A 57671-nucleotide genomic window follows, 5' to 3' on the forward strand; every position below is an offset into this window, starting at 1 on the left:
TAAAAGAGACAACATTGACAAATCGTTCTGCCCATTCTCTGGGAAACTGGGCCTCACGGGGAAGCACTACAATTCCCGCAGGAACATCGGTTTTTTCCAATGGCTGAGATCCTCCCCATTGTGCTATAGCATCGGCTTTATACATTCTCATGGATGTACCGATGGTCTGGGTGACCCAATAGATCATAATATTCGTAAGCAACTCATCGCGTCCTCCAAAAGCTGTTTCGATTAATTCAGGAGGAGCACCGGCGTTTCCAAAACTAATGATCCATGCCGCTAACCCGACAGGAGAGTCATTGAGTGCATAAGCCAATGATTGTGGTTTTGTAGAGTGAACCATAGCGTAAGCACCTTCGGAATACCACCAGCGTTGTACAAACTGGGCAAATAGCTTTTCTTCCTCTGTCATTGTATTCGGATCTTCCTGTCCCATAGGATAACCGATATCCGTAAAATGAACTCTCTCCATAATATCCGGATATTTGGAAGCTAAAGCTTTGGTAACTCCCATTCCCACGTCTCCACCCGCAGCACAAAATTTATTATACCCTAATGTTTCCGTCATTAATTTGATCCATACATCTGCTACGGCTTCACTACTAATGGCAATCTTATCAGAAAAGCCAAACCCGGGAATAGAAGGAATAATAAGATCAAAAGTTTGTTCACCCTCCGTAAGCAGAGGAATTATTTTGTGAAAACGATAAAAGGTATCCGGCCAGCCGTGGGTTAGCAATAAAGGGATGGAATTGCTTCCTTTTCCTTTTATATACTGGAAATGAATCTGAATGCCGTCAATGTCAGTTGTATATTGGGGATACTGATTCAACTGGTCTTGATGTTTTTTCCAGTCGTATCCATTGATCCAGTAGTCTGTAATTTCCTTCAGGTACTTTTCGCTTGTTCCGAAGTGCCAGTCAGAACCTTCAGCTTCTCCGGGCCATCGGGTGTTTTGAATTCGGTTTTTCAGATCTGTAAGAACAGTCTCTGAAATGTTTACGGTAAATGGTTTCATATGATTTGAATTTGGTTGTATGAGTTGCATTATGGTTCTTAACAAATATAATTCTTTAATTGTTTGTAAAGTCGTATTAATTAGATATTTATAAATTTTTATACTGCTGTTTTAAATTAAATAAGTAAATTTATCCTATTAAAATCTCTTTATAAATATCATCAGTATTTACCGGTAAGATTCTATAACCGGGCTTTATAAGGGTTCAGGCTCCTGGACTCCTTGTCATTTTATATTTACATAAAAACAAAACCAATGGTAATATTATATTACCGGCGTGTACAGTTTATAACATTAAAGAGATTCTTATGAAAACAAATACAATAGCCGTGATCGGCGGTACCGGAAAATCCGGAAAATATCTTGTTCGTCAGCTTTTGGAAAAAGGCTATTCCATTAAACTTTTGCTCAGAAATCCCGAGAATTTTAAATCAAAAAATTCTCTGATAGAAATTATGAAAGGGGATGCCAGAAATTATCAGTCCGTTCATGCTTTACTTAAAGATTGCAGCTGTGTTATCAGTACTTTAGGGCAGCCGGTTGGTGAAGATCCTATATTCAGTGATGCCACGGGAAATATTCTAAAGGCGATGACCTTTCACGGTCTTAAAAGATATATTGTAACTACCGGATTGAATGTTAACACCCCTTTTGATAAAAAAAAATATAAAGGTGAAACAGGCAACAGACTGGATGTATCAAAACTATCCGAAAACAACGAAAGACAAGCAGACAGAATATGAATTGCTTACGACAACAGATCTGGACTGGACATTGGTAAGACTTCCTTTAATTATTCAGACCGATGAACATTTCAATGTGGAAACCAATCTGGAAGATTGTAAGGGTGAAAATATCAGCGTAGCAGACCTGGCGGAATTTCTGATTTCACAAATTGAAGATACAACATACATCAGGGAAAGCCCCTTTTTGTATAATGTACTTTAAGATCATTTAATAAGATTAAAAAAACAGAGAGTCAAATTTGACTCTCTGTTCATATTAATTTTCTAATTTTTCTTTGATATATTTGGCCGTATGCGACTTTTTATTGTCTGCCAGTTCTTCAGGTGTCCCGGCAAAAACTACTTCACCACCATATTTTCCGGCTTCAGGACCAATATCAATAATATAATCTGCAGATTTGATGATGTCCGGTTGATGTTCTATAACAATTACAGAATGCCCGAGATCAATCAGTGCCTGAAGAGATTTCAGTAATTTTTGGATATCATGGAAATGGAGTCCGGTTGAGGGTTCATCAAAGATAAATAACGTCTTATCCGTTGTTACTCCTTTTACCAGGAAAGAAGCAAGTTTTACACGCTGTGCTTCACCTCCCGAAAGGGTAGAAGAGCTTTGCCCAAGCTGCAAATAGCCTAAACCAACCTCCTGCAAAGGTCTTAATTTCGTAACAATTTTATCTTCATGATTTTCTTTAAAAAACTCAAGAGCTTCATCCACCGTCATATGGAGGATATCAGAAATATTCTTCTCATCAAACTTTACTTCCAGAATTTCATTTTTGAAACGGGTTCCTTTACAGGTTTCACATTCCAGCTCGATATCAGCCATAAACTGCATAGAGACATTGATGACCCCTTCTCCTTTACACTCATCACATCTTCCACCATCTACGTTGAATGAGAAATGTTTCGGTTTATAGCCCATCATCTTAGACATCTTTTGTTTGGCAAAAAGATCTCTGATATCATCGTAAGCTTTAAGATAAGTAACAGGGTTTGAACGTGAAGATTTCCCGATAGGATTCTGATCGATGAGTTCAATATTCTTGATCAGTTTTTTAGGAAATTCCACTGTATCGTAATCTCCCTTTTTTCCTCCCATTCCCAACTGTATCTGGATATCGTTTGTGAGAATTTCTTTCATTAGTGTAGATTTGCCACTTCCGGAAACTCCTGAAATAACAACCAGGTTTTCCAAAGGAACATCTACATCAATATTTTTGAGATTATTTTGTCTGGCTCCTTTAATATGGATCCATTCTTTAGCTTTCCTTCTTTTCTCGGGAACTTTAATTTCCAGTCTGCCTGTTAAATATTGAGAGGTAAGGGTATCAGCATTTTTTAATTCTTTGTAATCCCCGGCAAAAACAAGTTCACCGCCCAGGTAACCGGCTTCAGGACCAATATCAATAATATAGTCTGCAGCTCTCATTACATCTTCATCGTGTTCAACAACGATAACGGTATTTCCCAAATCCCGCAGATTTTTTAAAACTCCGATTAAATTTTCAGTATCCCTGGAGTGTAACCCGATTGAAGGTTCATCCAGAATATAGATGGAACCTACTAATGAACTTCCCAAACTGGTAGCAAGGTTGATCCTCTGGCTTTCTCCTCCAGACAGCGTATTGGATGTTCTGTTAAGGGTAAGATATCCTAATCCCACCTTTAATAGGAATTCCAGACGGGTAGTGATCTCATAGAGAAGCCTTTTAGCTACTTCCTGATCATGTTCCGAAAGCTGTAAAGAATTGATTAAAGGGAAGAGCTCGTCAAGCGGTAATTCAATCGTAGACTGGATATTATGCCCGTCAACTTTTACCCAGCTTGTTTCTTCACGAAGCCTTAAACCTTCACAGGTTGGACAAAGTGTTTTACCCCGATAACGGGAAAGCATGACACGGTATTGGATCTTGTATAAATTTTCTTCAAGCATTTTGAAGAAATTATTGATCGATGGAAAACTGCTGTTACCATCTCCTTTCCATAAATAATTTTTTTTGCTCCTTCGTAAGCTGATGATAAGGCTTATGGATAGGAAAGTCCCCCGCTTTTTTGATGAATGCTTTTTTCCATTCACTCATCGTTTCTCCTCTCCATGCCACAACAGCATCTTCATAAACGGAAAGGGTCTTGTTAGGAATTACAAGGTCTTCATCGATTCCTATTACTTTTCCATAACCTTCACAGGTAGGACAAGCACCATAAGGATTATTAAAACTAAAAAAATGGACATTGGGCTCCAGGAATTCTATCCCGTCCATCTCAAATTTATTGGAAAACTCTCTGACTTTTCCTGTTTCAATATTTTTAAGCGAGCAATACCCTCTACCTTCGTAGAAAGCCATCTGAATAGAGTCTGCCAATCTTTGAAGAAAACTCTCATCTTCTTCATAAGCAAAACGGTCGATCACCAGATTAATGACCATTCCTTTTTCAGGAGTAAATCCAAAGCTTTCGAGATCTTCAATTCCCGCAACGTTATCATTAATCTCCAATCTTGTAAAACCGGCTAGCTTGAGGACATTTAAGTTCTCTGCAAAATTGTCAATATCATATTCCAGTGGAGCCGTTAAAAGAAAAGAAGAATCCTTCTTTGAAGATTTAATAAAATCCACGACATCTGTCACCGAATCTTTTTTTACCTCCTGTCCTGAAACCGGGGAAAATGTTTTCCCGATTCTGGCAAATAAAAGTTTAAGGTAATCATAAATTTCTGTGGAAGTTCCGACTGTTGAACGGGGGTTGGAAGAAATAACTTTTTGCTGGATAGCAATTGAAGGAGCGAGTCCTTTAATATCATCCACTTTTGGTTTTTCCAGTTTCCCTAAAAACTGTCGTGCATACGAACTTAAGCTTTCAACATATCTCCTTTGTCCCTCCGCATAAATTGTGTCAAAAGCGAGTGATGATTTTCCGCTTCCGGACACTCCTGTGATAACGATCAGTTTATTTTTCGGGATTAATACATCGATGTGCTTCAGGTTGTTAAGATGTGCATTTTTAACAAATACCTGCTTTTTTATATCTATTTCTGTAATTGATGCCATAGTAAAATTAAGACCAACAAAAATACGAATTTTTAACGGATTTTCTTCGTCTAATTATCGCTTTTACTATTCAAAAAATCTATTAAACAGACTGTTAATATTTACAAAATAAAAACATTGACCCGGTCATTGCTTTGGTACTTTTTTGATAAAAAAACACTTATGTAAATACTTTAAACAGACCAATTGATTATTTCAATAATAAAATATTATTACTGCGGTGTATTAAACGATAAGTTATAAAATGATAGCAATGAATCTGTTCATCAGCATTAATTATTAAACAAAGAAGGAAAGATGCAATATATTATTTAGCATGTTAAAGAAATTTTATGAATTTTTATGTTTTTTTTAAGTTGCAGTATTGCTTCGTATTTTAAATTTATTTAACATTGCAGCGTATAAATGTATATAATAATGGTAAAGTTATTCAGAGACCTTGTTACACATTTAATGAGAAAAAGGTAATTACTTCCCCACACAAGATGCAGTCCACTGCATCTTTTTTTTATTTATATCAATTAAAGTTTATGATAATAATCATTTGTAAGTGTTGTTCAAGTCGTCTAATTTTGGAAATCTTAAAAAAATCTTAAATTAAGGAATGAAAAAGCTGGGAGCCGTTTTTTTTTCTGGGAGCTATTGTAATGGGACAAGCACAGGAAAAAGCATCAGATATTGAAACGATAGAAGTTCAGGGAAAATTTATAGCTACTCCCTATAAGAGTGCCAATCAGAATATTACCATAATTTCAAGAGAAGAGATCGCAAATGCTGCGGCCAAAAGTATTGATGAAATTCTTCAGATGGTTCCTGGAATGGATATCAGAAGAAGAGGGGCCAATGGTGTACAGAGTGATGTAGGATTTCGTGGAAGCTCATTTGAACAAGTCCTTATACTATTAAACGGGATTCGGATGAATGATTCACAAACGGGGCACAATTCTTTAAATATTCCGGTGGATCTGGAAGATGTTGAGCGCATAGAAATTATTAAAGGTCCCGCAGCACGTAGATTTGGCCAAAATGCCTATGCGGGTGTCATCAATATCATCACCAAAACAATTTTAGGTAAAAAGGTAAAAATAAGTGCGGAAGGCGGAGATTATGAGACCTATGGTTTCGGGTTGAATGCCCAATTGGGAAATGAAAAGTTTTCCAACTCCCTGCAAGCTAATTCATCCACTTCCCAAGGATATATGCATAATACGGATTATGAAATACGGAATGTGTTTTACCAGAGCAAATTAGGGATTAGAAATGGAGATATAAGACTTCAGGCAGGTTTTTCAGAAAAGAAATTCGGAGCCAATGGATTTTATTCATCACCTAAGGCTACAGAGCAGTATGAGGAGATGCAGGCTTCCATTATCAGTTTAGCCCACCAGCAAACTTTTGGGAAACTGAAACTTAATTCTAATGTATATTGGAGAAGGGGACAGGATATGTATTTATATAACAGGCAAAATCCTGCTCTGTACAGGAACATGCATATCGGAAATAATGTTGGAGGAGAAGTTAATTCAAGTTATACATGGGGATTGGGAACGACAGGGGTTGGTGTCGAACTGAGAAAAGAGTTTCTGGTGAGTAATAACCTTGGAGACAGAAACCGTTTTGTCACCCAGGTACTCTTTGAACATCACTTTTCATTGCTGGACAAAAAACTAAATATCAGTCCCGGAATTTCCTGGGCTAATTACTCCAAGGAAGGAAATTTCTTCTATCCTGGGCTGGATGTAGGTTATAATTTTGATTCAAACAACAAGGTCTATGCGAATGTGGCAAGAGTGCACAGGGTGCCAACATTTACAGATCTGTATTATATAAGTAAAACAGAGCAGGGAAACCCTGGTCTTTTGCCTGAGAATGCTGTTTCATCAGAAGTGGGATATCAATATCAGAATAAAATATTACTGGCAAAAATCAGTGGTTTTATGCGCAGTTCAAAGAATTCTATCGATTGGGTAAAGAAATCCTTGGAGGACCCTGTATGGTATGCTCAAAATGTAGGAGAAATTGATACGAAAGGAGTTGAGATAGAATTTAATCACAGATTATTCCCTTGGATAAAATATTCTTTGGGGTATACGTACCTGGATACCGAATTTAAACAGTCTAATGATTTTGTTTCAAGATATGTTCTCGATAATCTGAAACATCAGTTGGTTGCCAAACTTGAGACAAGTTTCCTGCAACATTTCACTAATGAATTAGTATACCGTTATAATGACAGAGTGAATCTTGGCAGCTATAATTTATTGGACGAAAAAATTAGTTTCGTTAAAAAGGATTTCTCAGTCTATGTTCTGATTAATAATGTTACGAATACGAAATATACCGAAACCTTTGGTGTTCAGATGCCTAACAGATGGTTTCATATAGGATTTACCTACAATATTAATATTAAGTAAAGTTAATATTAACGAGTGGTTAATTAATTTTATTTTTGCAAAAATTTTTTCAGATGAAACTTTTCTTAGGTTTAAGTTTGCTATGTAGCATGGCATTTATAAAGGCACAAGAGCATATTTCAAGCTTTAATGCTGTAACCCTCACCTATAAATTTCATCCAAAATTTTTCCTGTATGCAGAAGGTCAGCTTCGAGGAAATGAAGATTATACTTATCCCGATTATTACGAAATAAAAGGAGGGCTGGGATATAATCTCACAAAAAACCACAAACCGTTTATAGGTCTTGGAAGATATGTGAACTATAAATCCCAGAGCTTAAGCAGAGAGGAATTCAGGGTATGGCTCCAGGACGTTATCGACGTTAAGAAAGGGATTGTAAAATTTGAGAATCGTCTTCGCGCGGAAAAGAGCTGGTTTTACGAACCTAAAACAGATAAAACATCTCAAAGGATGCGTTATCGTTACCGTTTGAATGTAAGCGTACCTCTTAATGCGAAAACAATCGAAAAAGGAACTGTATTTGCCAATGCTTATGACGAAGTATTTTTTGTAAGCCCTATGAAACCTACATTTGCCCGAAACAGGGTTTACGGTGGATTCGGTTATCAGATTGACGAATATTTCGGTGTTTTATGTGGTTACCTCTGGCAAAGAGAATTCGATGCAACCGGAAACAAAAACCTTCATTTTATTTACTTAGCCCTGAACATTAATATCGATGGCACCGATCACCATACAAAAACTTATGAATTCCCGGGAGCGGATTAATATTTTTCGATCAGATAATGATATGCCTTAAGGTATTTATTAAATCTTTTAATGTCTTTAGGAGTAAGTTCCCTGTTTACTCTTCGTAAATCCATATTATCCCGCAGATCGTTTAATTTGACAGCTACAGCAAGGGGAGATCTTTCGGTTCGTTTTATGAAATCGTCATAATCCTCTTCGGGATCGAACTTGGTAAGGCAACTAATGGCAAACAGGATATATTCCGGAAAGCCCTCATTTCGTAAAAAATCAAGACTAAACTCAGAAGGGTGATCTTCTACGACATCATGCAATACCCCTACGATTTTTTCATCCATTGTTTTTCCGTACTCCATAACACGCATTACATGGGCAATATAGGGTGCATGGTATTTATCGGTCTGCCCTTTATGCGCTTTATCAGCAATCTTTATGGCTCTGTGTAAAAGTTCTTCTTTAGTCATTTTTTTTGAAAAGATTCTGTGCAAAAATAGAAAATGCCTTAAATAAATAAGACATTTCTTTTAATTATTTTAAAATATTTTATCCCTGTGTTTCGTCTTCAACAGATGCAATGGGAGCGTTGTTTTTTACTGATTCTATGCCGTTCTCCATACCATTTTCAGATTCATACATCTGGCTGGTTCCAATAATCTGGCCATTCCCTGCTTTTAGATTAAAATAAGACTTTTCATTAGAAGAAGTTTTTCTTTCAAATTTAGAGTCGTCTCTAGAATTGATTCTCACGGATTCTATGCCGTTTTCACATCCTGATTTGGAGCTGTATCCCTGGCTTGTTAAGATTACCTGGCCGTTTCCTGCTTTCAGGTTGAATTGATAATCCCCGTTTGTTCTTGTAGAAATAATAAATTTTCCCATAATTTATTTGTTTTATGATGATGTTTCGGTTATTTAAAAGTAACAAAAATTTATAAAACAAAAAAGCACTTCAAAGTGAAGTGCTTTAACATCAAATTTATTTTAGAAAAGACTAATAATGTCCTTTTTCAATATAGTGTGCTGCAACTTTTTCAGTAAGAGCAACTATATTAGGATGATTAGTATATTTTGTAAATCTTCTTAATCCGGAAAGCATCATTCTTTGCTCATCTCCCTCAGCAAAAGAAACAATTCCTTCTTTAGCAGCAACGATGATTTTCTCAACTGCTTTGTAAAGGTTAAGCTGAGCCATAGCTGCTTCTACAGAATCAGGAGTAAAGTGTTTTTCAGCTCTTAAGATTGCAGATTCTGCCATGTAGATCTGATTAAGGATTTCTGAAGCATTTAGCAATAAGTGTTGCTGCTTTTCAATATCCATCATATATTTTTGAAGGGCAGCTCCTGAAACCATTAAGAATACTTTTTTAAGGTTTGCAATAATCGCTTTCTCCTCACTCATAAAGGCAGAATAATCCGGCACCTCAAATGAAGGGATACCCATTAATTCTTTACTGATTGCCATAGCAGGAGATAACAGGTCTAATTCACCCTTCATCGCTCTCTTGATCAGCATTCCTACTGCAAGTAGTCTGTTGATCTCATTGGTACCTTCATAGATTCTTGAAATCCTTGAATCTCTCCAAGCTGCCTCCATAGGAGTTTCCTCCGAGAATCCCATACCTCCGTATACCTGAATTCCTTCGTCAGCTGTATGTTGCGCCAGGTCAGATACGAAAACTTTAAGAATTGAACACTCTACAGCAAATTCTTCAACACCCTTTAATTCTGCAGCCTGATGATCTAATCCTCCCGCTACCAGTTCATCAATCTTATCCTGAATATCTTTAGCCGCTCTATACGAACCTGCCTCACTTACAAAAATTCCTGTTGCCATCTCAGCAAGCTTCTTTCTGATCGCTCCGAAAGTTGAAATAGAAACGCCAAACTGTTTTCTTTCGTTAGCATACTGGATAGAGTGGTTGGTAATTCTTCTCTGAGCATCAAGACAAGCTGCAGCTAATTTGATACGACCAACGTTCAATGCGTTCAAAGCAATTTTAAATCCGTTGTTTCTTTCTCCCAAAAGGTTTTCAACAGGAATTTTCATATCGTTAAAGAAAACCTGACGGGTAGAGGATGCACGGATCCCTAATTTATGTTCCTCTTCTCCGAAAGTTAAGCTTTCAGGATTTTCAAGTTCAGAACGGTTGATTACAAAGCCTGTAATATTTTTATCATCATCGATCTTTGCAAACAGAGTGAAAGTATCGGCAAATCCAGCATTGGAAATCCACATCTTTTGTCCGTTGATGATATAATGTTTACCATCCTCAGATAATTTAGCTCTTGTTTTTCCTGAGTTGGCATCAGAACCTGCATCCGGCTCTGTTAAACAATAGGCTCCAAACTTAGTTCCTGTAGCCAGATCCGGAAGATATTTTTTCTTTTGCTCTTCTGTACCGTAAAGAACAATTGGTAATGTTCCGATTCCGGTGTGCGCTCCGTATGCCGTAGCTAATGAACCGGTAACTCCCGAAATATAATCGCAGGCAAGCATGGTTGTTACAAAGCCCATTCCCAGTCCTCCATATTCTTCAGGAACAGCAATTCCAAGCATACCCATTTCACCAAGCTTACGCATTGTCTCTTCTGTAAATGCATAATCTTTCTTTTCGAAACGTTCCTTTTGCGGAACTACTTCTCTGTCAATAAATTCTTTCGCAGAATCACGAAGCATTTTTTGTTCCTCATTAAGTTCTTCAATAGAGAAGATCTCATTAGCAGGAATTTCTTTAATTAAAAACTCACCGCCTTTTCGTGTTTTATTAAGTGTATCACTCATTATTAATAATTTTAATTTTTGATTAAAGAATAAAGAGAAAAGAGTAAAGACTTACAACTTTAAGTTCTTTTGAAAGCCAGAAATCATTCTCTGTAATTCTGTGATTTTATTTTCTATATTTTCAAGTTGGGACAAATCAAAATAACTTCTATTGGAAGAAATGATAATCTGTGTTTGTAATTCATAAAGAGAGCCAAGACTTATTTCTAAAAAGCGATTGAAATCTTTGTTGGAACTTCTACTTGAACCTTCAGCTATATTTGAAGGAACAGAAACTGAACATCTCCTAATTTGAGATTTTAGTCCAAATTCTTCACTTTTTGGAAAAATATCAGTAAGTATATAAACATCATTAGCTAATTCAATTGCCAATTTCCAGATATTTAAATTCTTAAAGTTATGTTTCATCAAAGTCTTTTCTCTTTATTCTTTTTTCTTTTATCTATAATAATTCAAAAATACTTGCTGCTCCCTGTCCTGTTCCTACGCACATTGAAACCATACCGTATTTATTTCCGCGTTTTCTCATTTCATCCAGAAGCTGTACAGTAAGCTTTGTTCCGGTACATCCAAGAGGGTGCCCCAGAGCGATTGCTCCTCCGTTTACATTAAGGATATCAGGGTTTAGACCTAATTCTTTTTTGATGGCAACTGACTGGGAAGCGAAAGCTTCATTTAATTCAATTAATTCGATGTCTTTTAATTCAAGGCCTGCTTGTTTTAGTGCTTTTGGAATAGCATAGATAGGTCCCATTCCCATGATTCTAGGCTCAAGTCCTGCAGCAGCATAGGCAACAAGCCTTGCTTCCGGCTGTAAACCTAACTCTTTTACCATTTCCTCACTCATAACCATTACGAAAGCAGCTCCATCACTCATCTGAGAAGAGTTTCCGGCTGTTACGCTTCCTCCGTTGGCGAATACAGGTCTTAGTTTAGCCAAGCCTTCTAAAGAAGTATCTTTTCTTGGTCCTTCATCAACAGAAAAATCAAACTTTTTGGTTTGCATCTTCTGATTTTCATCCAGGAAATTATATTCTACAGGAAGGGGAACAATCTGATTGGTAAACTTACCTTCAGCATTAGCCTTTAAAGCTTTCATATGAGATTCAAAAGCGAACTGATCCTGTTCTTCTCTTGTGATCTTATATTGTTTTGCTACTTCTTCCGCAGTATAACCCATTCCCCAATAATAGTCAGGGTTTGTTTTGGCAATATCAGTTTCCGGAACCGGCTTGTATCCTCCCATAGGAATATAAGACATTGATTCAGTACCACCGGCAATAATACAATCCGCCATTCCGGCCTGAATTTTAGCTGAAGCAATAGCAATTGCCTCACTTCCTGATGCACAATATCTGTTTACAGTTACACCTGGAACTTTATCCGTATTCAATCCCATCAAAGAGATGAGACGGGCTACGTTTAAGCCCTGCTCAGCTTCAGGCATTGCATTTCCTACGATAAGGTCATCAATCCTGTTTTTATCCAATTGCGGAAGCTCAGCCATTAATTTTTCAATTACTGTAGCCGCCATTACATCCGGACGTGTAAAGCGAAGGGAACCTTTAGGCGCTTTACCCACCGCTGTCCTGTATCCTTTTACTATATATGCTTGTTTCATTTTAATAGAAGTTAGAATTTAGAGGTTAGAATTTAGATTTCTAACCTAATGTTAAATTATTTTTGAACTTATAAATCATCTTCTGAATTTCATTTAGATTATCTAATAAAGGAGCAATTTCGTCTTGATTTTTAAAATGTAAATCAACCAATAATAGTAATTGTGTCTCAAGTTCGTAACTGGATCCTGTGGCAATACGTAAAAATTGATTAAATTCTTTTACATTATTTCTTCCTGCACCTTCGGCAATGTTAGAAGGGATTGAAATAGCGCATCTTCTTATCTGGGAAATAAGTCCATACTTTTCGTCTGAAGGTAATTTTTCTGTTAAAAGATAAACTTCCTTTACTAAAGCCATTGATTTTTTCCAAATTAGCAGATTATGTAATTTATGTGCTTTCATCTCTAACCTCTAACATCTAATATCTAACCTCTAATTCCTAAGTGGTTTTCCATTCTGCAACATGTACTGTATTCTTTCCAGGGTTTTTCTTTCTCCGCAAAGTTGAAGGAAAGTTTCTCTTTCAAGATTCAATAGGTATTGTTCGGTTACAACAGTTGGTTCGGAAAGATTTCCACCTACCATTACATTGGCCAGTTTATCTGCGATCTTCTTGTCGTGTTCAGAAATAAAGTTTCCGGTTAACATCTGGTCTGTTCCTACATAGAACATTCCCAATGCATCTTTTCCTAAAACTTTTACGCTTTGTTCAATAGGTTGTGTGTATCCTTGCTCTGCTAATAATTTTGCAATCTTTTTAGCCTCTGCAATTTGTCTGTTTTTACTTACGGAAACAATATCTTTTCCTTTTTCAAGGATTCCCATATCATAGGCTTCGTAGGCTGAAGTTGCTACTTTACCCATGGCAATGTTCATGAAAGCTTCGCGTAGTCTGTTGTTTTTCACATCATCGGTGTGGAATTCTCTTGAGGTTCTTAAAGTTAATTCTTTAGTACCACCACCACCAGGAATTACACCAACTCCGGTTTCTACCAGGCCGATATAAGTTTCCGCAGCAGCAACTACACGGTCAGCGTGCATGGTCATTTCGCAGCCGCCACCAAGAGTCATTCCATGAGGAGCCACTACGACAGGAATTGAAGAATAACGAACTCTCATCATTGATTTCTGGAAATAAGCTATAGCCATATTCAGATCATCCCAGTCCTGTTCGATAGCCATCATAAGGATCATAGCTAAATTGGCACCTACCGAGAAGTTGGTCCCCTGGTTACCGATTACAAGGCCATCGTATTCTTTTTCAGCTAAGTCGATCGCACGGTTAAGTCCGTCAAGAACTTCTCCGCCAAGAGAGTTCATCTTGGAGCGGATCTCAAAATTGATAATTCCGTCTCCCAGATCTTCAATAGCTGAGCCTGAATTGCTCCAAAGTGTTTTATTCTTTCTGATATTATCTAAAATAATGAAGGCATCCTGACCCGGGATATTGTTGTAATTTCCTGAGTTTTTGTCATAATAGATACTTTGACCTTCATCATTAACTTTATAGAATGTTTGTCCTTTTTCCGCCAATTCTTTAGCCCAATCAGAAACCTCATAGCCTGCATCTTTCGCAAGTTCAATACCTTTTTGAATACCTACGGCATCCCAGATCTCAAACGGACCGTTTTCCCATCCGAAACCAGCTCTCATGGCATCATCAATTTTATAGATGTCATCAGAAATTTCCGGGACTTTATGAGATACGTAAGCGAATAACGCACCCAAAGATTTTCTGTATAATTCTCCTGCTTTATCTTTTCCGCCGATTAAAACTTTGAATCTGTCGATAGGTTTATCAATGGTTTTAGTAAGCTCAAGGGTAGGGAAAGATGATTTTCCCTGAAGTTCATATTCTAAGGTATCCAGATTTAATCCATGAATTTCAGATTTTCCATCCGCATTCTTCACTTTCTTGTAAAATCCTTGCTGTGTTTTAGAGCCTAACCATTTATTATCCATCATTTTCTGGATATAATTGGGAAGCGCAAACACATCATTAAAGTCATTGGCTTCTGAATCACTTTGGCGTACACCGTTAGCTACCATAACCAGAGTATCCAAACCTACCACATCTGCTGTTCTGAAGGTTGCTGATTTTGGACGGCCGATCACCGGTCCTGTTAATTTATCTACATCGGAAACGGTAAGACCTAACTTCTGTACATTATGTAAAAGGTCCATCATAGAAAATACCCCGATTCTATTGGCAATGAATGCCGGTGTATCTTTTGCCAAAACGGTAGTTTTACCCAAGAACTTAGCTCCGTAGTTCATATAGAAATCAACGATCTCAGGATCCGTATCATTGGTTGGGATAATCTCCAAAAGAGGAAGATAACGTACCGGGTTGAAGAAGTGGGTTCCTGCGAAATACTTCTTGAAGTCATCGCTTCTTCCTTCCGTTAATAAGTGGATAGGAATTCCCGATGTATTGGAAGAAATTAAAGTTCCTGGTTTCCTGAATTGTTCAATCTTTTCATAGACAGATTTTTTGATGTCCAGTCTTTCAACGACCACTTCAATAATCCAGTCTGTATTTTTTATTTTCTGTAAATCATCATCAAAATTTCCTACTTTGATTCTATCTGCAAATTTTGGAGAATAGAGTAGTGCAGGACTCGCTTTTTTAAGTTTTTCAAAGTTCTCTGCAGCAATTCTGTTTCTTACTGCTTTATCATCTTTGGTCAAACCTTTTTTTTTGTTCTGCTTCAGTCAATTCAAAGGGAACAATATCTAAAAGCAAAACTTCCACACCAATATTGGCGAAGTGAGCTGCGATACCGCTTCCCATGATTCCTGAACCAAGAACCGTAACGTGTTTGATTCTTCTTTTCATCTGTAAACTATTTATTATTTATTTTTATTGGGTCAGACGTAACCTTTCGGTTGTATGTTAATTTATTTTCTGTTATTCAGATCGTTGGCAATTTTCATGATTTCATTCATTACTTCCTTAAAAATTTCCATTTTTTCCGGAGCAATTTTATCCATGACCCTTTTGTTGAAACTTAAGACCACTTCTTTTGAAAGATTTCTTGAGTTTAGCCCTTTGTCTGTAAGTTTTATGATAACCTCTCTTTTGTCGGTAGTGGTTTTCTCCTTATAGATATAGCCGTTATCTTCCAGAAGTTTTATAATTCTTGTAAGAGAAGTAGGCTCAATGGCCATCTTGGGTCCCAAATTTGTGCTTCTTGTCCCTTCTTTAGGATCTATTTTAAGAAGTGTGAGCGCCTGAACGGCTGTAGAATCGTGCTCCTGGGCAAGTTCTGTGAACATTTTGGATACAGCAAGCCAGGTTTGTTTTAGAACCAGATCTACATTTTCTATTTTTTCTTTGTTGTTATCCATCATTTTTGGTAATAGGTTTTTATCAAATTTAGTAAATATTATGCATGCATAGTATTTATTAACGTTAAAATTTGTTAACAATCTGATAGTAAATCGATTAAATTGTATGATTAGCATAATACTATGCATGCATAGTATGTGAAATAAATAATAAAAAGTACGTATTAATGAATGTTTCTGATGGAATCAATGATTTCTTCGAATGATTCACATTGATGTTTTGTGTTATGGTAATAAATTACCCAAAACTTGTTTTGAAACTCAAATTTAAAAGATGAGAGGTCTTTTTGAAAGTTTTTTTGAAGCAGTGAATACAGCATCTCCTTGTAAATCGGAGGGGCAGAAATTTCCGGTGCTGCAAAACTTTCGTTAACCTGAAATAAAGAAACGTTGGTCAGTTCATCATGTTGGAGGAGGATATCTTCAACAATCCCTGAATACAAATGATTGTCTTTTATGTACCATATCTTATCAGCAAATTCTTTTGCCAGCCGCCAGTCATGGGAAGAAAAAAGGATAAGTTTGTTTTGTTCCTTTGCCAGCCTGCGTAATGTTTTAAGGATGATAATCTTATTTTTTTCATCAAGATGAGTGGTAGGCTCATCTAGAATAATAATAGGGGAGTTTTGTGTTAAAGCACGTCCAATAAATGCTTTCTGAAGATTTCCATCAGAAAGATTTTTCAGGAGTATATCCTTATACTGATTCAAATTCAGTTCACTGATGATATGTGAAACTTCATCTCTGTCCTCTTTTTTTAATTCAAAATAATATGGATAATAAATATATTTTCCTAACGAAATAAGATCTTCCACCGTATAGTTTTGTGGAATAACCGCCTTAGAAAAAACAATGGCAATATTCTCTGCAATTTCTTTAACAGACAGTTTCTTTATATTCTTACCATTTATTAAAATTTCTCCTTGTAATAGTGGTATCTGATGTAAAATTGATTTAATCAGAGTGGTTTTTCCTACACCATTGTTTCCAATCAACAAGCATACGTCTCCTAAATTCAAATGGGTATTAGTATTTGAAATCAGGGTGGTATTATAACCAATATGGGCTTGTTTGATTTGTAGATGCATTTTTTTGTTTTTGTTACTTGTAAAGAAGCAATGAAATTTATCTATATCCAGTTTTCTTGCGTCTTAAAAATATACAGTATTTATCTTAATCTTTGTGTCTTTTGCAATTAACGAATTAAACTTTATTCTGCTTCAAAAGCATCACAAGGATAACGGGGATTCCAAAAATAGAACTTATCACATTCAACGGAATCTGACTTTTCTCTGCAATAATTGAAAACAGTAACATCATCAGCATTCCCAGCATCACATTCAAGATCCACTGCTGCCATAGTTTTGCAGGATTGTAAATAAGTCTGCAAAAATGAGGAACAATAATGCCTATAAACAAAATAGGCCCCAAAAATGCCGTTATAGATGCTGATAGGAGCGAAGCGGCTATGATGATGAACAGCTTTAAATGATGCAAGTTTACTCCAAGGCTCTGTGCATAGGAGCTTCCCAAGGAATTTCCAATTAATGGTTTAATGGTTTTAAAAGACATATATAAGCCGATAATGACCAAAACAGATAATACAAGGATCTGGTTTCTGGTGACCATATTATTTGCGCCGAAAGACCATAGAATATAATTTTTCAGACTTTGATTTTCTGCATACAACTGAAGTAAAGAAACAATTGCTCCGGCCAGTGCGGAAACTAAAAACCCGAAGATAATAAGATAAGATTTGTCCTGAAATTTCTTAGAAATGGATAAAAGTACGATCATCAGGAAGAAACTGCCGATAATCGCTGATAAGCTCAGGAAACTGTTCTGGAGATAATCCGGAAGCAGAATATCATGTGAAAAGAAAATATAAAATGAAACAGATAAACTAGCTACGGAGGTAATACCTAATATATCCGGCCCTGCTAATGGATTTTGGAAATATTCCTGCATCAGAAAACCTGATGTGGGAATGGAAATTCCGGCTAAAAGCATTACCAAAACCCTGTTGATACGAATGTCTGCAATCTGGCCGTTGGCTGAGCTATAAAAAAAATCCTTTAGGTTTAAACTTAAAAATCCTGTATTCAGATTAATAACCGCAGCTAGAATAATAGCGATTATAAATAAAAAACACAGGATTTTGAATTTTTTTGACATTTTCAGAAGTGATTCTGTACAATTTATTTTAAGAATGAATCGATCTTAGAGTTTAAAAGTTCTTCATTCATCATTCCAAGATATTCGTCAGTTTTTGCTCCTTTTCTCATATAAGTAAAAGGGATAGAACCACCGTCCCATTTTTTAAAATTTTTCGGAAAGAAATTCTCATCAAGCTTTTGGCCATCCAGTAAGATTATGTTTTTTGCAAGATCATTTTTTTCTGCAAAATCTTTAACTGCAGTACTCCAATCAGATTTTTTATCCAGATTAACAAAAGTAAACTTTACAGGTTTTCCTTTCAGTTCTCCCATTTTTTTTTCTGAAATGTGGAATTTCCTGAATACATGGCCCACACCAAGTGGCAAAGAAATTAGTAACATACAGTGTGTCATTATTTTTTGCCAGATAGTCTCCAATATTTTCGGGAGAAATTTCTTTTGAAATATAAGCTGTGTGATCAGCAGAAGTAGTATTTTCTGCAACAGCTACTGAATCCTGGGATATCCCTTTGTCATCAATTTTTGAACTTTCTTTTTTACAACTGGTCAGCGCAAATATAACTAGGGTTGATAAAATGATCTTCTTCATAATTATTTTAGTATTTTTGATTTTGAAGTATGGAACAACAAATCTATAAAGGGAAACTCACAACGTTTCATTGGTTAAAAATAGCGAAAAAGGAAGAACTGACCAAAAATACTTTCTCCCTGGAATTTGAGATTCCCGGGAATTTACAGAAGACTTTTGAATTTGAAGCGGGTCAGTTTGTCAGTATTAAATTTCAGTCCCATGGAAAAGATATCATCAATGATTATTCAATGACATCGGCTCCTTACGAGAAAAAAATTAGCCTGGGCATAAAAGTAAATTCTCCTGTAGGAGCAACAGCAGAACTGTTTAAAAATTATAAGGTTGGAGATGAACTATTGGTAAGTGAACCGGGAGGTCGATTTACTTTAATATCTAAACCCAGTGAATTCAGAACGATAGTCGGTTTTGCTGCAGGAATCGGGATAACCCCTGTGTTAAGCCATTTTAAAAATATTCTTCATAATGAGCCCAGAACGCGACTGTTTTTGTTTTTTGGAAATAAAAATTCTGACGAATTAATCTACCGGGATCTTTTGGATAATCTGGCCAGAACTTATGGCGACAGATTACAGATATTTTATTTCTTTTCGCAGGAAAAAACACTGGATCAGCTTTTTTATGGAAGGCTAGATGCGAAAAAGTTAAACCTGATTATCAATCAGATTTTGCACCTTGATGATACAGACGAAGAATCCACCATCTGGGATGCAGTAGATGAAGTTCTGATCTGTGGAAAAGGGGAGATGATAAAAACACTGGCCAATGCCTGCTACCATCATGGAATCCCGAAAAAAAATATTCATTTTGAACTTTTTGAAGAGTTTAATGATGATATTTATCCTATAGAAAAAGAGTTTCCGTTGATTGAAAATGTGGAAATCGATTTTAAAATATTGGGAAAAGACTACAGTACCCATCTTCCGGATAACAAGGATAAAATTCTGCAGCAATTGCTGGTTCAGAAATTTCCTGTTCCTTATTCCTGTAAATCCGGAATTTGCGGAAGTTGTGAATGTTATTTGGAAGAAGGAGAAGTTGAATTACTAGAGAATGAATATTTAACGGAAAAAGAAGAGTTGCAAGGGAAAATATTAGCATGCATGTCTATAGCAAAAACAAAGAAAATAAAGCTTAACTTTGATCTCATTTGAGAGCTGTAAAAAACATATTCAATCTTATTCTCACATCAATAGAAATTGGAATTCTAGTGATATGTTTGGCTAATGCCTGGGTTTTTGCCCTTACTAATGGGAGGACCTATACCAAAATATCAAAGATACCACCTCGTGAGGTCGCTCTGGTTTTAGGTACTTCACCTAAGATGAGATCCGGACTATCCAATCCTTATTTTACGAAAAGAATGGATGCTACTGCATTATTGTATCATCATGGGAAAATCCGTAAAATAATCGTAAGCGGTGAAAAAAGCAAAGGTTATAATGAACCGGCTGCGATGAAAAATTATCTTGTTTATCAGGAAGGAGTTCCTGAAGAAATCATTATTGAAGATCCGAAAGGCTTCAACACATATAAGAGTATTTTACGTTGTAAAGATGTTTACAAAAAAAGTAATGTTATTATAGTATCTCAGGGGTTTCATAACCTTCGGGCCCTATTTTTCGCAAGAAACAATAATATGAATGCACTGGGATTTGATGCACAGGATGTAAATAAACCCGAAAGCTACTACAGAAATCAGTTTAGGGAGATTTTCGCAAGAATGATCGCTGTAGTCTATTTCCTGTTGGGAATTTCTCCTGATTAGAAAGGATATCCAAATGCTACATTCAATGTAGGTTTAAAAGGCTGGAAATCTTTGAATCTCCATCGGTCACCGGTAGGTTTATTAGGATCATAGATTTTATATGCAAAATCAAGCCTTAAAGTGATGTATGCAATATTCACCCTTAATCCGAATCCACTACCGATACCCACCTGGCCTAAGAATTTATTGAATTTAAACTCATCGCCGTATCCATCATTATAATCCCTGAGACTCCAGGTATTCCCAATATCGGTAAATAGCGCCCCTTCATACATATCGTTGAAAGGCAGACGATATTCAATATTTGTAGTAAGCTTTAAATTATCTGTCATATAAGTACGAACTCTTTCATCAATCTGAGAGTCAGCAGGACCTAAGCCTCCAAAAGCAACCCACGCCCGGATATCATTGGATCCTCCGTTGAAATAAGACCTGATAACAGGCATCGATGAAGAGTTTCCGTAAGGTATTCCTACTCCTACGAACTGACGAAGTACTAAAGTCTGATTCCCGTTAAACTTAAAGTACTTTCTTACGTCAATATCAAATTTTACAAACTGTGCATAAGGCACTCCAAAAATTGTTCTTTGAGGACTTGTGATTACACCTCCGCCATCATTTCGTTTTTGATTAAAAATGCTTAATATATTACCAGCCAACTCTACCTTTCCATTAAAGTAGAAAGCGTTAGGATAATCCTTCTTACCGATTTCGTTATACACATAATTATAGATCATGGAAGAAATCAGAACATCCTGGGTTTGCCTGTCTTTATTGACAAGAATTCCTGTAAATGCAGTAAAAAGATCCGCACCTGCCTGATCTAAAGAATTACGGTAGGCATTATCAGTGACAATCTGTTGAGATACTTCATCTACTGAAAGCTGTCCGGATAAAAGCTTGGCTTTCGTTGCTGCACCTTGCGGGCTGTTTTGAAAGTAATTCTCAAATATTTCATCTTTTAGATCACGATCGTTTGTAAAGTAATCATAATAAGCCGATTTATTCTTTGTTAAACTTAACTGTGTATTAAAAAGGGTCAGCCTATGGGATACTTTATCATTAACCGTAGCGAGATAATTAAGGCCGGTATTGAAGTTAACTCTTCCTAAACCGATATTATTTTGTACAGTAGCCCCCAGAACAATTGATGATGTAGGGCTGTATCTTTTAGGAATCAATTTATAATAATCAAAAGGTAGTAAAAGTCTTGGGAAATTCAGGGAAGCCTGTGCTGATAATTCATAGGCTAATATCCGCTGACTGATATCTTTGGTGCTTCTGATAGAACCAAAAGTACCCGCCAGACTTGTCGAAAGGTTTTCTGCTCCTCTAAAAACATTTCGGGTAGTAAGGTCTATGGAGGGAGAAATCCCAAGATTTAATAACTGCGAATAATTGATATCCGTTCCTACTTTTAATTCATATTTCGGAAGCGGTTTAAGTATATATAATACATCAATAATACTATCATTCGGAGAGCCTTCACCTCCGTGTCTTAAGGAATCTTTTGCTTTCAGAATGCTAAAGTTATTCATAGACAGGAGATTCCTTTTGGTAAGGTCAAGCTTTTTCTGATCATAAATCTGTTTGTTTCCAACTATGATATTTCTCCATACGGAACGGGTTGTATATTTATTATCAACCTTATGGAACCGTATTCCTCTTAAGCTGTCTTTGGTTGTATTTTTACGGTATTCTGATGCTTCATTAACGATCGCTACGTCTATATTACCAATAGTTGCCCTTTTATAAGGAGTATCAATGGAATCTTTATGAATTTCAAGGGTCAGAGGAACCTGTTTTCTGCTTTTAAGTGAATCGGCGACAAAATAAATTTCATCATTGGCACTATTGAATCTGTAATACCCATAATCCCTCATGATTTCATTAAGTCTGGTAACTTCTTTTTCAAGAACCGTTTGATCAAGTACCTGTCCGGATCTGATGAGGGTTCCGTTAATTTTCTGCTGGTAAAGATTATGGAGAACCGGATCCGGAATATTGTAATAATATTCTTTAATATAAGTAGGATCATTATGTGTAATGAAATACGTAACAGCCGCTTTTTTTGCTGCAGAATCTATTTTGGTTTTAAACTTTACTTCTGCATCCCAGTACCCTTTGTAAGTAAGTCGTTTTTCAATGGATTCGGCTCCTTTTTCCACTTTTGTTTGATCCAGGATAACAGGAGGTGAACCCCAGTTGTGGTATAACCTGTCTAATAAAAGGCTTTTTCCCACACTACTTTTCATATTGTATTTAATGAAGAGCGAATCCCTGAGCTTTTGCGTTCGCATTTCGCTAGGGTAGGTCATGTATTCATTAAGAATAGTGTCATATTTAGGATTGGCGGCGTTGTATAATAATAAGCCTAAAGGCATAAAAAGGAATTGCTTCTTATTGGGTTTTTGCTGAACATAACCCTTTAGCTCTCCATCAAATGGTTCTTTTTTATCAGTAAAAGTGAATGTGTTCTTCGTAAGCAAATATTCGCCATCGGGAACTTTCTTTGTGGTGCTACAAGCATAAAGAAGAGTAACAAATGTTGCAAATGATATAATTTTATAATATTTTTGAGGAGAATTCTTATAATGCTTACAGCTCATACAATAAAAATTTTACAGTCTTTAGATAAAAAGAAGTTCCGACAAAAATACAATTTGTTTTTGGTTGAGGGTAATAAAATCATTTGTGAACTTCCCAATTCTAACTTTAAAATTAAAGAAATATTATCTACAGATCCAGAGAAAATTAAATTTTCTGACGTTCCTATTATCCATATATCTGAAAATGAGCTGAAAAAGATCAGTTTTCTTAAAACACCTAAAGATTCCGTTGCCGTTTGCTATATGAATTCTGAGAAAAAGATGGCAGACCCGGATATACAGATTGTATTGGATGGGATTCAGGATCCCGGAAATCTGGGAACTATAATCCGTTTAGCGGATTGGTTTGGGATAGAACAAATTATTTGCAGTGAAGATACGGTGGATTTTTATAATCCCAAAGTGATTCAGGCAAGTATGGGCTCTTTTACAAGAGTGAACATGGTATACTGTAATCTTACCGATTATCTTTCGAATACAGAGAATGTAAACATAGGAACCGATATGGAGGGAGAAAATATATACCAATTTGAGAAGCCTAAGAAACTAAACCTGATTTTAGGAAATGAAGGAAATGGAATGCGACCGGAAACGGAAAAGTTGCTTCATAAAAGTATTAGTATTCCTAGGTTTGGTACATCTCAGTCAACGGAAAGTCTTAATGTATCTATGGCAGCCGGAATTATATTGGGACAATTGTTTTCTAAATAGATTCCAAAAGTCAGAGGTTAGCTGGATTAAATTTTAAAGATAACCTTTAGCTAACTTCTAACCTCTGGTTTGTTATTTTTATATTAATTGCTCCATGCTGGACACACTTTTATTTTTCTGATAACTTTCAAGCTTTTTTCTGACAAATTTTAATGCAATTGGCGCAAGATAAATCATAGCCACACCAAGCAGTTTCTTTTTCCAATTAGAACTACGCATATTTTTCTTTGCATAGTTTCCAACAAGAGCAGTAGCACCTAACCTGATGATACCATCCAGTGCATTACCCTTGAGCGCTGAGCTTGCAATACCCATTGCTGTATTTTTGCTGATAAACATATCTTTCACCTCAGAAGTAAGCTGTTTGGCAATCACATCCTTTCTCAGGACTATTTTTTCATCACCGTCTTCATCTACTTTTTCCTGAAGATATTGATCCGTTAAACCATTGGTAAATGCGCTTAAACTTTCTTTTGTATTCTTGAATGTAAGAAGGTTTTCCAAATCATCAAGTTCTGCCTTCAGTAACTTCTTCTTTATTCTTAATTCTTTCAGACTTTCATAGTTTCTGCTCATAGTTTAATGATTTAAAAATTTAATAACCTGGTCCGCTACGGTATTTACAATTCTCTTTTTAAACAGAACAACAAGAATCATTATCAATAAGTAAAATGCAGCTACAATAAGGAATCCGTAGGAGTAGTTGTCCAACGCTTTACCGATAAGAAATGCAATTCCAAAGTTGAAAAGAATAATAAAAAAAGCAAAAGCAACAAGCAATACGACCAGATAGGTAATCATACCTGCGGAGAGTGATGACTTTTCGGTAGCTTCTATTTTAAGTAGATCTATTCTCTTAGATGCATATTCTTTAAGAGTTTCTATCATCTGTTTTTCTTTAAAGTTACAAAAAAAGGAACTTTAATGCAAAAAGTCCCTTTCATAATTTAAAAATTAATTGAAATTATTACTATTTAAGATCGTTTAATTCTGCTTCTACATCTTTTACTACATCTGTAGTTTTAGAAACAATCTGATCTTTATATTTATCGTATCCATCTTTTACGGTATGAGCAACACTGTTTGCTGTTTCTTTAAAAGTAGAAGATATATTGTCATACTGATCTTTTACTCTTTCAGAAACTTCTCCGTATTTTGTTTTAGCCTGATCTTTAAGATCGTTAGCTTTTGTTTTAATCTTTTTTCTCGTTTCTTTTCCTTCTTCCGGCGCATAAAGCATTCCAAGTACTACACCTGCTGCTGCTCCAGCTAGAAGTCCCGCTAATATACCTGCTGTATTGTTTCCTTTTCTAGACATTTTTCGTTTTTTTTTAATAGTTAAATAATATTAGTTTTTACTTTGTTAAATATTACAATTAATATACCAAATGAGCCTATGGCCCTATTAAAAATTGTTAAATCTTTTGGATATAAGACAGTATGGCTTCGATGGTTTCTTCTTTAGAAAGTTCGGTATTGTCAATAACAATGGCGTCTTCAGCTTGTCTTAACGGAGCGATTTCTCTTTCACTGTCAATTTTGTCTCTTTCGATAAGATTTTCTTTTACCTGCTGCTCGTTTGCTTCGATATTTAAACTCAAAAGTTCGTTGTATCTTCTTTTGGTTCTTTCATCGATGCTTGCCGTAAGGAAGAACTTAAAATCAGCATTGGGAAGAACTACGGTCCCGATATCACGGCCGTCCATTATAATACCTCCTTTTTCGGCAAGGGAACGCTGGGATTGTAATAAGAAATCCCTTACTTCCTTTTGTTTAGCTACAAGGCTTACATTGTCAGAAACTTCATTAGTTCGGATCTCCTTTGAGATATCATTATGGTTCAGATAAAGAACCAGTTCACCTTCATCATTTTTAAATTCAAGCTGGATCTGATCTAATGATGAGAAAAGTCGATTAAGGTCAATAGAACCTTTTTCGTCCTTACAATTTTGCAGGGCAAACCAGGTAACTCCTCTATAAAGCGCTCCGGTATCCAGGTGAATAAGTCCTAATTTATCGGCAATGACCTTTGATATTGAACTTTTTCCGGTAGAGGAGTATCCATCGATAGCTATTACAGGTTTTTTCATACTGCAAAGTTCAAGATTTTTTTTAAAAAATCAAGGAAATGGAAAATTAAATATTGAAAAAGTTTAATAGCGATGCCCGCTAAGGTCCATAGATATTCCTATTTGATTCACATTGGAAGAGTTATGGTATCTTACATGAGCGTAATCTACACGGAATCTTGAAATTTTAATTCCAAATCCTCCTGATAGTCCAGAGAAATTTCTTTGGTCAGCTACAGCCAGTTCATTTCCTCTTTTCACATTATATCCTAATCTGATATTAAAGTTTTTCTCCGGAAATAATTCTGCTCCAATAGAAAAGTGATCTGCAATTTTTCTTCCCACATTCACTTCCTGACCATCTACGTTAAACGGAGATGAAATATCGAATTGTTGTAAATCATGGGCCGTAATTGTAATGGCAAGTGGAATAGCCTTTAAGATTCTCGTATATCCCAGATCAATACGAAACGGAAGGTTCTCACGGGTGCCATTAAAAGATTTGAACTGATATCCGAAATTTCTTGCGACAAGAGAGAGAACTTCTTTGTTTTTTTTATTATGGTAAGTAATTCCGGCAGTTCCTGAAATAGCAGAAGAAGTATAGGTATCTATTTTTGAAGTAATAAAATTAATACCTCCTCCAATGGTCCAGTCTTCTTCAAACTGATAGGCGTAACCAGATCCGATGGCAACATCGGATGCGTTGAATTGTCCGTTTTCAAAACCACTTTCATCAGTCCTTGGAATATCACCATAACTCATATATCTGGCGTTGATTGTAGCCATGTGGCCATTATCAAAATCTTTAGCAAAAGCAATCGTTCCGTATTTGGAATCCGCAAGATATGCTGCTCCGTTCACAGAAAGTTGTTTGTCTGAATCTTTATTAAGTAAGGCCGGATTTGCTATAGCAAAGGAAACATCATAATCTCTTATAGTAATTGCATCGCCACCTAATGCAGCCTGTCTGGCAGATACGGGAATGTTTAAGAAAGGATAAACATTTGTTCCCGTTTGTGCATAAGAAACAATTCCTGACAGAAATAATGAAAGAATGATAATTTTCTTCAATTCAATTTATAATTATTGCAAAAATAATCCTTTTTTGTAGTTGTCAAAATATTTCTAACATTATTTACAGCTAAATATTTTTCTTTTTTCAATATTTTTAATGATTATATTTGCAAAATCAAATTTCAGGGATATAAACCCTATTTAAAATTTATTAAAAATTAAAGATGAAATATAAAAGAATCCTTCTAAAACTTAGTGGTGAAGCCTTAATGGGGAACAGACAATATGGTATTGACAATGACAGACTTCAGGAATATGCTGTTGAAATAAGAAAAGTAGTAGATAAAGGTTGTGAAGTTGCCATTGTAATTGGAGGAGGAAATATATTCCGTGGGGTAGCAGGTGCTGCAAAGGGAATGGACAGAGTTCAGGGCGATTATATGGGTATGCTTGCAACAGTGATTAATGGAATGGCTTTGCAAGGTGCTTTGGAAGACGCCGGTATTAAAACCAGACTTCAATCTGCTATTGAAATGGACAAGGTAGCTGAACCATTCATTAAAAGACGTGCAGTAAGACATTTGGAAAAAGGAAGAGTGGTTATTTTCGGAGCAGGAACCGGAAACCCTTATTTTACAACTGATACTGCAGCAACATTAAGAGCCATTGAAATTGGTGCTGATGTTATTTTAAAAGGAACAAGGGTAGATGGAATTTATGATAGTGATCCTGAAAAAAATGCGGACGCTGTAAAATATAATTCTTTATCTTTCGATGAAGTTTTCGAAAAGAATCTTAAAGTAATGGATATGACTGCATTTACTTTAAGTCACGAAAATAAACTTCCTATCATCGTATTCGACATGAATAAAGAGGGGAATTTAGTAAAGATTGTAGACGGAGAAAACGTTGGTACTTTAGTGGATTTATAGTCAGTAAAGTAAATAGATAAAGAGATTTAAAAATTATTTATTGTTGATCACATACCACTAGGTAAAGATCATCGTTTATAAATGTGTAATTTATCAAATTTTAAATATATAATGGAAGAATTAGATCTAATAGTAGAGTCTGTAAAACAGGACATGGAAGCGGCTATTAAGCACCTTGAACATGTATTTCAAAGAATTAGAGCCGGACGTGCTTCTACTTCAATGGTTCAGGATGTGATGGTTGAATATTACGGAGCTCCAACTCCGATCAACCAGGTTGCTAATGTTTCGGTTCCTGATGCAATGACGATTTCTATTCAACCTTGGGACAGAACAGCAATCAATGCTATTGAAAAAGCTATTATTAATTCAAACTTAGGTTTTGCACCTTCTAACAACGGGGAGAATATTATTTTGAATGTTCCACCTTTAACAGAAGAGAGAAGAAGAGATCTGGCAAAACAAGCTAAAGGAGAAACCGAACAGACAAAGATTGTCGTAAGAAATGCAAGACAGGACGGTTTGAAAGAACTTAAAAAACTTGAAGGTGTTTCTGAAGACGTTATTAAAGGCGTTGAAGAGGACATCCAGGCACTTACTGATAAGTATGTGAAAGCTTGTGATGACCACCTTAAAACAAAAGAAGCTGAAATTATGAAAGTGTAACTTTCGCTTTAGAACATATAACATATACTAAAACAGGCCTCATAATGAGGCCTGTTTTTTTATTGTCAATAAGGTTGAAGGTATTTCTACTATCTGAAAATAAAATCATTAGAATGATTTGGAAACCGGAGCCTTTCCCTTTTAAAAACGCTCCGGAATTCCGGAGCGTTTTGTTATTGATATCTTTTATGTTCTTTGTTTTTAGAAAACCTTTTGGTAATAGGTTTGAGAAATGCCTTGTATTTTTCAGCGTCAAAGAGTTGCGAATCCGTTAATGCTTTATAGGTCATAATCACTCCAAACGGGAACAGTATAATATTAGGGAGCCATGCTGCCAGATATGGATTTAATGTTCCTGCCCAGGCAAGGTTTTCCATTCCCACATTAATCACATAGAAAATAATAAATATAACGATGGCAATAATTACGGGAACTCCCATTCCTCCTTTTCTGATAATGGAACCCAAACTGGCACCGATAAGGAAGAATATGATACAGGTAAATGAATAGGAGAGTATTCTTTGCTGATAAATAACAACTTTACTGAAATACTTAACATTGGGTTTGAAATCATTGGCTTTACCGTCTAGGGTGGTTTTCAGATTATCCAATCTCGTATAGGCATTGTAGATAATCTCCATCTTCCTGTTTCCTTTTACCGTATCCAGTTTTAGTTGTTGTTTAACCGGAGCTTTGGATTTATTGTTTTTATCCATATAGCTGACGGTGGAGTTGGTCTGGTTCAAAACATCGTCCGTGACGGTGGAAAAGAATCTTTCGTTGTCTTTTTTATTAAGATCAATAGTTTTATTAAGCTGATTGAATGTCTGAAAACGGTAATCATCGGTGATCTGCTCTTCTTCGATTGCTTTATTGATGAGCTCGCTAATGTCAAAATGCGAAACAAGAGTATCAAATTTAATAGCCTGATCCGGTTGCTTTAATCTCACATTTTCACCTTTCCCTGCAAAATTATCTTCAAACACATAGCCCTTATAAAGCTCAAGTTTTAAGTAATGGTTGTTAGCTGCGGGAATAAATTTCCCTTTTTCAGCGACAATAGACTGCTGGTTTTCGAATGTGCTAGCTTTTCTGTGAACAAAAACACCTTCAATACTATTGTCTTCGTGGATTTTATCAAACTTAACCATATAACCGGGTATCTGATCAATAAACTGCCCTGGAGTAAAGTTAAGAGCGGGTTTTGTCTGAGCAATATTGAAAAGCATATTTTTCGCTTTTCTTTGAAAATCCGGGATAATATTATTAGAGAAAAAGAACAGCATTATAGATAATATGGTGGTGACCCCAAAAAGAGGAACCATAACCCTGGTTAATGAGATTCCGGCGGCTTTCATAGCTGCAAGCTCGTAACGCTCCCCAAACTCACCAAAAGACATGATACTTGCTAAAAGGATCGTAAGAGGCAAAACCATACTGATAACACTTACCCCCAAATAAAAAAGGAGCTTAATAATTTGCCAGTAGCTTAATCCCTTTCCCATAAACTGCCCTAACTGAACCCAGATAATGTTTACAATAAATATGAAAAACAATACACTGAATATAAAGAAAAATGGTCCGAAAAAGGTTTTTATGATATATCGGTCTAGTATTTTTAACATTCGCCAAAATTAATGAAAAAGCCACAAAGTTTACTTTGTGACTTTATAAATTATTACTTTTTTAATTACAATTCTGTAATAACGTAATTTTTAAATTTATTCTTATCGAAAACAAACATGTTAGGATCTAATTCCTGGTTCTCCTTGTATTCCTTTATGGCAATTACTGCAACATCTTTGTTGCTTCCATGCTGTTCAAGTTTCACCATCTGTTTCTTAGCTGAATCTACAAACAGATAAACATAGCTTAATCCATTAGGCTTAACCGGAGTAAGCTTGATCAGATCAGCACTTACACCATTGACCACTTTCTTTCCTCCATATGCTACATTGTAATCATTTCTGTAGGTAGAAAGGTAATTGATAGGGGAGAACATGGTACTGCTTCCGTTAGGTTTGGCAATCGTTACTTCCATGTCGTCAGCATTAATATTGTAGATCTTGCTACCATCGAAAATCTGTTCTGTATCCATGATTTTCAATTTATATTTATCACCTGATGAGTAATAGATTCCAGGCTCTGTTTTAGCAACCTTGCCATTGACACCGCTTCCAAAAGAAAATTTAAAATAGGTATTCTTTTTAGAATTATAATTGGAGGTGATATCATCCAATATCTTTTTAGCTTTTGCATCTATTTTCTGTGCATTGGATAATCCAACAGCTCCTACCACAAATCCTCCTAATATAATTTTCGAAACTATGTTTTTCATTTTTTTATTTTAATATTCTTTAGACATTTTTCCACTTCAAAAGTTAAACATTATGGCATGTTTTCCTTTATTTACGCAAATCTTCCAAAAACTGTTCCAAAGAATGAAGGTCGCTAATAATCACTTCCCTTGCTTTAGCGCCATTAAAGCCTCCTACAATACCACTAGCCTCCAGCTGGTCCATAATTCTTCCCGCTCTGTTATATCCTAATTTAAGCTGTCTCTGAAGCATGGAAGTAGATCCCTGCTGAGTAGAAACAATAATTCTGGCTGCTTCTTCAAACAGTGCATCTTTTTCGTTAGGATCGAAAGAACCTACTGAACTTGTTGCATCTTCAGAAACGTATTCAGGAAGAAGAAACGCAGAAGCATATCCTTTTTGCTCGCCAATAAATTCTGCAATTCTTTCCACTTCAGGCGTATCTACAAAGGCACATTGCAGTCGAAGAATTTCATTTCCGTTAAAGTAAAGCATATCCCCCTTACCAATCAGCTGATCAGCACCGGTAGAATCAAGAATTGTTCTTGAATCTACACTTGAAATTACCCTGAATGCTGCTCTTGCAGGGAAGTTTGCTTTGATCATCCCTGTAATTACATTTACGGAAGGTCTTTGGGTAGCAACAATGAGGTGAATTCCTACCGCTCTTGCCAGCTGTGCCAGTCTTGCTATCGGTAATTCTACTTCTTTACCTGCTGTCATAATTAAATCGGCAAATTCGTCAACCACCAGAACGATGTATGGTAAGTAACGGTGTCCGTTTTCAGGATTTAATTTTCTTTCAGCAAATTTTTTATTGTACTCTTTTAAATTCTTACAAAATGCATTTTTAAGTAAGTCATATCTGTTATCCATTTCAATACAAAGAGAATTCAGTGTATTGATTACCTTATTGGTGTCCGTTATGATGGCATCATCCGTATCCGGAAGTTTTGCTAAATAATGTCTTTCAATTTTTGAATATAAAGAAAGTTCCACTTTTTTAGGATCAACCATTACGAATTTCAGTTCGCTTGGATGTTTTTTATATAAGAGAGAAGTAAGAATTGCATTAATACCTACTGATTTACCCTGGCCTGTTGCACCTGCCATCAGTAAGTGTGGCATTTTTGATAAATCGGCCATGAAGATCTCGTTGGAAATGGTTTTTCCAAAAACAACAGGTAGATCCATGTCTGTATTCTGAAATTTGTGCGAAGCGATTACAGAGCGCATAGAAACCATGGTAGGATTCTTTCTTGGAACTTCAATTCCAATGGTTCCTTTTCCAGGCATAGGTGCAATGATCCTGATCCCCAAAGCTGAAAGATTCAGGGCAATATCATCCTGTAGTTTTTTAATGGCGGATACCCTGATTCCTGCTTCAGGCACAATTTCATATAAGGTTACTGTAGGTCCGATGGTTGCCTTAATTTCAGCAATACCTACATTAAAGTTCTTTAAAAGACCAACAATCTTATTTTTATTCTCTTCTAATTCTTCTTTATTGATTGAAATCTCCTCATTACCATAATCTTTTAGTAATTCCACCGGAGGCATTTGAAACTTGGCCAGATCTAATTTGTGATCATACAGACCATGTTTTTCTACTAGTTCCTGAGATTGCTTTTCTGTGTCATCTAAAACATCAATTACAGGAGCAATTTCAACATTGAACTTAATATTTTCCTGCGATGGAGTAGATGGTGTAAGATCAAAGGCCTGTTCCGGAGTTGAAACCGGAAGACCTGGTTTGGTATTAAGATTAAGGTTGATCGGCTTAGCATTGTTATCATCTTCAAATGAAGTATGATTAGGAGTAGTAATGGTTTCCAGGTTTGTAGATACCGGGACCTCAGGAAAACCTTTAGGTACCTTTACCGGTTCCTGTTGTTTCACAGGCTCACTCATATCCGTAACCGAAATATTAGGATGATTGTCGAGTGCTTCTTCTTCCAGCTCTTCATCAGCCTCAAAGTTTTCGTCAGAACTAGGCATCATGGATTTTACCTTTCCGATCGTATTTTCATTAATATTATTAAGTTTTGCTTTGATGGAACTCGGACGTAAATTAAACTCAAGGATAAAATATAAAGCTATACTTGAGGCCAGTACCAACCAAAGACCAACAGTTCCTATGATTGCATTAAGCGAATCCATAATCTGGTAGCCATAAACGCCTCCCAAAACACCTTGTCCTTTTGTAACAGCTCCCATGAAAATCGGAACCCAGCAGATAAAAAACAACGAATGACCTATTGTTTTCCAAGGTTTGAAAATTTTCTTTTTTAAAATTAAAGTTCCGAAAACAAGGAAGAGGAATGCTATAATAAAAGAAGCTACGCCAATACTTTCAAAAATGAAAATATTCCCGAGCCAATCTCCAACTTTGCCAAAAATATTAGAGGATTGTATACTTTTATCAAGCATGGTTCCTGCCTGGCTCTGATCTGCCTTCCAGTTCATTAAATATGAAATGAATGAAAATATAAGTACGACAGAAAAAAGTATAAAAGTAAGCCCGAAAAATATACGGGGTTTCGATAGAATTTTGCCTTTTTCAGACATGTCTTGCTGCTTTGTTTGTGTCTTTTTGTCCATAATATCAATGTGGGCAAATTTAGTGTTTTTTCAATATTAAAATAATCTTTTTTTATTCAAAAGCATTTTACAATAACTCTATGATCCTTTTCAGACATCAGAAAATCCTGATTATTGAATTTGATTCTAAATAATATCAAATGAAATTAAAAACTCATATAAAAATGAATAATTTTCTATTGACAAAATTTTATCATTATGAAATTATTAATTGAAAAAAAAAGAATCATTATCAAATATATTAACAATCATTCGGTTATTCTGTGGTTAAATTGTATTTAAAAAGTATATTTTTATTAAAATAATTTATAAATTTACACTAAGGTAATATTAAGAAGCATTAATTATTTTGTTGATATTATTTACAGACATTACTTATTGTTTAAATATTCCACAATTTTTGTCTAATTTAAAAACACACATATAAATGAAAACAAAAAATACTTCCCAACATATAAGTATTATTTCAATACTATTATCTTCTTTATGATCTTGTTATTAATTCTGGATTATTGACCACATTACTTACCATGAGTATTTTGGCTGATTTCTAGTTTCACCATTGCCGATTATTTTTTTTTGAGATAGTCGGGTCATATCAATGAATATACTTACAAACAATTAAAAGAAACATCAATGAGAAAGCAATTATTATTTACAGCAATGATATTCAATTCATTATTGTGGTCTCAATCTCCCGGAGGCGTTTCTGCTAACCTTCAAATATGGGTAAAAGCAGATGCCGGAACGAATACAACAGTAGACAATACGCAGGTTGCTATATGGAATAATCAAAGATCAGGCGGAATTAATGGTATTGCCAACCAGGGGATGCCGGGTTATTATGCGGATCCAGGTGTAAATGCAAGACCAGTCTACAGGACAGCAACCTCTATTCCTAATTTTAATTTTAATCCTGCAATTGAAATTACGAGTACCAATCAATATAGATCGGGATATAAATTTCCGGGAGGATTTCCAGATAACACCACAAATGCACTGACCTCCTATACATTTCTTACAAGAACCGCTTCTGCCACCTATAGATCGGTATTTGTAATGAATGGTGTAACAAGAAATTCCAATGTATCTCCAATAGCAGGAGTGTGGCAATCTCCATTTTTCGGGACCCGCACCAATCGTCCAGAATTTTATAATGAAAAAGAATCCGGGGATGTGTTTTTTGGAACAAATACTATAAATACTGTTAATACACAGTTTCCAAGTATACAATCATTTTATAATGAGTTGTCCGGAGGAAACATGAATTATTTTTTTGATAATAATGCGCTTGCTTTTGGCAATCCTTCCAATAATGTATCTTCTACAAGCAACTACCCGGGAATGGTTCTTTTGATGGATAATGACGGGGGATCTGGTAGCAGTTCGCTGGAAGGAGATAGGATTGGAGAATTTATTTTATATTCTGGTACACAGACAGCTGTAGAAAGGCAAAGTGTAAATTCTTATTTAGCTGTTAAATATGGAATTACTTTGCAGCAACCACTCAATTACATTGCCTCCGACAAGACTACTGTTACCTGGAATTCTGGACTGAATACCAGTTTCAATAACAACATTTTTGGGATGGCAAAAGATGACGATACAGCATTAAACCAAGTGGTTACAAATAGCGTTAATCAAAACAATAATAGCATGCTAATCGTATCAACCACGAATGATTTTGTTTCGGCAAACAATGCTGCAGGTAGAACAAGTTTTTCGCAAGACAAAACCTTTCTTATAATGGGAGATAATAATAATCAATCCTTAACCTTACTCAATTATGGTATAGCTCCGGGAAAGATTATTCAGAGGACGTGGTTAGCACAAAAAACGAATGACACGGGTTCTTCCTGGCTGCAAGCTGACCTTACTAATTATACCAGTATTGTGGCAACAGATAAATTATACATGATTGTAGCTGATAACAGTGGACTTTCACAGAATGTACAATTTATTCCGGCAACAAGTTTTACTGGAGGGAAAGCTGTATTTAATTATTCGTTTCCTGCTAATAAATATTTTACCTTCGGAACCAATATTCAAACGTATTGTACCAAAGATCCGGTTACAGGGACACCAAACAGTATGACAAAATTTGGTATTACAGGACTTCGTGAAATCCTGCCCAACTGGCCAACCAATATTCCTAATGGTTTTATAGCATTAGAGTCAAAAGATAAAGGTTTTGTTATTACCAGAACAACTTCCGCAAATATTGCTGTTCCGGTAGAAGGGATGCTGATTTTCGATACTACAGATAATTGCTTTAAACTGTATAACGGTACTTCATGGAACTGTATTATTCGGTCTTGTAATGACTAACCCTAGACAGATGGCTTAAATTTTAAAATTATAAAATAGAAAACATGAAAAATATATTAGCTATATTAGGATTGCTTGGAATTGGTTTTATCCACGCCCAAATAGCGATCGGTAAGCAAACAGTAGACGGAGATGGTATTCTTGATTTCGCTTCAGGTACAACTAACGGAATTTTACTTCCTATTGTAGAAACTCTCCCAGGTAACGCTGTTGCTGGAACTCTTTTAATGGATAAGAATGATAAGGTCTTAAAAATGAATATCGGCTCCGGCTGGGTGAATATGAGTGATCCCGGGTCCACTACAAATGTTATATTTAATACGAGTGCCGAAACAGCGGGAAATAACAGAGTGATTATAGGCTCTTCTACTACAAGTGCTCCCGGAGTCCTTGTTTTGGAATCTGCCAATAAAGCATTGATTTTACCCAAGGTAGCTAATCCTCATCTTAATGTGAGAACCCCGTATCCGGGGATGATATGTTATGATACCGTCAGTAAGACAATAGCTCTGTTTGATGGTTTGAAATGGAATTACTGGAAATGATCAGACTCAATTCATAGGAAGAGTAGACCTCTACTTTATTTATAAAATTGCCCATTATATCCTTGTGGGCATTTTTTATGTTTTTTTCCAATCCTGGAAATATTTAATAAGACTTTCCAAATTGGTTTTAGAAAAATAGTAGATCTACACAGTTTGATATTCGGCATTAATTTGAAATGTCTGTGGCTTGTACTTTCTTTTTTGAACTAGTTCAAATGCTATTTGATGATACCTCCTGTAATTTTGTACCATCAATTTATAATAAATGAAAAACATATTCAAAAAGATGCTGACGATATGTATAGTATTCGTTACACTTTCGTCTGCAAAAGCACAACAAAATAACATGACAATGGAAAACACGGCATTATTAATCATCGATGTACAAAACGATTATTTTCCCGGAGGAAAAATGGTTTTAGAAGGGGCAGAAACTGCAGGTAAAAATACCAGTAAGGTGTTGGAATATTTTAGGAAAAATAATCTGCCAGTCATTCATATTAAACATATAGCAACCAATGAAGGAGCTGATTTTTTCCTTCCGGACACAAAAGGTGCTGAAATTCATAACCTGGTTTTACCAAAAGGGAATGAGAAAGTAATCATCAAACATTTTCCAAATAGCTTCAGAGAAACAGAACTTCTTGCCTATTTAAAAGAGTATAATATTAAAAATTTAATTATCACCGGAATGATGACCGATGTATGTGTGGAATCTACTACAAGAGCAGCTTTTGATCTGGGTTTCAGTAACACGATTGTGGGGGATGCAACGGCAACAAAGAACAGGGAGCTGGATGGAGAAATTATAAAAGCAGCAGATATTCAGAAATCTTTCCTGGCGGGTATTTCTTCATTAGGAAATTTATACAGCAGAATCATAAGTACAGAGGATTTGCTGGCAAGTAAATAAGATTAGTTTAAAATAAGGATACCGGTCATAATATCGGTATCTTTATGTTTTAATTTTATACGATGTCTGACCTACTTTATCATTACATCAAGCAATATGTCGATTTTTCTGAGGATGAATTTAAAAGATTTTCCGAATCTTTTAATAAAGTTCAATTTCCGAAAAATGATTTTGCGCTGAAAGAGGGAAATTACTGTCTTTTTGAAGGGTTTGTTACAAGCGGCTGTTTTAAAGTGTACTATCTCAACGAAAAAGGGATGGAGCAAACATTATATTTTGTAGTGGAAGGATGGTGGATTACGGATATAGATAGTATGATCAATCGTGTTCCCAGTATCTTAAATATTCAAGCGCTGGAAAATAGTGAAGTTCTTATGGTTTCAAAAGAAAATAAAGAACATCTTTACAAAACCATTCCCTGGGTAGAGAAGCTTTTCAGAATCATGAATCAAAGGTCTTCAGTGGCACTACAGAGGAGGATTCTTTCTTTGACCGGTAAGACGGCAGATCAGCGATATATTGAATTTCTTGAAAAATATCCTGGTCTCGAACAGAAAATTACACAGCAACAGGTCGCATCATATCTTGGTATCACCCATGAATTTTTAAGTAAAATAAGGAAAAAAATAAGCCTTCAAAAATAGACAGACTCGATGACCTGTATAGCTTTTTTTCATTCTTATAATCGTAGTTTTTAGTTTTAAATTTTCTTTAATGTTTTGTGGCTTATTAAGAATAATTCAAAATAAGTAATATAGGCTTTAAAATGATAAAAAACATCTTTTTTTTATCGACCTTTTACTTAATCATGCTTATTTTTGCATGTCAAGTAAAATAAATCATGAAGAAGATCCAAGATATTCTTATTTCAACCAGAACAATGGCGGTTTTGCTGTTGGTCTTTGCATTTGCCATGGCATATGCAACGTTTCTCGAAAACGATTATGGAACACCTACGGCGAAAGCATTAATTTATGAAGCAAAATGGTTTGAGCTGATCATGGTATTGCTGATCTTAAATTTCATTGGAAATATCGGTAGATATAGACTTTGGAAAAGAGAGAAGTGGCCGGTTTTGGTTTTTCACCTTGCATTTGTCTTCATTTTTATCGGGGGAGCTATTACAAGGTATGTGAGTTTTGAAGGAACTATGCATATCAGGGAAGGAGAAACCTCTAATGAAATAGTTACGGATAAAAACTTCTTTAAGATTCAGATTGAAGAGAAGGGAGATGTGCTTAACTACCAGGATATTCCTTATCTGATGTCTCCTTTGCACAAAGATTTCAGCGCAACCTATGACTTTCACGGAAAAGAAGTAAAGATTTTTGCCAAAGAATATATTCAAAGAAAAAAAGACAGTCTTGTGGCCGACCCGAGTGGTACTGAATACCTTCACTTGGTTTCAACGGGGCAGACCGGAAGACAGAATATCTACATCAAGCCAGGTGAAACAAAATCCATTAATGGAACGCTTGTTACTTTTAACAGAGCGATTGAAGGAGCTGTGGAATTTAAAAATGAAGGAGGAAAATTATTTGTTAAAACACCTGTTGATGCAACGTATATGACGATGGCAACTCAGGCGACCGGAAATACAAAGAAGGATGAATTCCAACCTTTGGCGTTGAGAAGTTTATATAGCATCAATGATCTGAAATTGGTTGTTCCTGAAGGTTTAAGAAAAGGAAAACTGATCGCGATTGAAGGAGACAGAAAGAAAGATCAGGCAGTTCCTGATATGCTGAAAATAGAAATCCAGGGTCCTAAGACAAAACAGTTGGTTGAGCTATCTGTAGAAAAAGGTAACCCGAATGCATTCAAACAGATCACAATGGACGGGTTGAATATCATGGCAGGTTTTGGTCCTAAAGTATACAATACTCCTTTTGCATTAAAGCTGGACGACTTTGTGATGGAAACATATCCGGGAAGTTCTTCGCCTAGTGCTTATGAAAGTCATGTGAAGATCATTGACGGAGGTAAGCAGACACCTTATAAAATCTATATGAACCACGTTCTGAACCACGGAGGATACCGTTTCTTCCAGGCAAGTTTTGATCCGGACAGAATGGGAACTGTATTATCAGTAAATCATGATTTCTGGGGAACTTTGATTTCTTATATCGGATATACGTTTTTGTTTTTAGGCATGTTTTTAATTTTCTTCTGGAAAGGATCACATTTCTGGAAATTAAATAAAATACTGACTGATGTGAATAAGAAAAGAGCCACCATGGTGATTGTATTATTGCTAAGTTTAGGATTAAATGCTCAGAAAATTGAAACCCATGGAACTACTGACGGAAGCAGAGAGCACATCCATGTAGAAGGTGATGATCACGCTCATACACAGGCTTCCCAAATGGGACAGACGGAAACTGCTCCGCGACAAAATTCTCTGGCAGCTCCATTTTCTAAAATGAGATTAATTTCTGCAGATGAAATCATCGCTAGAAACAAAATAAGCAAGGAACATGCAGATAAATTCGGATATCTTTTGGTACAGAATTTTGAAGGAAGAATTGTTCCGATCAATACTGAAGCTCTTGATGTTTTAAGAAAGCTTTATAAAAAAGACGAATTTAAAGGAACGGATGGAAAATACCTTACTGCAAATCAGTGGTTTTTATCCATTAACACCGACACTCCTAGCTGGACAATGGTTCCTATCATTAAAGTAGGTTCTAAAGGAGGAGATGAGTTGAAGAACAAAACCAAGGCTGATGAAGATGGTTATACTTCCCTGATGAATTTGTTTCCTGCGGATGCTAACGGTAACCTTACCTATATCCTTGAGCATGACTATAACATTGCTTTCCGTAAAAAACCGGCTGAGCAAACCAATTATGACAAAGAAGTTATTTCTGTAAATGAAAGGGTTCAGATCTTCAATGAATTTTTCAGCGGGCAATTTATGAGAATTGTGCCTGTGAAAAATGATCCGAACCACACATGGCATTCATGGCTGGACCAGAAATTCGAACCGGATATGGAATCTCAACAGGTAATGGGACCTTATTTTGCTGAAGCATTAGCTGCTCAGAAAACAGGAGACTGGAGGAAAGCAGATACTCAATTGGCAAGACTTTCAGAATACCAGCAAAAATGGGGTAAAAGTGTAGTTCCGGCTAAATCTAAAGTTGATCTGGAGGTATTCATGAATAAAGTGAATATCAACTTTAAACTCCTGATTTTCTATACACTGATAGGAGGGCTATTACTGATTTTAGGTTTTGTTGAATTATTCAAGCCTAATAAGATATTGAACAAGACTATCAAGGTAATTATTGTCTTAGGCCTGGTAGGATATATATTCCATTTCCTTGGATTAGTGGCAAGATGGTATATTTCCGGACATGCACCATGGAGTAATGGATATGAAGCGATCATTTTCATTTCATGGGTAGGTATTTCAGCCGGATTGTTATTGTATAGAAATTCCAATGCTTTGATTCCTGCAGCCGGATTTATGGTAGCGGTTATTATGATGGGATTTGCTCACGGAGGATCTGCTCTTGATCCACAGATCACACCATTAGTACCTGTATTAAAATCGTACTGGCTGATTGTGCACGTAGCAATCATTACATCGAGTTATGGATTCTTTGCCCTGTCGATGATTATTGCTGTCATCTCACTGGTATTCTATATTATTTCGAGTAAAGAAACATACAAAATTCATCATGATACTACTTTAAAAGAGCTGGTTATTGTTTCTGAGATGTCTCTTACTATAGGTTTGTTTGCTTTAACGGTAGGGAACTTTTTAGGAGGAATCTGGGCGAATGAGTCATGGGGTAGATATTGGAGCTGGGATCCAAAAGAGACATGGGCATTTATCTCTATCATGGTATACGCTTTTGTGTTACATATGAGATTGGTACCCGGATTAAGAAGCAAGTGGGCGTTTCATGTAGCAACAATGTTTGCTTTCTGCTCAATGGTTATGACCTATTTTGGAGTTAATTATTATTTAACGGGACTTCACTCGTATGCAGCAGGAGATCCGGTACCAGTACCGGCTTGGGTATATATCGGACTTTCAGTAATGATATTATTGTCTGGAGCTTCTTACTTTAAGTTTAAAATGCTGAACAAAAAATAAGCGTAAATACATACACATACTAAATCCCGGAACGATAGTTTCCGGGATTTTTCTTTATCTGTAAGAAAATAGAAATAGTACATTATTACTAAGTAAAAAAATTTAAGATTGTCATTTTTAATTCAAAACTTATTTATAACTTTATGATATCAAAATAATATCATTTTAAAATTAATATCTATATGGAAAAAATCTTAAAACCTATGTCCGGCTACTTAACCCTTGTAATTTGTTTAGGTTTATTTATAGCTGCAGTTTACTTCTTTATCAGCGGAGTAGATCAGAGTATTACTTATGTTGTTTTAGCCATGCTTTGTTTTCTGACTTCATGTTTTTTCTTAAAAGGTCTGATGATCATTCAGCCTAATCACTCAAGAGTCTTGAATTTCTTTGGAAAATATGTAGGAACAGTGAAAGATAACGGACTGTTCTTTATCAATCCATTATACTCATCCCAGAAGATGTCGCTTCGTTCTGAGAACTTGCAGGGACAAACATTAAAAGTGAATGATAAAATGGGTAACCCAATCGAAATTGCTGTTGTCATCGTATGGAAAGTAGGGGATACCTATAAAGCAGCTTTTGATGTAGAACGTTATTCTGATTTTGTAAAAATGCAGAGTGAGGCAGCGGTACGTCACCTTGCTATGAGCTTTCCTTATGATAATTTAGAAGATGATCATGCACCAATTACTTTAAGAGAGGGTGGTGATAAAATCAATTCTATTCTGGAGCAGGAGCTTACTGATCGTCTTTCTAAAGCCGGAATTATAATCCAGGAGGCCAGAATATCACACTTGGCTTATGCATCCGAAATTGCAGGTGCCATGCTTCAGAGACAGCAGGCTACAGCTATCGTTGCAGCAAGAACAAAAATTGTAGAGGGCGCGGTAGGAATGGTTGATCTGGCATTGAAAAAACTTTCGGCAGAGAACATCGTAGAGTTGGATGATGAGAGAAAAGCTGCAATGGTGAGTAATCTGATGGTCGTTCTTTGTGGTGAAAAGGCAGCAACTCCGGTTCTTAATGCAGGAACTTTATACAATTAAAACTTCTTTTTGGTTAAAGAATCGACCTGAAACCATAGGCGATCTTATCATGAAATTTAAAAGTAAAAAATGAAATCTCAAAAATCTCAAAATTCTTCTGAAAGCACTCAAAAAGGCAAAAAATCCTTTGTGATAAGGATAGAAGAATCAACGTATAAACTTCTTGAGAAGTGGGCGAATGATGAGTTTAGGAGTGTAAACGGACAAATTGAGTATTTGCTTCATCAGAGCCTTATTGAGTCGGGAAGGAAGAAAAAGGAATAGCGATGGAATAGCTAAAAGGCAAAATTGCTAAGTTTAATAATTGTGAAGGAATTGAAAGCTGGAATTTTGATAGCTTTTGATTTCCTGCACTGTAAAACAATCTTTCTAAGGAAAATAAAATCAGGATTAGGGATAAGTATATTAATAATGAAAATATAAATCTTAAATTATAGATAAAAGTACTATTTTAGAGTGATAAAGTAATGAACTACTCCAAATAATATTTTTCAGTATAATACATAAAGCAATATGGTGAAAAAGACATTTTTCTTATTCGTAATACTATTTTCAACAAAATCCTTCGCCCAAGAGCAATATAAATTTTCAAATGATATTGAAAATGACATCCAGAATGATAAAAATGGAGACGATTACAGATATCAGGTGGGAGCAATGAAATATTCCGTTTCGAACTATTACATTAAGGGTTTACAAACCTGGGATAAACTTGGACGTAAAAGAAAAAAAAATATCTAAAGATGACAGTTTGAAATTAGTAAAGCTTAAAGTTGAAAATGCTAAAAACTATATTTTAGACCAAACAAAAAAAGAGCAAATAGTAATTCTTAATGAAGCACATCATTACGCAAGTCATAGAACATTTGCAACATCCCTCTTAAAAGGACTTTATGAAAACGGTTATCGTTATTTGGGCTTAGAAGCTATTGGAGATGATTCAATAAATGTTAGAAAGTTTCCTACAACAAAAAGTGGTTTTTACACCTCTGAACCACAATTTGGTAGTTTTATTAAAACAGCTTTAGATCTGGGTTTTACTCTCTTTAAATATGAAGCAGTACAAGGAGAAAACGGAAAAGACAGAGAGATAAAACAAGCGGATAACATCTATAAATTTATGCAGGAAAATAAAAATGGAAAATATATTATTTACTGCGGTTATGGGCACGCATATGAAGGAAAAGATCCATATTGGGAAAAAACCATGGCAGGAAGACTTTCCGACTTAACAAAAATCAACCCATTTACAATTGACCAAACAGAGTTTTCTGAAAAAAGTGTTACCGAACGTAATAGTCCTCTATTAAAAATTATAAAGGGGAAGGATCCTGTCGTTTTGCTGGACGAAAATAACAAGGCATTCAAAGGAAGTCAAATTGAACCTTTTACGGATATAAAAGTGGTTCATCCCGTTACAACATATATCAAAGATAGACCTCGTTGGATGCTTAATGAAAACCGGAAACTTTATGAAGTACCAAAATCAAAGATTAAAAGTTATCCTTCTTTAATTTTTGCCTATAGAAAAGGAGAGTTTGACAATAATGGTGTACCTGCGGATATGATAGAATTACAGAGTGATAAAGACTCAGGATATCTTATTCTGGATAGAGGAGGTTATGATATTATAGTAAAAGATAAAGCATATAATGTAACCAATAGGTTTGATAGCTCAATAGAATAGATAGTAACTGTACCAGTTGCCAACTTATCATTAGCTTTTAGTTAAACTTCCAAAAAAAAGAAAGCAGAGAAATTTTCTCTGCTTTTTTTATTTTAATAATACACACTATTAATCGAATAGAGCGGTAAAATAATTGCTGATGATAGTCCAGAAATTTTTTCCGAGAAAATAGATCAGGGTAGACGTAATAATCCCTTTTACGGTAAAGAATATAATCCCTCCGATCCCAAAACGCTTAACCCATTGTTTCCATTTTGAAGTATTCTCTTTTACAGGCTGCTCGTCTAGTGGTTTATTATTTTCCATTTCCGAAATTAAACTATTGATATGACAAAGATAGGTATGTTTATAATTAGTCCAAATAAAAACGTTAGGAAAATTAATTTTTTGCGGTTCGCATAATATTTTTATCTTTAGAGAAAACGAAAAGGAATATTTTATGTCTAAAAAAGTCAAGGATTTCGGTATCGAGAAATCCCTAAAAAATCTAGGTATTAAAGATGACAACAAAGGAACTTCTGTAGGGGGGAAATACTTTGCATCGGGGAAAGTAATTGAAAGTTATTCTCCTGTTGATGGAAAATTAATTGCTAAAGTAAAAACATCGAATGAAGGTGATTATGAAAAGGTAATTCAGTCTGCTCAAAAGGCTTTTCAGGAATTCAGGTTAATCCCGGCACCTAAAAGGGGGGGAAATCGTAAGACAATTAGGTCTAAAACTAAGAGAATATAAAGATGATTTGGGAAAACTTGTTTCGTATGAAATGGGAAAATCCCTGCAGGAAGGTCTTGGTGAAGTTCAGGAGATGATTGATATCTGTGATTTTGCAGTTGGTCTATCAAGACAGCTTCATGGATATACGATGCATTCTGAAAGACCAGGTCACAGAATGTACGAACAATACCACCCGCTAGGGATTGTGGGAATCATTACAGCTTTTAACTTTCCGGTAGCTGTTTGGGCTTGGAATACAGCATTATCATGGATTTGTGGGAATGTTACGATCTGGAAGCCTTCCGAAAAAACACCTTTCTGTGCAATTGCATGTCAAAATATTTTAGCAGAAGTTCTTAAAGAAAATAATCTTTTTGAAGGGATTTCAAGTGTATTGATTTCAGATCATGAGATCGGGCAAAAATTAGTTGAAGATAAGCGTGTTTCTTTAATTTCGTTTACAGGTTCTACAAGAGTAGGAAGAATGGTTTCTTCTAAAGTAGCAGAGAGATTTGGAAAATCAATCCTTGAGCTAGGTGGAAATAACGCCATCATTATCTCTAAAGATGCTGATCTTGATATGTCTATCATTGGTGCTGTATTTGGAGCTGTAGGAACTGCAGGACAAAGATGCACATCTACAAGAAGACTGATCATTCATGAAAGCGTTTACGATGAAGTGAAAAACAGATTGGTAAAAGCATACGGACAGCTGAAAATAGGAAACCCGTTAGATGAATCCAATCATGTGGGACCATTGATCGATACCGGTGCTGTTACCCAATACGAAGAATCAATAAAAAAATGTAAAAAAGAAGGCGGTAAATTCATCGTTGAAGGCGGTGTTCTAAGCGGTAAAGAATATGAGTCAGGATGCTATGTAAAACCATGTATCGCAGAAGTAAAAAAACTCATACGAGATTGTGCAGCATGAAACTTTTGCACCAATCTTTATTTGATCAAATACAAAACTCTTGACGAAGCCATCGCTATTCAAAATGATGTTCCTCAGGGATTGTCTTCTGCAATTATGACCCAAAACTTAAGAGAGGCTGAGTTATTCCTTTCCCATGCAGGTTCAGATTGTGGAATTGCCAATGTAAATATCGGAACTTCAGGTGCTGAAATCGGCGGAGCCTTCGGTGGTGAAAAAGAAACAGGAGGAGGTAGAGAATCCGGTTCTGACGTTTGGAAATACTATATGAGAAGACAAACGAATACCATCAATTATACTACAAACCTTCCTTTGGCACAAGGGATTAAATTTGACATTTAATAAAAAACAACATTTAAATCATTTTAGATTTAAGAATTTAAAAATTAATATCCATGAATGCTTAAACCTTTTAATCATTCAATTTTTAAATCACATCAAAATATTATGGAACAAACAATTGATATAAAAGCAAATAAAGTTAAAGAAACAGTAGGGAAACATGTACTTGCAGATGGTTTTGATTTCGTTATGGATATCGAAAAATCTCATGGATCATGGTTATATGACAAACTTACTGACAGAGAATTTTTGGATATGTTTTCTATGTTCGGTTCAGGATCTATAGGATACAATCACCCTTATCTTGTAAGTAAATCAGATTGGCTAGGTAAAATGGCGGTTAATAAGCCTACCCTGGCAGATGTTTATTCTGAAGAGTATGCTCATTTTTTAGAAGTTTTTGAAAGAGTGGTTATTCCGGAAGAATTGCAATATGCGTTTTTTATTGAAGGGGGAACCCTAGGTGTTGAAAATGCAATGAAGGCATGTTTCGACTGGAAAACCCGCAAAAATTTTGCTAAAGGACTTCAGATAGAAGCCGGAATTTGTATTCACTTCAGACAGGCATTTCATGGAAGAAGCGGTTATACTTTAAGCTTAACCAATACTTCCGATCCAAGAAAATATCAATATTTCCCGATGTTTGAATGGCCAAGGATCCTTAATCCAAAATTAAGCTTTCCTATTACAGAGGAAAATCTTGAAGAGACCATTAAAAATGAAAGAATGGCGTTATTACACATCGAAGAGGCAATTCTTTCCAATCCTGATAAAGTGGCATGCATTATCATTGAGCCGATCCAGGCAGAAGGAGGAGATAATCACTTCAGGGATGAATTTTTCGTTGAACTAAGAAAGCTGTGTGATCAGAATGAGATCCTGCTGATTTTTGATGAAGTTCAGACAGGTATTGGAATTACCGGAAAAATGTGGGCTTTCCAACATTTTACGGCTAAGCCGGACATTATTTCTTTTGGTAAAAAAGCACAGGTTTGTGGTGTTTTAGCAAATAAAGAAAAATTTGATGAAGTTCCGAACAATGTTTTCAGAGAGAGTTCAAGAATCAATTCTACATTCGGAGGAAACTTTATAGACATGCTCCGTTTTCAATTGGTTATGGAAGTGATTGAAAAAGAAAACCTTGTTGAGAATGCTAAGGATGTCGGAGAATATCTATTGGAAGGGTTGCAAAATCTGGCTCAGAAATATCCTGAAAAGATTTCCAATGCAAGAGGAAGAGGATTGATGTGTGCAGTAGATTTACCTTCCGGAGGACAAAGAAATCTATTAGTAAATGAACTTTTCAAAGATGGATTAATAATTTTACCATGCGGTGATCAATCCGTTCGTTTCAGGCCACATTTGAATGTTTCGAGAGAAGAAATTCAATTGGCTCTCGATAAAATTGAAAATAATATTAACAAAATTTAAAACGGTGGATTTGTGATTTAGGAAAAATCTTACTATATTTAGATATTCAAAAAAGGATAAAATATGGAAAGAAGTACGAGAGTATCAGTTTTTGAAAGTGATAATCCTTCAGAAATTCAATTGATCAAGTCTAAATTAGATGACGCTCAAATCACAAACACAGTTGAAAATAATTATCTCACTTTTACAACAACGCCAACGGCAACATCGCTAAAGCTCATGGTGGATCTGGAAGATGAGAAAAAAGCATTTGAAATTATTGACACTTATATACAACAAAGTGCAAACCAATAAAACAATTTCATAATTTTAAATTTTACTACTTCGAACCGAAAATTAATTCAATTAATTTTCGGTTTTTTTATTTAAATTTAATGCTAAAGAAATATATAAGGTTGAAAATAATCTTAATTTTCTTTCTTTTAAATCCTGACAACAATTAAGAATCTATGACGCAGCAAATTAAGTTCAGAAAGGCCGAAATTAAAGAGAAAAATATCATCTGGGACATTATCCAGCAATCAATCGAAAGGAGAAGATTGGACGGGAGTACTCAGTGGCAAAATGGTTATCCGAATGAAGATACTATAGAAAGTGATATTTCGAAAGGTTTTGGTTTTGTTCTTACAGTAGATGATATTATTGCCGTTTATGTTGCCCTGATATTTAATGACGAGCCTGCTTATAGCACCATTGATGGGGCATGGCTTAGTGACGGTGAGTTTGTTGTTGTTCACCGTGTAGCTGTTTCCGAAGAGTTTGCCGGACAGGGACTTGTAAAAAAACTATTTGATCATATAGAAAATTACACAAAAATCCAGGGGGTATTGAGTGTAAAAGTAGACACTAATTATGATAATATTGCCATGCTGAAGATTCTTGAAAAGCAAGGTTATTCCTATTGCGGTGAAGTAGTTCTTGCCGGAGGAGTCCGAAAAGCATTCGAGAAGATTATAATTTGAGCGAAAGGTTAAATCCTTTTCCATTGAATTTTTAAAACGCTATATATTTATAAACTCTATTGCGTTTGTTCGTTTAGTTCTGAACTAATTTATACTTTTGCTCAAATTTGTATATTATGCATAAAAGTATAGAAGTTGATGAAAAAATTTTTCAGGATGCCGTAAAATTCTATGGTACCAACCTGAATATTCCTCCATTAGCTTCAAAAATATATGCTTATCTCATCTTCGATTTTGAAAAAGTAGGAATTACTTTTGACGAATTTGTAGAAGTGCTCTCAGCCAGTAAAAGTTCCGTTTCCACCAGTATTTCATTATTACTCAACTCTCAGCTTATTATCGACCATAATAAGATCGATGAGAGGAAGCGGTATTTCTTTATCAATGATGAGCATATGAAGATAAGGTTTGAAAAAATTCTCCAGAAATTACAGGATGAACTAAAACTACTAGACGATTTAAATAACTTTAGAAAGGTACACGATGAACATTACAATGAAAAACTTAGTATTTATAAGGCGCTATTGAATAAAAACATTTCAAATATTCAGGAATCTATTAATAAACTATAATTTAAAATGACAAATAAACTATTCATACTTTCTGTTGCAGCTATCTCACTGACAGCCTGCAAAAAAGAAGCTCCAAAACAGGATGGTGCAAAACCTTACCCGGTAATTTCGGTGGAACAAAAGAATATCGTAGGATACCAGACATTCCCTGCGAGCATACAAGGTAGAGTAAATAATGATGTAAGGGCTAAGATTCAGGGATATATTACCCAACTATTAGTAGATGAAGGGCAATATGTAACCAAAGGACAACCTTTATTCCGTCTTGAAACGAATATACTTACTGAAAATGCAGCTGCTGCAAAGGCAGGTATCGGTGCTGCCGAATCAACGGTGGCTGCTGCACAGGCTTCGGTAAATGCAGCTCAGGTGGAAGTGAATAAACTTAAACCTCTGGTTGCTAAGAATATCATCAGTAACGTACAGCTTCAAACAGCACAGGCTAACCTGGCTCAGGCTCAGGCACAGCTTCAGCAGGCGGTTGCTTCAAAACGTCAGGCGACAGCCAATTACAAAGGGGTAGAAGCTAATATCGAATATTCTATTATTCGCGCACCTATTTCGGGAGTTGTTGGAAAACTTCCTTTAAAAGTGGGTAGCTTGGTAGGACCTACTGATCAGACTCCTTTAACGACAATTTCAGATACTTCCGAGGTCTTCGCCTATTTTTCGATGAACGAAAAAGAATATTTCAACTTTTTGGAGAAATCTGTAGGAGCCACAATGCCTGAGAAAATCAAAAATCTTCCTATGGTTGATTTACAGTTGGCTAATGGAAGTATTTATCCTGAAAAAGGGAAGATCGAAGCTATTACAGGACAAATTGATCCCACTACAGGAACCATTCAGTTCAGAGTAGCATTTTCAAATGCCCAAAAGTTACTTAGCAACGGGAACAGTGGAACAATAAGATTACCTAAAGCGTATGATAGCGTTTTGGTTGTTCCGGAAAGTGCCACATACGAACAACAGGGAATTGTTTATGTGTATAAAGTTGAAAAGGATACTGCTAAAAATGTAGTAGTAAATGTAATTGACAGAATTGACAACATGGCGTTAATAAAATCAGGAATAAATAAAGGAGAAACTATAGTGGCAGCAGGTATCGGTGGTTTGAAATCCGGAACTCCTGTAAAGCCAAAACCTATAAAAATGGATAGCCTCGTTCAATCTATAAAACCGAAATTCTAATGATAAAAAACTTTATTAACAGACCGGTTTTATCCACTGTTATTTCAATATTAATTGTTATACTCGGTGTTTTAGGCCTTATTTCATTGCCTGTTACCCAATACCCGGACATTGCACCTCCTACAGTGAGTGTTACAGCAAATTATACGGGAGCTAACGCGGAGACGGTGATGAAAAGTGTGGTAGTTCCTTTGGAGGAACAGATTAACGGGGTAGAAGGAATGGATTATATCACCTCTTCTGCAGGAAACGATGGATCTGCCAATATCCAGGTTTTCTTTAAGCAGGGGATTGATCCGGATATTGCAGCGGTAAACGTACAGAACCGTGTTACAAGAGCAACACCATTACTTCCAAGTGAAGTAACCCGTTCAGGGGTTGTAACTCAGAAGCAGCAAACCAGTGCCTTGATGTATATGTCTTTCTATTCCGAAAATAAGGACCTCGATGACGTTTATCTTCAAAATTTCCTGAATATTAATATTATTCCTAATATCAAAAGGATTAATGGAGTTGGAGATGCTCAGGTTTTCGGTGGGAAAAACTACTCGATGAGAATATGGCTGGATCCTGCGAAAATGGCAGCCTATGGAGTAACACCGGATGATGTTACAGCGGCCATTAATGAGCAGAGTAGAGAAGCAGCAGCTGGATCCATCGGACAAAACAGTGGTAGTTCTTTTGAATACATCATTAAATATGTAGGGAAATTCAACGAGAAATCTCAATATGATAACATCATTATCAAGTCTCTTGCCGATGGCCAGAATCTGATGCTTAAAGATGTTGCCAAAGTTGAATTGGCTGGGCAATCTTATACCGGAATTGGGGAGAATGGAAATAATCCTTCCATCAGTATGGGATTCTTTCAGACACCAGGTTCCAATGCTCAGGACATTATTAAGAATATTAAAGCATACTTAAAAGCATCAGAGGGAAGTTTTCCTAAAGGGATTAAATATACTTTCAACTTTGATACCAATGAGTTCCTTGATGCCTCTATTGATAAGGTTGTTCATACCTTAATTGAAGCATTTATTCTGGTATTCATTGTAGTGTATATTTTCTTACAGGATTTCAGATCTACTTTGATCCCGGCTATTGCAGTTCCGGTATCTATTGTGGGAGCATTCTTCTTCCTGAATTTGTTTGGATATTCACTCAACCTTTTAACCTTATTCGCGTTAGTACTTGCTATTGGTATTGTAGTGGATGATGCCATTGTCGTCGTCGAGGCCGTTCATGCTAAGATGGAGCATGGTATTTCCGATGCTAAAAAGGCTACCGTAGAAGCGATGGATGAGATTACAGGAGCAATTATTTCAATTACATTGGTAATGGCATCCGTATTTATTCCGGTAACTTTTATTACCGGTCCGACAGGGGTATTCTATCAGCAGTTTGGTATTACACTTATCGTAGCGATCATCATTTCGGCAATCAATGCATTAACGTTAAGTCCGGTTTTATGTTCACTATTCCTTAAACCTCATTCTGAGCATCACCAGGAATACAAGAATATGAATATCCTTCAGAAGTTCTTCTATAAATTCAATATAGCATTTAGAACAACCACTGAACGTTACGGAAGAGGATTTGTTTTCTTATTAAGGCATAAATGGGTTACCCTGATCATCTTTGCCATTACAGGAGGAATTTTATTCTGGGCAAGTTCAACGATGAAAAAAGGATTCGTTCCTACTGAAGACCGTGGAATTATCTTTACTGATGTGCAGCTTCCTCCGGGATCATCTATGGAAAGAACCTATAATGCATTGAAAACACTACAGGCTAACGCAATGAAAATTCCGGGAGTTCAAAACGTTACCATTTCTACCGGTAGAGGTTTCTTATCCGGAAACGGAAGTAATAATGGTCTTGCCTTTATTAAATTAAAACCTTTTGATGAAAGGAAAAAAGATAATTTAACCTCTGAAGATATTACGAAAAAACTATTTGGAATTTCAGGGAAAGTACCGGATGCCAAAGTCGTATTCTTTCAGCCACCAAGTGTACCCGGTTTTGGTAACAGTGCAGGATTTGAGATGGTATTGCTGGATAAATCCGGTGGTGAATATACAGCGCTTGATGATAAAACTAATGAATTCATCGGTAAGCTTATGGAAAGACCCGAGATAGAGTTTGCACAGACCTCGTTCAATACAAAGTACCCGCAATATCAAATGGAAATTAATGTTCCTTTGGCAAAACAATTAGGAGTTTCTGTAAATAGCATCCTAAGTACAATGCAGGGATATATTGGAGGGATTTATACAGCTGACTTTACGAAATACGGAAAACAATTCCGAGTAATGGTTCAGGCTCTTCCTGAAAACAGAAAGAACATCGATAATCTTAACGATCTCTATGTAAAAACAGGTTCGGGTATAATGTCTCCTATTTCGCAATTTGTGACATTAGACAAAACATATGGTCCACAGTCTGTAAGTCGTTATAACCTTTTTACATCAGTAAAAATTACAGGGGGTAATTCCCAGGGGTACAGTTCCGGGGATGCTATTACTGCGGTACAGCAGGTAGCGAAAGAAACCCTGAATCAGAATTACGATGTTGAGTTTACCGGATTGACAAGAGAAGAATTAAACTCCGGATCTCAAACCGTATTAATCTTTGGGCTAAGTTTAATTTTTGTTTACTTTATCCTTTCTGCGCAATATGAAAGTTATATTCTTCCGCTGATTGTTGTGATCTCACTTCCATTAGGGGTAATGGGAGCTTATTTTGGACAAAAAATCATGGGCTTGGAAAACAATATCTATTTCCAGATTGCCTTGATCATGTTGGTCGGATTATTGGCTAAAAATGCCATTTTGATTGTTGAATTTGCCGTTCAGAGAAGACATCATGGTGAAACCATTGTCATGTCTGCAATCAATGCTGCAAAGGCAAGATTAAGACCGATTCTGATGACCTCATTTGCCTTTATATTTGGTCTATTACCATTGGTGCTGGCAAGTGGAATCGGGGCGGTAGGAAACAGATCTATTGCAACAGGTGCTGCCATTGGATTATTGATAGGAACAGTATTAGGGCTTATCGTAATTCCTGTATTGTATGTGATCTTTGAAACATTGCAGGAAAAAATCAAACCGATTAAAAGAGAAGACATCAATTTAGCTGAATAAAAATAAAAACCAGAGAGGTAGAAGTAGTAAAAGAATTGTTGAATTTCCGATCTTACTTCTAACCTCTGGTTTCTAACTTCCAATTTTTAACAATGAAAAGTTTAATAAACATCATAAAAGGAATAACTTTTTCAGTTTTCATACTGGGAGCCATTTCATCATGTATGGCGAGAAAAGAGTATGAAAGACCGAAAAATGTCGTTGACGAAAAGCTTTTCCGTACTGATATGCTTCCTAAGGACAGTGCAAGTATTGCTGATATCTCATGGAAAGAAATTTTTACGGATCCCATATTACAGGGGCATATTTCAAAAGCTTTAGAAAACAATTTAGATATCAGAATTGCACTACAGAGTATTGCCTCTGCCGAAGCTTATCTTAAACAAAGTAAAGCAGCATATCAGCCAACGGTTTCAATCGGGCCCAATTACACGTTTCAAACCCAATCCATCAATACCCAGTTTGGTCAGATCATTGGAGAAAGACGTTATGTAAATCAGTTTGATATTACAGCGACTATAGGTTGGGAAGCGGATATCTGGGGTAAATTAAAAGCTCAGGAAAAAGCTCAGCTTGCTACTTATTTAGGAACAGTTGCCGCACACAAGGCTGTAAAAAGCAGTTTGGTAGCCTCAGTAGCTTCTGCTTATTATCAGCTGCTGACTTTCGATTCGCAGAAAAGAATTATTCAGGAAACCATTGATGTCCGGGAAAAAAACCTTGAAACAACAAAAGCTCTGAAAGAGTCAGGAACGGTAACTGAAGTGGCGGTTCAACAAAGTGAAGCGTTGGTTTTTAATGCGAAATCTCTACTTATTGATATTGATACTCAAATCCAGTCTTTGGAGAATACAATGAGTCTGCTGATGGGAGAACCTTCTCATGCTATTGAAAGATCAACACTAGAGGGCCAAAACCTTCCGAAGGATATCAAACTTGGATATCCGGCTCAATTACTGGCCAACCGTCCGGATGTAATGCGTGCGGAATACAATCTGATGAACGCTTTTGAATTAACCAACTCTGCGAAAGCACAGTTTTACCCTACACTAAAACTTACCGGAACCGGTGGAGTACAGTCTGTAGATATTGATCATTTATTCAGTGTGAATTCGTTATTTGCCAATGTAGTAACAGGCTTGGCGCAACCTATTCTCAACAGAAGACAGATCAAAACGAATTATGACGTGAGCCTGGCCAATCAGGAAACGGCTTATCTGAATTTTAGAAAAACAGTTCTTACTGCAGGAAAAGAAGTATCTGATGCAATACGGGTATTTGGAGTACAGGATTCTTTTATTGAACTTAAAAGAAAGGAACTGGACGCGTATAAAAAATCAGTAGATTTTTCCCAGGAATTGGTTAACTATGGTATGGCCAATTACCTTGAAGTGTTGAATGCGAGTGTAAATTCATTGAATGCAGAATTGAATATTTCAAATGCAGAATACAACAAAATGAAAGCTGCAGTTGACTTATACCAGGCACTAGGTGGGGGTTGGAAGTAATTCCTCCGACACTTTTTAAATAGATCAGACGCATGCAGATATTGTATGCGTCTTTTTATTGATAACATAAATTATTGTTGATTGATTAAATATATTTGTTTTTATGTAGCTAACTACGTAGTTTTGTACATTAAATAAAAATTATGACATTAGAAATCCAACCTATCGGTAATACTTATTCCGAACAAGTCATAGATTTGATTCTGAATATTCAGCAAAAAGAATTTAATATTCCTATCACGATCGAAGACCAGCCGGATCTTTTGAAGATTGAAAGCTTTTATAAAGAAGGGGGCGGAAACTTTTGGGGCGCTTTTCTGGATAAAGAGTTGGTAGGTACCATTGCTTTAGTTAAATTTGACGAAAAGGCTGCAGCCATCAGAAAGATGTTTGTTAAAAAAGAATTCAGGGGAAAAGAGCATCAGATCGCACAAAAATTATTAGATATCCTGATTTCGTATTGCAGGGAAAATAAAATTGAAGAAATTATGCTGGGGACAGTTTCTGTGCTGAATGCGGCCATGCGTTTTTATGAACGTAACCGGTTTCAGAAAATTGCCAAAGAAGATCTCCCTCCTTCATTTCCTCTGATGAGTGCTGATAACGTCTTTTATATTCTTAATTTAAATGAGATCTAATGAATGTTATTAACGAATCCGGAATTCTTGCGATATCCACAAGATTGCAAAGGCTAAGTGAACAGCTCCGTAAAGATGGAGCTTTGGTTTATAAGGCATTTGATATTGATTTTGAGCCTAAGTGGTTTCCTGTTATCTTTACACTTTATCACAAACAGCCCCTGAGTGTTGTGGAGCTGGCCAATGAAATAGGGTATACCCATCCCTCTACAATAAGCTTACTTAAGGAACTTGAAAAGGAGAAGATGATTATTTCAAAAAAGGATAAGCAGGATGAAAGAAAACGTTTGATCGGATTAGCACCTAAAGGCCTTGAACTCATCGAAAAAATGAAGCCCGTATGGGAACTTATTTCAACTGTTTTGGGAGAAATTGCCGACAACAACAATCACTTATTAAAAGCCATTGATGAAGCAGAAGAAAAACTGGCAAATCAGTCCTTTTTACAACGTGCTTTGCAATTGAAAAATTCTAAGTAAAATTTCTGATAGTACTCAATTTTACAGCTTATACATATGAATAAAATGAATCCTGCACTACGCAGGATTTTTTTTGAATTCTGTTTTTTTAATGTTAATGGGCTTTGCGGGCTTTTTTTTTATATGATAGATGATGTAAATTTAATCTATTGATATTCTATAAGTTGACATTAAACCTGAAATTTTATTGAAAAAATCACTTCATAGGGTACAGTATTTGCAGATAACAAAAGCGCACACGCAAATCATGCTTTACATACGATAAATATTAAGGTTTTCCTTAAAATTGATTATATAAAAGCAACACACCACATCATTTTTTTATATATTATTAAGATAAATCTCCGGTATGCTACCGGAGATTTTTACGTTTTAAATAAGAAACAAAAAAAGGTGACCACTGGCCACCTTTTTATATGTAGTAATAAACCTTATTGACTTTTATCTTTTTCCCCAGTCCATGATCCGGATCTTGTAGGGGTAGGAACAGCATTTGTCCAGCTTCCGTTTCCTTTTTTATCAGTACCCAGGTTTCCGTTGAAAGAACCATCAGACGGAAGACCAACTGAAGCGTTTAACTCCCCTGAATCATTTAAATGACCGGCAATCTTGTAATTTTCATTATTAACATCAGAATGCATTGTTCCATTTACGGTTCCATCACTTGCGACTACAATATTCCAAACCCCTTTATCGCTTCCATCATAAGTTCCTGACCAGGTTCCGATGTAATCATAGATCGTATCATCATCTGAGCTACATCCTATTAGTGCAAAAGTTGCTAATAAAAGAAAAAAAAAGTTTCTTCATAGTTTTGATAGTTTTACAAGAGTGGAGAATATGGGAATCTTCATTTTCTCCTTTTTAGTTAAAATCGTTAGTAATCCTCGTTTCTGTTGAGCGCAAATATATAATTTTTTATTTAATTTGTGCACTTTTTGTGTTTTTTTTTGTAAAACAAATAATTGAATATTTGTTTTGTAGGATCTAATAACCGAGATCAATAAAAAGATAAAAAATCTAAACTATCAATTGTAAATTGATGGCTTATCTCCTGATAAAACTTTATGCCCTAAATAAAAAAGCAGATGAATAGAATCCTTGGGAATACGAAGCTGTAGGTTATGTGAATTAATCATTTCAAATTTCCATTGATGTTCAACACAATAAAGCATCATTTCTTGTAAATCTTTATCCAAAAGAGCAAGTATTACAGTCACTTCATCATTGCTTAATGTTTCTTGATTTAAACTAGGTTCCATTGCTATTTTCAAATATGTTTATCCATTATCAAGCAATGTGCCACAGTAAAGAGAAAATGAGGAATGTGGTATGTATTTTTTTACTTTTTATCAGGAGAATTTCTTCTTGTTGATAATCGGATGGTAACTGCTATTCGTAATGCCTTATTTTTAAAGAATATAAACTATCCGGAATGCCTTCAGTTGTACTTTTTGATACCACATTTCACTAATTATTGATAATATACCTATAATTTTGAATGACCAAACATTAAGAAATGATAATATGCGAAAATCTGTTACTTCAAAATGGGGGAGAAGTAATAGAATATCGGGCTAATGAATGTATAGTAGAAGAGGCTACTTGCGCAAAATATTATTTACAGATTATAAAAGGTACAGCAAAGATGAATTCAGTTCATTTTGACGGTAAAGAATATTTTTATGGCCTGCCTTTCAATGGGCATTGTATTGCAGAATCTTATTTATTTACTGATAAAAAATATCCTTTTAGTGCAATAGCAATTTCAGATTGTAAGATCATTCGCGTAGAAAAGAATCAGTTTATACAACTTATAGAAAATATTCCTTCTCTTTTAGTTAATTTATATGCCTATACAGCAGAAAGGATCCACTATAAAAATCTTATGCTCTCAACACTGGGATGTGTCACTTCTCAGGAGCGATTAACTA

53 protein-coding genes and 3 pseudogenes (2 of these 56 only partly in view) are annotated in these 57671 nt (G+C 35.7%); 30 read left to right on the forward strand and 26 right to left on the reverse strand.

The features are described from left to right. Positions 1 to 1018: the 5' portion of an epoxide hydrolase family protein gene (locus ACJ5H0_RS01720; RefSeq protein WP_411246902.1), read on the reverse strand. 89 nt of this gene lie to the left of the window's left edge; 1018 of the gene's 1107 nt are visible here — the first part of the coding sequence; it begins with the start codon at positions 1016 to 1018; its stop codon lies beyond the left edge, outside the window. Between the two features lie 308 nt (positions 1019 to 1326). Between ACJ5H0_RS01720 and ACJ5H0_RS01725 the strand changes: the two genes are divergently transcribed. Both ACJ5H0_RS01725 and ACJ5H0_RS01730 read left to right on the forward strand, forming a co-directional pair. Then, positions 1327 to 1761: an NAD(P)-dependent oxidoreductase gene (locus ACJ5H0_RS01725; RefSeq protein ID WP_411246903.1), complete on the forward strand. Its 435-nt coding sequence runs from the start codon at positions 1327 to 1329 to the stop codon at positions 1759 to 1761. After that, a complete protein-coding gene (locus ACJ5H0_RS01730; RefSeq protein WP_411248048.1) occupies positions 1712 to 1966 on the forward strand; it encodes an NAD(P)H-binding protein in 255 nt (84 codons plus the stop codon). The genes ACJ5H0_RS01725 and ACJ5H0_RS01730 overlap by 50 nt, the downstream gene beginning before the upstream one ends. 54 nt (positions 1967 to 2020) lie before the next feature. Here ACJ5H0_RS01730 and uvrA read toward each other — a convergent pair. After that, positions 2021 to 4814, reverse strand: a pseudogene (uvrA, locus tag ACJ5H0_RS01735) (excinuclease ABC subunit UvrA). 647 nt (positions 4815 to 5461) lie between these two features. Here uvrA and ACJ5H0_RS01740 point away from each other — a divergent pair. Further along, a complete protein-coding gene (locus tag ACJ5H0_RS01740) occupies positions 5462 to 7228 on the forward strand; it encodes a TonB-dependent receptor plug domain-containing protein (protein WP_411246904.1) in 1767 nt (588 codons plus the stop codon). A 53-nt stretch (positions 7229 to 7281) separates the two neighbouring features. Further along, positions 7282 to 7998, forward strand: a complete 717-nt coding sequence (locus ACJ5H0_RS01745; RefSeq protein ID WP_172283137.1) for a DUF2490 domain-containing protein — start codon at positions 7282 to 7284, stop codon at positions 7996 to 7998. Here the strand turns inward: ACJ5H0_RS01745 and ACJ5H0_RS01750 are convergent. The 12 genes and pseudogenes from ACJ5H0_RS01750 to ACJ5H0_RS01805 form a co-directional block, all read right to left on the reverse strand. Continuing rightward, the gene (locus ACJ5H0_RS01750; protein ID WP_172283136.1) at positions 7995 to 8441 is read right to left on the reverse strand and encodes a phosphohydrolase; all 447 of its coding nucleotides are present in this window, start codon (positions 8439 to 8441) and stop codon (positions 7995 to 7997) included. The genes ACJ5H0_RS01745 and ACJ5H0_RS01750 overlap by 4 nt on opposite strands. A gap of 79 nt (positions 8442 to 8520) precedes the next feature. After that, positions 8521 to 8856 carry a YegP family protein gene (locus tag ACJ5H0_RS01755; RefSeq protein ID WP_273647878.1) on the reverse strand — a complete coding sequence of 112 codons (336 nt, stop codon included), beginning with the start codon at positions 8854 to 8856 and terminating at the stop codon, positions 8521 to 8523. Positions 8857 to 8968: 112 nt separating this feature from the next. Further along, positions 8969 to 10759, reverse strand: a complete 1791-nt coding sequence (locus ACJ5H0_RS01760; RefSeq protein ID WP_172283132.1) for an acyl-CoA dehydrogenase family protein — start codon at positions 10757 to 10759, stop codon at positions 8969 to 8971. Positions 10760 to 10810: 51 nt separating this feature from the next. Beyond that, positions 10811 to 11167: a four helix bundle protein gene (locus tag ACJ5H0_RS01765; RefSeq protein ID WP_411246905.1), complete on the reverse strand. Its 357-nt coding sequence runs from the start codon at positions 11165 to 11167 to the stop codon at positions 10811 to 10813. 34 nt (positions 11168 to 11201) lie between these two features. Continuing rightward, the gene (locus ACJ5H0_RS01770; protein ID WP_273647879.1) at positions 11202 to 12380 is read right to left on the reverse strand and encodes a thiolase family protein; all 1179 of its coding nucleotides are present in this window, start codon (positions 12378 to 12380) and stop codon (positions 11202 to 11204) included. Between the two features lie 40 nt (positions 12381 to 12420). After that, positions 12421 to 12783 (reverse strand): four helix bundle protein, encoded by a 363-nt coding sequence (locus ACJ5H0_RS01775; RefSeq protein WP_411246906.1) that lies wholly within the window; start codon positions 12781 to 12783, stop codon positions 12421 to 12423. 30 nt (positions 12784 to 12813) lie between these two features. Continuing rightward, positions 12814 to 15220: pseudogene (locus tag ACJ5H0_RS01780) on the reverse strand (3-hydroxyacyl-CoA dehydrogenase NAD-binding domain-containing protein). Between the two features lie 62 nt (positions 15221 to 15282). Then, entirely contained in the window at positions 15283 to 15732 is a 450-nt protein-coding gene (locus tag ACJ5H0_RS01785; protein WP_172283496.1) for a MarR family winged helix-turn-helix transcriptional regulator, read from the reverse strand. A 164-nt stretch (positions 15733 to 15896) separates the two neighbouring features. Further along, positions 15897 to 16820 (reverse strand): ABC transporter ATP-binding protein, encoded by a 924-nt coding sequence (locus tag ACJ5H0_RS01790; RefSeq protein WP_411246907.1) that lies wholly within the window; start codon positions 16818 to 16820, stop codon positions 15897 to 15899. Between the two features lie 115 nt (positions 16821 to 16935). Continuing rightward, complete coding sequence (locus tag ACJ5H0_RS01795) at positions 16936 to 17907, reverse strand: FecCD family ABC transporter permease (protein ID WP_411246908.1); 972 nt, start codon at positions 17905 to 17907, stop codon at positions 16936 to 16938. A 23-nt stretch (positions 17908 to 17930) separates the two neighbouring features. After that, a complete protein-coding gene (locus tag ACJ5H0_RS01800) occupies positions 17931 to 18221 on the reverse strand; it encodes a hypothetical protein (protein WP_411246909.1) in 291 nt (96 codons plus the stop codon). Beyond that, positions 18178 to 18498, reverse strand: coding sequence for a TlpA family protein disulfide reductase (locus ACJ5H0_RS01805; protein WP_411246910.1), 321 nt, complete (start codon positions 18496 to 18498; stop codon positions 18178 to 18180). The genes ACJ5H0_RS01800 and ACJ5H0_RS01805 overlap by 44 nt, the downstream gene beginning before the upstream one ends. Positions 18499 to 18527: 29 nt before the next feature. Between ACJ5H0_RS01805 and ACJ5H0_RS01810 the strand changes: the two genes are divergently transcribed. Both ACJ5H0_RS01810 and ACJ5H0_RS01815 read left to right on the forward strand, forming a co-directional pair. Beyond that, a complete protein-coding gene (locus ACJ5H0_RS01810; RefSeq protein WP_411246911.1) occupies positions 18528 to 19652 on the forward strand; it encodes an iron-sulfur cluster-binding domain-containing protein in 1125 nt (374 codons plus the stop codon). After that, positions 19649 to 20266, forward strand: coding sequence for a SanA/YdcF family protein (locus ACJ5H0_RS01815; RefSeq protein ID WP_172283116.1), 618 nt, complete (start codon positions 19649 to 19651; stop codon positions 20264 to 20266). The genes ACJ5H0_RS01810 and ACJ5H0_RS01815 overlap by 4 nt, the downstream gene beginning before the upstream one ends. On the opposite strand, the gene tamL is transcribed toward ACJ5H0_RS01815, so the two are convergent. Further along, a complete protein-coding gene (gene tamL, locus ACJ5H0_RS01820; protein WP_172283114.1) occupies positions 20263 to 22875 on the reverse strand; it encodes a translocation and assembly module lipoprotein TamL in 2613 nt (870 codons plus the stop codon). The genes ACJ5H0_RS01815 and tamL overlap by 4 nt on opposite strands. On the opposite strand from tamL, the gene ACJ5H0_RS01825 reads away from it, so the two are divergent. Beyond that, positions 22861 to 23586: a TrmH family RNA methyltransferase gene (locus ACJ5H0_RS01825; RefSeq protein WP_411246912.1), complete on the forward strand. Its 726-nt coding sequence runs from the start codon at positions 22861 to 22863 to the stop codon at positions 23584 to 23586. The genes tamL and ACJ5H0_RS01825 overlap by 15 nt on opposite strands. Before the next feature lie 78 nt (positions 23587 to 23664). Here ACJ5H0_RS01825 and ACJ5H0_RS01830 read toward each other — a convergent pair whose 3' ends face one another. The 5 genes from ACJ5H0_RS01830 to porQ form a co-directional block, all read right to left on the reverse strand. Continuing rightward, positions 23665 to 24162, reverse strand: a complete 498-nt coding sequence (locus ACJ5H0_RS01830) for a phosphoribosyl-ATP pyrophosphatase (protein WP_172283110.1) — start codon at positions 24160 to 24162, stop codon at positions 23665 to 23667. A gap of 3 nt (positions 24163 to 24165) precedes the next feature. Then, on the reverse strand, positions 24166 to 24474 hold the full coding sequence (locus ACJ5H0_RS01835; RefSeq protein WP_172283108.1) for a phage holin family protein: 309 nt from the start codon (positions 24472 to 24474) through the stop codon (positions 24166 to 24168). An 82-nt stretch (positions 24475 to 24556) separates the two neighbouring features. Then, entirely contained in the window at positions 24557 to 24904 is a 348-nt protein-coding gene (locus tag ACJ5H0_RS01840) for a YtxH domain-containing protein (protein ID WP_172283107.1), read from the reverse strand. A 97-nt stretch (positions 24905 to 25001) separates the two neighbouring features. Continuing rightward, on the reverse strand, positions 25002 to 25676 hold the full coding sequence (gene cmk / locus ACJ5H0_RS01845; protein ID WP_172283106.1) for a (d)CMP kinase: 675 nt from the start codon (positions 25674 to 25676) through the stop codon (positions 25002 to 25004). 63 nt (positions 25677 to 25739) lie between these two features. Further along, entirely contained in the window at positions 25740 to 26729 is a 990-nt protein-coding gene (porQ, locus tag ACJ5H0_RS01850; RefSeq protein WP_411246913.1) for a type IX secretion system protein PorQ, read from the reverse strand. Between the two features lie 167 nt (positions 26730 to 26896). Between porQ and pyrH the strand changes: the two genes are divergently transcribed. Together pyrH and frr are read left to right on the forward strand one after the other, a co-directional pair. Continuing rightward, positions 26897 to 27604 (forward strand): UMP kinase, encoded by a 708-nt coding sequence (gene pyrH / locus ACJ5H0_RS01855; protein ID WP_172283104.1) that lies wholly within the window; start codon positions 26897 to 26899, stop codon positions 27602 to 27604. 111 nt (positions 27605 to 27715) lie between these two features. After that, positions 27716 to 28270 (forward strand): ribosome recycling factor, encoded by a 555-nt coding sequence (frr, locus tag ACJ5H0_RS01860; protein ID WP_172283103.1) that lies wholly within the window; start codon positions 27716 to 27718, stop codon positions 28268 to 28270. Positions 28271 to 28443: 173 nt separating this feature from the next. Here the strand turns inward: frr and ACJ5H0_RS01865 are convergent, their stop codons facing one another. The 3 genes from ACJ5H0_RS01865 to ACJ5H0_RS01875 form a co-directional block, all read right to left on the reverse strand. Continuing rightward, positions 28444 to 29895 (reverse strand): LptF/LptG family permease, encoded by a 1452-nt coding sequence (locus tag ACJ5H0_RS01865; protein WP_172283102.1) that lies wholly within the window; start codon positions 29893 to 29895, stop codon positions 28444 to 28446. A 65-nt stretch (positions 29896 to 29960) separates the two neighbouring features. Beyond that, a complete protein-coding gene (locus ACJ5H0_RS01870; RefSeq protein WP_172283101.1) occupies positions 29961 to 30608 on the reverse strand; it encodes a LolA family protein in 648 nt (215 codons plus the stop codon). 67 nt (positions 30609 to 30675) lie between these two features. Continuing rightward, on the reverse strand, positions 30676 to 33189 hold the full coding sequence (locus tag ACJ5H0_RS01875) for an FtsK/SpoIIIE family DNA translocase (RefSeq protein ID WP_411246914.1): 2514 nt from the start codon (positions 33187 to 33189) through the stop codon (positions 30676 to 30678). 636 nt (positions 33190 to 33825) lie between these two features. Between ACJ5H0_RS01875 and ACJ5H0_RS01880 the strand changes: the two genes are divergently transcribed. The 9 genes from ACJ5H0_RS01880 to ACJ5H0_RS01920 all read left to right on the forward strand — a co-directional run bounded on the left by ACJ5H0_RS01880 (position 33826) and on the right by ACJ5H0_RS01920 (position 43819). Continuing rightward, positions 33826 to 35517, forward strand: coding sequence for a hypothetical protein (locus ACJ5H0_RS01880; protein WP_411246915.1), 1692 nt, complete (start codon positions 33826 to 33828; stop codon positions 35515 to 35517). Between the two features lie 44 nt (positions 35518 to 35561). Continuing rightward, on the forward strand, positions 35562 to 36062 hold the full coding sequence (locus ACJ5H0_RS01885; RefSeq protein WP_411246916.1) for a hypothetical protein: 501 nt from the start codon (positions 35562 to 35564) through the stop codon (positions 36060 to 36062). Positions 36063 to 36327: 265 nt separating this feature from the next. After that, complete coding sequence (locus ACJ5H0_RS01890) at positions 36328 to 36975, forward strand: cysteine hydrolase family protein (RefSeq protein ID WP_411246917.1); 648 nt, start codon at positions 36328 to 36330, stop codon at positions 36973 to 36975. Positions 36976 to 37037: 62 nt separating this feature from the next. After that, positions 37038 to 37619, forward strand: coding sequence for a Crp/Fnr family transcriptional regulator (locus tag ACJ5H0_RS01895; RefSeq protein WP_411246918.1), 582 nt, complete (start codon positions 37038 to 37040; stop codon positions 37617 to 37619). A gap of 197 nt (positions 37620 to 37816) precedes the next feature. Next, positions 37817 to 41083: a cytochrome c biogenesis protein CcsA gene (locus tag ACJ5H0_RS01900; protein WP_411246919.1), complete on the forward strand. Its 3267-nt coding sequence runs from the start codon at positions 37817 to 37819 to the stop codon at positions 41081 to 41083. Between the two features lie 182 nt (positions 41084 to 41265). Further along, positions 41266 to 42132, forward strand: coding sequence for an SPFH domain-containing protein (locus ACJ5H0_RS01905; protein ID WP_172283094.1), 867 nt, complete (start codon positions 41266 to 41268; stop codon positions 42130 to 42132). A 69-nt stretch (positions 42133 to 42201) separates the two neighbouring features. Further along, on the forward strand, positions 42202 to 42396 hold the full coding sequence (locus ACJ5H0_RS01910; protein ID WP_172283093.1) for a type II toxin-antitoxin system antitoxin: 195 nt from the start codon (positions 42202 to 42204) through the stop codon (positions 42394 to 42396). A 252-nt stretch (positions 42397 to 42648) separates the two neighbouring features. After that, on the forward strand, positions 42649 to 42873 hold the full coding sequence (locus ACJ5H0_RS01915) for a hypothetical protein (RefSeq protein WP_411246920.1): 225 nt from the start codon (positions 42649 to 42651) through the stop codon (positions 42871 to 42873). Continuing rightward, the gene (locus tag ACJ5H0_RS01920) at positions 42845 to 43819 is read left to right on the forward strand and encodes a hypothetical protein (RefSeq protein ID WP_411246921.1); all 975 of its coding nucleotides are present in this window, start codon (positions 42845 to 42847) and stop codon (positions 43817 to 43819) included. Before ACJ5H0_RS01915 ends, ACJ5H0_RS01920 begins: the two co-directional genes overlap by 29 nt. Before the next feature lie 108 nt (positions 43820 to 43927). Here ACJ5H0_RS01920 and ACJ5H0_RS01925 read toward each other — a convergent pair whose 3' ends face one another. Continuing rightward, positions 43928 to 44125 (reverse strand): hypothetical protein, encoded by a 198-nt coding sequence (locus ACJ5H0_RS01925; RefSeq protein ID WP_172283065.1) that lies wholly within the window; start codon positions 44123 to 44125, stop codon positions 43928 to 43930. 133 nt (positions 44126 to 44258) lie between these two features. Here ACJ5H0_RS01925 and ACJ5H0_RS01930 point away from each other — a divergent pair, with 133 nt between their 5' ends. From ACJ5H0_RS01930 to ACJ5H0_RS01980, 11 genes and pseudogenes are all read left to right on the forward strand, one after another. Beyond that, the gene (locus tag ACJ5H0_RS01930; protein ID WP_411246922.1) at positions 44259 to 44552 is read left to right on the forward strand and encodes an aldehyde dehydrogenase family protein; all 294 of its coding nucleotides are present in this window, start codon (positions 44259 to 44261) and stop codon (positions 44550 to 44552) included. A gap of 7 nt (positions 44553 to 44559) precedes the next feature. Beyond that, positions 44560 to 45810, forward strand: a pseudogene (locus tag ACJ5H0_RS01935) (aldehyde dehydrogenase family protein). A 105-nt stretch (positions 45811 to 45915) separates the two neighbouring features. Continuing rightward, positions 45916 to 47241 carry an L-lysine 6-transaminase gene (lat, locus tag ACJ5H0_RS01940; RefSeq protein WP_411246923.1) on the forward strand — a complete coding sequence of 442 codons (1326 nt, stop codon included), beginning with the start codon at positions 45916 to 45918 and terminating at the stop codon, positions 47239 to 47241. Positions 47242 to 47304: 63 nt separating this feature from the next. Continuing rightward, positions 47305 to 47535 (forward strand): DUF2007 domain-containing protein, encoded by a 231-nt coding sequence (locus ACJ5H0_RS01945; protein WP_172283056.1) that lies wholly within the window; start codon positions 47305 to 47307, stop codon positions 47533 to 47535. Between the two features lie 155 nt (positions 47536 to 47690). Continuing rightward, the gene (locus tag ACJ5H0_RS01950; protein WP_411246924.1) at positions 47691 to 48203 is read left to right on the forward strand and encodes a GNAT family N-acetyltransferase; all 513 of its coding nucleotides are present in this window, start codon (positions 47691 to 47693) and stop codon (positions 48201 to 48203) included. A 116-nt stretch (positions 48204 to 48319) separates the two neighbouring features. Next, the gene (locus ACJ5H0_RS01955; RefSeq protein ID WP_172283050.1) at positions 48320 to 48775 is read left to right on the forward strand and encodes a transcriptional regulator; all 456 of its coding nucleotides are present in this window, start codon (positions 48320 to 48322) and stop codon (positions 48773 to 48775) included. A gap of 6 nt (positions 48776 to 48781) precedes the next feature. Then, a complete protein-coding gene (locus tag ACJ5H0_RS01960) occupies positions 48782 to 49966 on the forward strand; it encodes an efflux RND transporter periplasmic adaptor subunit (protein ID WP_172283048.1) in 1185 nt (394 codons plus the stop codon). Next, the gene (locus ACJ5H0_RS01965) at positions 49966 to 53112 is read left to right on the forward strand and encodes an efflux RND transporter permease subunit (RefSeq protein WP_172283046.1); all 3147 of its coding nucleotides are present in this window, start codon (positions 49966 to 49968) and stop codon (positions 53110 to 53112) included. The genes ACJ5H0_RS01960 and ACJ5H0_RS01965 overlap by 1 nt, the downstream gene beginning before the upstream one ends. A gap of 92 nt (positions 53113 to 53204) precedes the next feature. Beyond that, complete coding sequence (locus tag ACJ5H0_RS01970; RefSeq protein ID WP_411246925.1) at positions 53205 to 54620, forward strand: TolC family protein; 1416 nt, start codon at positions 53205 to 53207, stop codon at positions 54618 to 54620. Between the two features lie 143 nt (positions 54621 to 54763). After that, positions 54764 to 55258: a GNAT family N-acetyltransferase gene (locus tag ACJ5H0_RS01975; RefSeq protein ID WP_411246926.1), complete on the forward strand. Its 495-nt coding sequence runs from the start codon at positions 54764 to 54766 to the stop codon at positions 55256 to 55258. After that, on the forward strand, positions 55258 to 55737 hold the full coding sequence (locus ACJ5H0_RS01980) for a MarR family winged helix-turn-helix transcriptional regulator (protein WP_411246927.1): 480 nt from the start codon (positions 55258 to 55260) through the stop codon (positions 55735 to 55737). The genes ACJ5H0_RS01975 and ACJ5H0_RS01980 overlap by 1 nt, the downstream gene beginning before the upstream one ends. Positions 55738 to 56168: 431 nt before the next feature. Here the strand turns inward: ACJ5H0_RS01980 and ACJ5H0_RS01985 are convergent, their stop codons facing one another. Beyond that, positions 56169 to 56378, reverse strand: coding sequence for a hypothetical protein (locus ACJ5H0_RS01985; RefSeq protein WP_411246928.1), 210 nt, complete (start codon positions 56376 to 56378; stop codon positions 56169 to 56171). A 387-nt stretch (positions 56379 to 56765) separates the two neighbouring features. Further along, complete coding sequence (locus tag ACJ5H0_RS01990) at positions 56766 to 56999, reverse strand: hypothetical protein (protein WP_172283036.1); 234 nt, start codon at positions 56997 to 56999, stop codon at positions 56766 to 56768. Positions 57000 to 57256: 257 nt separating this feature from the next. Here ACJ5H0_RS01990 and ACJ5H0_RS01995 point away from each other — a divergent pair, with 257 nt between their 5' ends. Beyond that, a protein-coding gene (locus tag ACJ5H0_RS01995) for a Crp/Fnr family transcriptional regulator (RefSeq protein ID WP_273647901.1) crosses the window boundary here: on the forward strand, positions 57257 to 57671 show its 5' portion. Its footprint extends 182 nt past the window's final position; 415 of the gene's 597 nt are visible here — the first part of the coding sequence; the start codon lies at positions 57257 to 57259; the stop codon falls past the right edge of the window.

The sequence above is a fragment of the Chryseobacterium proteolyticum genome, assembly GCF_046591535.1.
In the GTDB taxonomy this organism is placed as follows: Bacteria; Bacteroidota; Bacteroidia; order Flavobacteriales; family Weeksellaceae; genus Chryseobacterium; species Chryseobacterium proteolyticum.

Coding starts and splice junctions, on each gene's coding strand:
- ACJ5H0_RS01730 (WP_411248048.1), top strand. CDS start 1,712: ATGTATCAAAACTATCCGAAAACAACGAAAGACAAGCAGACAGAATAT.
- ACJ5H0_RS01925 (WP_172283065.1), bottom strand. CDS start 44,125: ATGGAAAATAATAAACCACTAGACGAGCAGCCTGTAAAAGAGAATACT.
- ACJ5H0_RS01745 (WP_172283137.1), top strand. CDS start 7,282: ATGAAACTTTTCTTAGGTTTAAGTTTGCTATGTAGCATGGCATTTATA.
- ACJ5H0_RS01910 (WP_172283093.1), top strand. CDS start 42,202: ATGAAATCTCAAAAATCTCAAAATTCTTCTGAAAGCACTCAAAAAGGC.
- ACJ5H0_RS01765 (WP_411246905.1), bottom strand. CDS start 11,167: ATGAAACATAACTTTAAGAATTTAAATATCTGGAAATTGGCAATTGAA.
- ACJ5H0_RS01975 (WP_411246926.1), top strand. CDS start 54,764: ATGACATTAGAAATCCAACCTATCGGTAATACTTATTCCGAACAAGTC.
- ACJ5H0_RS01870 (WP_172283101.1), bottom strand. CDS start 30,608: ATGAAAAACATAGTTTCGAAAATTATATTAGGAGGATTTGTGGTAGGA.
- ACJ5H0_RS01905 (WP_172283094.1), top strand. CDS start 41,266: ATGGAAAAAATCTTAAAACCTATGTCCGGCTACTTAACCCTTGTAATT.
- ACJ5H0_RS01825 (WP_411246912.1), top strand. CDS start 22,861: ATGCTTACAGCTCATACAATAAAAATTTTACAGTCTTTAGATAAAAAG.
- ACJ5H0_RS01930 (WP_411246922.1), top strand. CDS start 44,259: ATGTCTAAAAAAGTCAAGGATTTCGGTATCGAGAAATCCCTAAAAAAT.
- ACJ5H0_RS01775 (WP_411246906.1), bottom strand. CDS start 12,783: ATGAAAGCACATAAATTACATAATCTGCTAATTTGGAAAAAATCAATG.
- ACJ5H0_RS01970 (WP_411246925.1), top strand. CDS start 53,205: ATGAAAAGTTTAATAAACATCATAAAAGGAATAACTTTTTCAGTTTTC.
- ACJ5H0_RS01750 (WP_172283136.1), bottom strand. CDS start 8,441: ATGACTAAAGAAGAACTTTTACACAGAGCCATAAAGATTGCTGATAAA.
- ACJ5H0_RS01960 (WP_172283048.1), top strand. CDS start 48,782: ATGACAAATAAACTATTCATACTTTCTGTTGCAGCTATCTCACTGACA.
- ACJ5H0_RS01980 (WP_411246927.1), top strand. CDS start 55,258: ATGAATGTTATTAACGAATCCGGAATTCTTGCGATATCCACAAGATTG.
- frr (WP_172283103.1), top strand. CDS start 27,716: ATGGAAGAATTAGATCTAATAGTAGAGTCTGTAAAACAGGACATGGAA.
- cmk (WP_172283106.1), bottom strand. CDS start 25,676: ATGAAAAAACCTGTAATAGCTATCGATGGATACTCCTCTACCGGAAAA.
- ACJ5H0_RS01835 (WP_172283108.1), bottom strand. CDS start 24,474: ATGATAGAAACTCTTAAAGAATATGCATCTAAGAGAATAGATCTACTT.
- ACJ5H0_RS01800 (WP_411246909.1), bottom strand. CDS start 18,221: ATGGGAGAACTGAAAGGAAAACCTGTAAAGTTTACTTTTGTTAATCTG.
- ACJ5H0_RS01885 (WP_411246916.1), top strand. CDS start 35,562: ATGAAAAATATATTAGCTATATTAGGATTGCTTGGAATTGGTTTTATC.
- ACJ5H0_RS01990 (WP_172283036.1), bottom strand. CDS start 56,999: ATGGAACCTAGTTTAAATCAAGAAACATTAAGCAATGATGAAGTGACT.
- ACJ5H0_RS01865 (WP_172283102.1), bottom strand. CDS start 29,895: ATGTTAAAAATACTAGACCGATATATCATAAAAACCTTTTTCGGACCA.
- ACJ5H0_RS01790 (WP_411246907.1), bottom strand. CDS start 16,820: ATGCATCTACAAATCAAACAAGCCCATATTGGTTATAATACCACCCTG.
- ACJ5H0_RS01805 (WP_411246910.1), bottom strand. CDS start 18,498: ATGAAGAAGATCATTTTATCAACCCTAGTTATATTTGCGCTGACCAGT.
- ACJ5H0_RS01965 (WP_172283046.1), top strand. CDS start 49,966: ATGATAAAAAACTTTATTAACAGACCGGTTTTATCCACTGTTATTTCA.
- ACJ5H0_RS01890 (WP_411246917.1), top strand. CDS start 36,328: ATGAAAAACATATTCAAAAAGATGCTGACGATATGTATAGTATTCGTT.
- ACJ5H0_RS01945 (WP_172283056.1), top strand. CDS start 47,305: ATGGAAAGAAGTACGAGAGTATCAGTTTTTGAAAGTGATAATCCTTCA.
- ACJ5H0_RS01760 (WP_172283132.1), bottom strand. CDS start 10,759: ATGAGTGATACACTTAATAAAACACGAAAAGGCGGTGAGTTTTTAATT.
- ACJ5H0_RS01810 (WP_411246911.1), top strand. CDS start 18,528: ATGGAACAACAAATCTATAAAGGGAAACTCACAACGTTTCATTGGTTA.
- ACJ5H0_RS01875 (WP_411246914.1), bottom strand. CDS start 33,189: ATGGACAAAAAGACACAAACAAAGCAGCAAGACATGTCTGAAAAAGGC.
- ACJ5H0_RS01950 (WP_411246924.1), top strand. CDS start 47,691: ATGACGCAGCAAATTAAGTTCAGAAAGGCCGAAATTAAAGAGAAAAAT.
- lat (WP_411246923.1), top strand. CDS start 45,916: ATGGAACAAACAATTGATATAAAAGCAAATAAAGTTAAAGAAACAGTA.
- pyrH (WP_172283104.1), top strand. CDS start 26,897: ATGAAATATAAAAGAATCCTTCTAAAACTTAGTGGTGAAGCCTTAATG.
- ACJ5H0_RS01725 (WP_411246903.1), top strand. CDS start 1,327: ATGAAAACAAATACAATAGCCGTGATCGGCGGTACCGGAAAATCCGGA.
- ACJ5H0_RS01740 (WP_411246904.1), top strand. CDS start 5,462: ATGGGACAAGCACAGGAAAAAGCATCAGATATTGAAACGATAGAAGTT.
- ACJ5H0_RS01895 (WP_411246918.1), top strand. CDS start 37,038: ATGTCTGACCTACTTTATCATTACATCAAGCAATATGTCGATTTTTCT.
- ACJ5H0_RS01785 (WP_172283496.1), bottom strand. CDS start 15,732: ATGGATAACAACAAAGAAAAAATAGAAAATGTAGATCTGGTTCTAAAA.
- ACJ5H0_RS01955 (WP_172283050.1), top strand. CDS start 48,320: ATGCATAAAAGTATAGAAGTTGATGAAAAAATTTTTCAGGATGCCGTA.
- ACJ5H0_RS01755 (WP_273647878.1), bottom strand. CDS start 8,856: ATGGGAAAATTTATTATTTCTACAAGAACAAACGGGGATTATCAATTC.
- ACJ5H0_RS01900 (WP_411246919.1), top strand. CDS start 37,817: ATGAAGAAGATCCAAGATATTCTTATTTCAACCAGAACAATGGCGGTT.
- ACJ5H0_RS01880 (WP_411246915.1), top strand. CDS start 33,826: ATGAGAAAGCAATTATTATTTACAGCAATGATATTCAATTCATTATTG.
- ACJ5H0_RS01795 (WP_411246908.1), bottom strand. CDS start 17,907: ATGTCAAAAAAATTCAAAATCCTGTGTTTTTTATTTATAATCGCTATT.
- ACJ5H0_RS01985 (WP_411246928.1), bottom strand. CDS start 56,378: ATGCATTCTGATGTTAATAATGAAAATTACAAGATTGCCGGTCATTTA.
- ACJ5H0_RS01770 (WP_273647879.1), bottom strand. CDS start 12,380: ATGAAACAAGCATATATAGTAAAAGGATACAGGACAGCGGTGGGTAAA.
- tamL (WP_172283114.1), bottom strand. CDS start 22,875: ATGAGCTGTAAGCATTATAAGAATTCTCCTCAAAAATATTATAAAATT.
- ACJ5H0_RS01830 (WP_172283110.1), bottom strand. CDS start 24,162: ATGAGCAGAAACTATGAAAGTCTGAAAGAATTAAGAATAAAGAAGAAG.
- ACJ5H0_RS01840 (WP_172283107.1), bottom strand. CDS start 24,904: ATGTCTAGAAAAGGAAACAATACAGCAGGTATATTAGCGGGACTTCTA.